Genomic DNA, 54582 nt, shown 5'->3' with positions numbered 1-54582 from the left:
GACGTTGTCGTCATCGACGCCCAGGCCCTCGAGCAGGCCGCCGGCCGCACGCTGTCCGAGGTGCTGGTGCGCCAGGCCGGCCTGCAGATGAGCGCCAACGGCGGCCGCGGCAAGCAGACCGGCCTGTTCGTGCGCGGCACCGAAACGCGCCATGTGCTGCTGCTGGTCGACGGTGTGCGCTACGGCTCGTCCACGTCCGGCACGCCCAACTGGGACAACATCCCGCTCGGCCTGATCGACCGCATCGAGGTGCTCAAAGGCCCGGCCTCGGCGCTCTACGGCAGCGACGCCGTGGGCGGCGTGGTGCAGATCTTCACCAAGGGCGGCGTCAAGGGCTTCCACCCCGACGCCCGGATCACCGTCGGCAGCGAAGGGCACCGCGAGCTGGCCGCCGGCCTGCGCGGCGGCACCGACAGCTTCACCTACAGCCTGGGCCTGAGTTCCCTGAGCGAAGACGGCTTCTCCTCCACCAACCCGCGCATCGGCGCCAACTACAACCCCGACCGCGATGGCGTAAAGCAGGACAGCGTCTCGGGCTCGCTGCGCTGGCGCCTCGGCGAAGGCTGGTCCACCGACCTGAACTTCACCCAGGCCGACGGCGTCAGCCGCTTCGATCAGGGGCCAGGGACCTTCGATGCCCGTTCCAAGGCGACGACGCGCGTGCTCGGCTGGGGCCTGGAGCGCCAATGGTCCACCGACTCGCGCACGCGCCTGAACGTCTCGCGCAGCGACGACGACACCGACAGCTTCGGCGCCCCCGGCGCGCCCTCGGTGTTCGACACCTCGCAGACCCAGATCACGCTGCAGCACGACTGGAGCACCCGCCTCGGCACGCTGCTCGTGGGCGCGGAGTCGATCAAGGAAGCGGTGTCGGGCACGCAGGCCTACGCGGTGAACTCGCGCACCACCGACGCCGTCTTCCTGGGCCTGACCGGCGGCGTCGGCCAGCACCTGTGGCAGGCCAACCTGCGGCGCGATCAGAACTCGCAGTTCGGCGGCGCCACCACCGGCTTCGCCAGCTACGGCTACCAGCTCACGCCGAACTGGCGCCCGCACATCGCCTACGGCACCTCGTTCAAGATGCCGTCGTTCAACACGCTGTACTACGTGTCGCCGTTCTTCACCGGCAACCCGACCACGCAGCCCGAGCGCGGCAAGAACAGCGAGATCGGCCTGACCTACACCCAGGGCCTGCACGAGGTGAAGCTGACCCGCTTCGACAACCGCGTGCGCGGCTTCATCACCCTGCAGCCAGCGGTGGCCAACGTGCCGCAGGCGCGCATGCAGGGCTGGTCGCTGGGCTACACCGGCGAGGCCGGGGCCTGGTCGTGGTTCACGCAGCTGGAGCTGCTCGACGCCCGCAACGTCCGCACGCGCCAGAAGCTGCAGCGCCGCGCCGACGAGACCCTCAGCGCCGGCCTGGACCACCGCTTCGGCGCCTGGCGTTGGGGCGCCTCGCTGCAGTTGGTGGGGGAGCGGTTCGAGAACGCCGCCAACACCATCCGCCTGCCCGGCTTCGGCACGCTGGACCTGTACACGCGCTACGCCATCAACAAAGACTGGTCGCTCGCCCTGCGCCTGAACAACGTGGGCGACAAGGACTACCAGACCGCCAACGGCTACAACCAGCCGGGCCGCGCGGCCTACCTCACCCTGCAGTGGGCGCCCCAGCGATGAGGCACCAGGCAGCGGCCATCCTCGTGGCGGCCCCGGCCTCGGGCCAGGGCAAGACCACCGTGGCCGCGGCCGTGGCGCGGCTGCACGCGCGCGCCGGGCGGCGCGTGCGCGCCTTCAAGTGCGGGCCCGATTTCCTGGACCCGCACTGGCTCGCGCTGGCCAGCGGCCACCCGGTGCACAACCTGGACCTCTGGATGACCGGCGAGGACGACGCCCGCGCCCGCCTGCACGAGGCGGCGGGGCAGGCCGACCTGATCGTGGTCGAGGGCGTGATGGGCCTGTTCGACGGCGAGCCCAGCGCGGCCGAGCTCGCGCGGCGCTTCGGCCTGCCGGTGTTGGCGGTGATCGACGCCTCGGCCATGGCCGGCACCTTCGGCGCCCTGGCCTTCGGCCTGCGCCACTTTCGCGCCGGCCTGCCCTGGGCCGGCGTGCTGGCCAACCGCGTGGCGGGCGAGCGCCATGCCCAGCTGCTGCAGGACGCCCTGGGCGAGGACCGCGACAGCTGGCTGGGCGCGGTGAACCGCGACGCCGCCTTCTCGCTGCCCGAGCGCCACCTGGGCCTGACCGTCGCGTCCGAACTGCCCGACGCCCTGGCCCGGCTCGACGCCGCCGCCGACGCGCTGGCGGCCACGCCCCTGGGCGGCATGGACCGCGCCGCGCTGGCGCGCTGGACCGTCTCCTTCGAGGCCCCCGCGCCGCGCCCCGACCCGGGCCGCCCGCTGGCCGGCCGCACCGTCGCCGTCGCGCGCGACGCGGCCTTCTGCTTCATCTACCCGGCCAACCTGGACACGCTGCGCGGGCTGGGCGCCGAGCTGGCCTTCTTCTCGCCGCTGGCCGACGAGCCCTTGCCGCCCTGCGACGCCGTCTGGCTGCCCGGCGGCTACCCCGAACTGCACGCGGCCGAACTGGCCGCGAGCCAGCGCTGCCGCGCCGGCCTGGCCGCGCACCTGCAAGCGGGCCGGCCGGTGTGGGCGGAGTGCGGTGGCATGCTGTTGCTCATGGACGAACTGCGCACGCACGAGGGCGGCGCCCATGCGATGTGGGGCCTGCTGCCCGGACAGGCCGCGATGCAGCCGCGCCTGGTCGCGCTCGGGCCGCAGCGGCTGGACCTGCCGGCCGGCGCGCTGCGCGGCCACACCTTCCACCACTCGCGCACCGAATCGCCGCTCACGCCGATCGGCCGCACGGTGCCCCAGCGCGGCGGCGCGGGCGAGGCCCTGTACCAGGCCGGTGGCCTGCGCGCGAGCTACTTCCACGCCTGGTTCCCTTCCAGCCCGGCGGCCACCGCCTCGCTGTTCCTGCCGGAGGCTTCTGCATGAACACCGCCCGACCGCCCGAAGGGGCTCGCAGCGCTGCGAGCCGCGCGGAGGTGTTCCTGTGACCACCGCCACGCTCGGCCCGCAGCGCATCGTCTGCCTCACCGAAGAAACCACCGAATGGCTCTACCTGCTGGGGCAGGAGGCGCGCATCGTGGGCATCTCGGGCTACACCGTGCGCCCGCGCCGCGCGCGCGAGGAAAAGCCCAAGGTCAGCGCCTTCCTGAACGCCAAGATCGACAAGATCCTGGCGCTGGAGCCCGACTGCGTGTTCGGCTTTTCCGACCTGCAGGCCGACATCGCCTCGGCGCTGATCCGCGCGGGTGTGCAGGTCACCGTCTTCAACCAGCGCAGCGTGGCGCAGATCTTCGACATGCTCTACCAGGTGGCCGCGGTGGTGGGCCAGGCCGAGCAGGGCCTGGCCTGGATTGCGCGCACCCGGGCGCGGCTGGCGGCCATCGCCGAGGCGGGGCGCGCCCTGCCGAGCCGACCGCGCGTGTACTTCGAGGAGTGGGACGAGCCCTGCATCAGCGGCATCCGCTGGGTGTCGGAGCTGGTCGGCATCGCCGGCGGCGACGACTGTTTTCCCGAACTGGCCCTCATGCCGCTGGGCAAGGACCGCATCATCGGCGAGCCCCAGCGCATCGTCGATCGCGCGCCCGACATGGTCGTCGGCTCCTGGTGCGGCAAGAAGTTCCGGCCCGAGCGCGTGGCCGCTCGGCCCGGCTGGCAGGCCGTGCCCGCCGTGCGCGACGGCGAACTGCACGAGATCAAGTCGGCCGACATCCTGCAGCCCGGCCCGGCCGCGCTCACCGACGGCGTGGAGCGGCTGCACCGTCTCGTGATGGACTGGAGCGCGCGCCATGGCTGAGACCATCGCCCGCAGCGAATTCATCCTCGGCGGCCAGCGCAGCGGCAAGTCGCGCCGCGCCGAATCGCTGGCGCGCCGGTGGCTGGACGCCGGCGCCGGCCGCGGCGCCGTGCTGATCGCCACCGGCCAGCCCTGGGACGAGGAGATGCGCGCGCGCATCGCGCAGCACCAGCGGGAGCGCGCCGAGCGCGTGCCCGGCATGGCCACGGTGGAGGCGCCGCTGGCGCTGGCCGAGGCACTGGGTGAACACGCGTCGCCCGACACCTTGGTGGTGGTGGACTGCCTCACCCTGTGGCTGACCAACCTGCTGATGCCGGCCCAGGGCGGGGCCGCCGACCCCCAGGCGCCCACGCAGGCCCTGCTGGACGCCATCGCGGGCGCGCGCGGCCCCGTGGTGCTGGTGGGCAACGAGATCGGCCTGGGCGTGATCCCTCTGGGCCGCGAGACCCGCGCCTTCGTGGACGCATTGGGTCGCCTGAACCAGGCGGTGGCCGGCGCCTGCGAACGCGTGACCCTGATGGCGGCGGGCCTGCCGCTGACCTTGAAAGCCCCGCGATGAAGCGTCTCGCCTTGCCCTTGCTGCTGGCCCTGTGGCTGGCCCTGGCCAGCGCCGCTGCCCCGGCGCACGCCAGCGAGATCCGGGTCGTCGACGACCGCGGCGTGGCCGTGAGCCTGCCGCGCTCGCCGCAGCGCATCGTCTCGCTGCTGCCCTCGCTCACCGAAACCGTGTGCGAGCTGGGCCAATGCCACCGCCTGGTGGGCGTGGACCGCTACTCCAACTACCCGGCCTCGGTGCGCGCGCTGCCGCAAACGGGGGGCGGCATCGACCCGAACATCGAGGCCATCGTCGCGCTGCGGCCCGACCTGGTGCTGGCGGCCACGTCCTCGCGCGGCGTGCCGCGCCTGGAGTCCTTCGGCCTCAAGGTGCTGGCCCTGGAGCCGCGCACCGCGGCCGGCGCGCAGCGCGTGATGGGCGTGCTGGGCCAGGTGCTGGAGGTGCCCGACGCCGAGCGCGTCTGGCGCGCCATCGACGCCGGCGTGTCGGCGGCGGCGTCCTCGCTGCCGCCGCCGGCGCGCGGCCTGCGCGTGTACTACGAGGTCAGCACCGGCGGCTACGCGGCCGGGCCGGGCTCCTTCATCGGCGAGCTCATGGACCGCCTGGGCGCGCGCAACATCGTGGGGCGCGAGCTGGGCCCGTTCCCGCGCATCAACCCCGAGTACGTGGTGCGCGCCAACCCGGACCTGATCATGATCGGCCAGCGCAACGTCGCCGGCCTGGCGCAGCGCCCCGGCTGGCAGGGCATGCGCGCCTTGCGCGAAGGCCGCGTCTGCGTGTTCAGCGCCGACGAATCCGACGTGCTGGTGCGCCCCGGCCCGCGCATGGCCGAGGCGGCGCGCATCATGGCGCGCTGCATGGCCGAGAAAGGCGGGAAATGATCCACCCCCGCCGCGCTTTGCGCGACCCCCTCAGGGGGGCGACACCTGCGGCCCGGCACAGCCGGTTCCGCGGTGTCCCTGGCTTGGGGGGGGCTCTGCTGCTGGCGGCGCTGCTGCTGTTGCTGCTGGGCGCGGGCGTGGGCAGCACCGGCTTCGACAGCGTGCTCAACGCGCGCCACGACGCGGTGGCCTGGCAGATCCTGTGGGACATCCGCCTGCCGCGCACCCTGGGCGCCTGGGTCGCGGGCGCGCTGCTGGGCCTGGCGGGCGCGGTGGCGCAGGGCCTGTTCCGCAACCCGCTGGCCGACCCCTACCTGCTGGGCAGCGCCTCGGGCGCCGCGCTGGGCGTGGCCATCGCGCTCGCGCTGTTCGGCGCCTCCACCCTGGCCACGCCCTGGCTGGTGCGACTGGGCCTCACCGGCGCGGCCTTCCTGGGCGCGGTGCTGGGCGTGGCGCTCACGCTCATGCTGGCCAAGGGCGTTCAACAGACGCTGCGCCTGCTGCTGGCCGGCGTCATCGTGGGCGTGGTGCTGGGTGCGGCGCGCGACCTCATCACCATCGCCGAGCCCGACGTGCTGCAGGCCATGCAGGGTTTCATGCTGGGCAGCACGGGCTTCGTGGGCTGGTCCGCCTGCGGCGTGATGGCGGCCATGCTGCTGCTGGCGCTGGGGGTGTCCGCCGCGCTGGGCCGCGTGCTGGACGGCCTGGCCCTGGGCGAGGCCACGGCCCTGAGCCTGGGCCTGCCGCTGGGCGCCGTGCGCGTGGTGCTGGTGGCCGTGCTGGCCCTGGCCACCGGCGCGGCCGTGGCGCAGACCGGCCTGATTGCCTTCGTGGGCCTGGCCGCGCCGCACCTGGTGCGCTCGCTGGTCAAGACCACGCACGCGCGCCTGGTGGTGTTGAGCGCCTTCATGGGCGGGCTGCTGCTGATGGCGGCCGACGTGCTCGCGCGCTGGGTTATCGCGCCGCAGGAACTGCCCGTGGGCGTGCTCACCGCGGTGCTGGGCGGCAGCTACCTGCTGTGGCTGATGCACCGGCGCCGCCGGCCGGGGGGAGGGCTGTGAGCCCCCTCGCTCCACCGCTGCGCGGGTCGCTGCCCCCCGAGGGGGCTGATCCGGCTTGGGGCGGCCGGGCGCCGGATGGTGTGAGCGCCGCGCTGCAAGCCAAAAACATCGGCGTGTCGCTGGGCGGCGTCGAGGTCCTGCATGGCATTGAGCTGAGCCTGCCCGCCGGGCGCTGGACCAGCGTGGTCGGCCCCAACGGCGCGGGCAAATCGACCCTGCTCAAGGCCCTGGCCGGGCTGCTGCCGCACAGCGGCCAGGCCGAGCTGCTGGGCCGGCCTTTCGCCAGCTGGCGCGGCCGAGAACGCGCCCGCCGCCTGGCCTGGCTGGGGCAGGGCGAAACCGGCGCCGAGGACCTGAGCGTGTGGGACGTGGCCATGCTCGGCCGCCTGCCGCACCAGCCCTGGCTGGCCGCGCCGTCCGAGGCCGACTGCGCCGCCGTGGAGCAGTCCCTGCGCGCCACCCAGGCCTGGGACTGGCGCGAGCGCGCGCTCGGCGCGCTGTCCGGCGGCGAGCGCCAGCGCGTGCTGCTGGCGCGCCTGCTGGCGGTGAACGCCGACGTGCTGCTCATGGACGAGCCCCTGGCCAACCTGGACCCGCCGCACCAGGCCGACTGGATGCAGCTCGTGCGCGGTCTCGTGGCCCAGGGCAAGACCGTGGTGAGCGTGCTGCACGAAATCGGCGTGGCCCTGCACGCCGACCAGATGGTGATCGTGGCCGCCGGCCGCGTGCGCCACCAGGGCGCCTGCGACGCCGCCGCCACCCACCGCGCGCTGGAAGCCGTGTTCGACCAGCGCATCGCCATCCACCCGCTGGGCGACCAGTGGGTGGCCTTGCCCCGTTGATTGTTTCCTGGAGAAGCCGATGCAGATCGAAGCCCCCCCCGTCGACCGCGACACCCCCAAGCCGCAAGGCGAACGCCGGGGCCTGGTCATCGTGCACACCGGCAACGGCAAGGGCAAGAGCACGGCCGCCTTCGGCCTGGCGCTGCGCGCGCACGGGCGCGGCAAGGCGGTGAAGGTGTACCAGTTCATGAAGGTGCCGTCGGCGCGCTTCGGCGAGCACCGGCTGTTCGAGCAGCTGGGCGTTCCCATCGAAGGCCTGGGCGACGGCTTCAGCTGGAAGAGCCGAGACCTGGAGCACTCGGCCGAGCTCGCGCGCGCGGGCTGGGCCAAGGCCGAAGCCAGCATCCGCTCGGGCGAGCTTTTCATGGTGGTGCTCGACGAAATCATGTACCCGCTGCGCTACGGCTGGGTGCCGCTGGACGCGGTGCTGACCTGCCTGCGCGAGCGCCCGGCCGCGGTGCACGTGGTGCTGACCGGGCGCGGCGCGCCGGCCGAGCTGGTGGAGCTGGCCGACACGGTGACCGAGATGGCGCTGGTCAAGCACCACTTCCAGGCCGGCGTGCCGGCGCAGCGTGGCATCGAGGACTGATGAAGCGCGCCGAATGACCACCACCACCGAACTCATCGTCTGCACCACCTGCCGCCCGCCCGGCGCGTCGCGCGAGGGGCTCGCCGCGGGCGAAGAGCTGCTGGACGCCGTGTGCTGGGCCCAGGCGGACGGGCCCGCGAGCGCCATGGCCAGCGTGCGCGTGCGCGGCGTGGCCTGCCTCGGTGGCTGCTCGCGCGCCTGCACCGTGGCCCTGCAGGCACCCGGCAAGGCGAGCTACCTGTTCGGCGACCTGGCGCCCGACGCCGAGACCGCGCGCCAGGTGCTGCAGTGCGCCGCCCTGCACGCCGCCACCGCCGACGGTCAACTGCCCCGCCAGGCCCGGCCCGAGCGGCTGCGCGGCGGATTGCTGGCGCGGCTGCCCGCCCCGCTGGCGGCGAGCGAGGCATGAGGGCGCGCGCGGAGGGCGCCGGGTGATGGTGGTGTTCGGCCCGTTTCCCGCGCTGGTCATTCCCCTGGCGCTGCTGCTGGCGCTGGCGCTGGACCGCGCGCTGGGCGAGCCGCCCGCGCGCTGGCACCCGGTGGTGGGCATGGGGCACTACCTCGGCTTCATGGGCCGGCGCATGGCGCCGCGGGTGGGCGCGCCGCCCCGGCCGGCGCGGGCCTTCGTCGGCGGCGCGCTGGCCTGGTGCCTGGGCGCGCTGGGGGTGTTGGCCCTGACGCTCGCGCTGAACCGGCTGGTGGCTGGCTGGGCGGCTTGGGCGCAGGCGCTGGCGCTGGGCGCGCTGCTCAAGCCCCTGCTGTCGTGGCGCATGCTGCGCGACGAGGTGGCGGCGGTGGAGGGCGCCCTGGGCGAATCGCTGGCCGCCGGCCGCGCGCGCCTGGCCTGGCTGGTGAGCCGCGACGTCACCACGCTCGACGCCTCGCAGGTGCGCGAAAGCGCGATCGAGTCGCTGGCCGAGAACCTGAACGACTCGGTGGTCGCGCCGCTGTTCTGGTTCGCGCTGGCGGGCCTGCCGGGCGCCGCGCTCTACCGCTTCGCCAACACCGCCGACGCCATGTGGGGCTACCGCGGCGAGCGCCAGGGCCGCGACTGGACCTGGGCCGGCAAGTGGGCCGCGCGCGCGGACGACGCGCTGTCCTGGCTGCCGGCGCGCCTCACGGCCCTGCTGCTGAGCCCGCTGCGCCTGTGGCCGGCGCTGGCGGGCGAGGCCGCCCGCACGCCATCGCCCAACAGCGGCTGGCCCATGGCGGCCATGGCGCTGGCCCTGGGCGTGCGGCTGCGCAAGCCCGGCGTGTACGCGCTCAACGCCGACGGGCGCGGGCCCGAGGCCGCCGACACCCGGCGCGCGCTGCGCCGCGCCGGCCGCGCGCTGGCCGGGCTGGTGGCGCTCGCGCTGCTGTGGGCCTTGTTCGAATGGAGCCCCTGGGCATGAGCCTCGCAACACCCGCCGCGCATGGTGGACCCGACGCGCTGGGCGCGCCCGCGCACGACTTCTCCACCAACGCCAACGCCCTCGGGCCCTGTCCCCTGGCGCTGCTGGCCATCGCGCGGGCCGACGCCTCGCGCTACCCCGATCCCGCCAGCACGCGCCTGAAGGCCGCGCTGGCCGACTTCCACCGCGTGGCCCCCGAGCGGCTGCTGCTGCTGGCCAGCGCGAGCGAGGGCATCCAGCGCTTCTCGGCCTGGGCCGCGCGAACGGCGGGCGCCTGCGTGTGGCTGCCGCCGCACCACTACGGCGACCTCTCCCGCGCCGCCCAGGCCTGGGGCCTGGCGCGCACACCGGAAGCGGGCAGGGCGCGGCTGCTCTGGGCCTGCGAGCCCTCGTCGCCGCTGGGCCAGGCCGAGGCCGGCCTGGCCGAACGGCTGGCCGGCCTGCGGGTCGAGCAGGCCCTGGTGCTCGACCAGGCCTACGCGCCGCTGCGCCTGAGCGGCGCGCCCTCGCTGGAGGGCGCCGCGCTGGACCGCGTGTGGCGCCTGGTCTCGCCCAACAAGGCCCTGGGCCTCACGGGCGTGCGCGGCGCTTACGCCATCGCCCCGCTGGCCGCGCGCCAGGCGGTGGCCGAGCTGGAGGCCCTGGCGCCGTCCTGGCCGCTGGGCGCGCACGCCGAGGCCATGCTGATGGCCTGGGCCGCGCCCGACACCCAGTGCTGGCTGGCCGACAGCCTGGACACGCTGCGCGACTGGAAGGCCCGGCAGATCGCGCTCTGCGAATCGCTGGGCTGGACCGTGCTGCCCAGCGAGGCCAACTACTTCGTCGCCCGACTGCCGGCGCCGCGCGACACCGACGCGTTGCCCGCGCTGCGCCGCGAGCGCGGCGTGAAGCTGCGCGACGCCACCTCCTTCGGCCTGCCGGGCCACGTGCGCCTGGGGGTGCGTTCACCCGAGGATCAAGCCGCCCTGCGCGCCGCCTGGCCGCGCGGGCGCGGCGGCGACAATTCCCCGCGGTGACGGCCCCCGCCACCGCCCCGAGAGCGTTTGAGAGAAACCCACCATGCAAGACACCACCGAACAGACCATCCGCCTCATGCCGCGCCCCGGCGCGGCGCCGTCCGCGCCGTCCACCGAGCGCTGGAGCGTCGAGGTCATCGAGGCCCTGTTCGATCTGCCCTTCGCCGACCTCATGCACCGCGCCCAGAGCGTGCACCGCGAGCACCACGACCCGCGCGAGGTGGAGTTGGCCACGCTGCTGTCCGTCAAGACCGGTGGCTGCCCGGAAGACTGCGGCTACTGCCCGCAGTCGGTGCACTTCGACACCGGCGTGCAGGCCGGCAAGCTGATGGCCGTGGACGCCGTGCGCGAGGCCGCGCAACGCGCCAAGGCCGCCGGCGCCACGCGCTTCTGCATGGGCGCGGCCTGGCGCGCACCCAAGGACCGCGACGTGCAGGCCGTGGCCGAACTGGTGCGCGCCGTCAAGGCCGAGGGCCTGGAGGCCTGCGCCACCCTGGGCATGCTGGACGAGGGCCACGCCGAGCAGCTGCGCGACGCGGGCCTGGACTACTACAACCACAACCTCGACAGCGACCCCGACTTCTACGGCGACATCATCTCCACGCGCGACTACCAGGACCGCCTGGACACCCTGCAGCGCGTGCGCGGCGCGGGCGTGAAGGTCTGCTGCGGCGGCATCGTGGGCCTGGGCGAGTCGCGCCGCCAGCGCGCCGGCCTGGTCGCGCAGCTGGCCAACCTGTCGCCCGATTACCCCGAGTCGGTGCCCATCAACCACCTGGTGAAGGTGGCCGGCACGCCGCTGGCCGATCAGCCCGACCTCGACCCGCTGGAGTTCGTGCGCACCATCGCGGTGGCGCGCATCACCATGCCGCGCGCGCGGGTGCGCCTGTCGGCCGGGCGCCAGCAGATGGGCGAGGCCGTGCAGGCCCTGTGCTTCCTGGCCGGGGCCAACAGCATCTTCTACGGCGACAAGCTGCTCACCACCGGCAACCCCGACGTGGCGGCCGACCAGGCGCTGCTGGACAAGCTGGGCCTGCGCGCCCGCCAACAATGAATCACCCCCGCCGCGCTTCGCGCGACCCCCTCGAGGGGGCGACACCTGCGGCCCGGCCAAGCCGGTTCCGCGGTGTCTCCCGCTGGCGGTTCGTCGCGCGCAAGGCCTCGCGGGAGCAGGGAGTACCGATATGACAGCGGTTTGCGTGATGGTGCTGGGCACCAGCAGCGGGGCGGGCAAGAGCTGGATCGCCACCGCCCTGTGCCGCCACTACGCGCGCCAGGGCCTCAAGGTGGCGCCGTTCAAGTCGCAGAACATGAGCAACAACGCGCGCGTGGTGGCCGGGCCCGGCGGCGCCTGGGGCGAGATCGGCAGCGCGCAGTACTTCCAGGCCCTGGCCGCGCGCGCCGAGCCCGACGTGCGCATGAACCCGGTGCTGCTCAAGCCCGAGGCCGACACCCACAGCCAGTTCGTGCTGCTGGGCCAGGTCGACGAGGCCATCACGCGCCTGCCCTGGCCGCAGCGCGGCGCCAAGGCCTGGCCGGCGGTGGCCGAGTCGCTGCGCGCGCTGCGCGCCGAGAACGACGTGGTGGTGATCGAGGGCGCGGGCTCGCCGGCCGAGATCAACCTCATGCGCCACGACATCGTGAACCTGCGCATCGCGCGCGAGGCCGAGGCGCGCTGCTGGCTGGTCACCGACATCGACCGCGGCGGCGCCTTCGCCCACCTCTACGGCACCTGGGCGCTGCTGCCGCGCGCCGACCGCGCGCGCCTGCGCGGCTTCGTGCTCAACAAGTTCCGAGGCGACGAGGCCCTGCTTGATCCCGCGCCGCGGCGGCTGCAGACGCTCACCGGCGTGCCCACCGTCGGCGTGATCCCCATGCAGTGGCACCACGGCCTGCCCGAGGAAGACGGCGTCTTCGACGACCGCTCGCGCGCCGCCGGCGAGGTGCACACCCGCATCGCGGTGATCGCCTGGCCGCGCATCAGCAACCTCGACGAGTTCCAGCCGCTGAAGAACCTGCCCGGTGTGCGCCTGCAATGGGTGCGCTCGCCGGCCGACGGCGCCGGGGCCGACGTGATCGTGCTGCCCGGCAGCAAGGCCACCGCGGCCGACCTGGCCTGGCTGCGCGGGCAGGGCCTGGACCGCTGGGTGGCCGAGCACGCCGCGCGCGGCGGCCGCGTGCTGGGCGTGTGCGGCGGCCTGCAGGTGCTGGGCGAGGCGCTCATCGACACCGAAGGCATCGACGGCAACGCGCCCGGCCTGGGCCTGCTGCCGCTGGTCACCACCTTCGAGCGCGACAAGACCGTGCGCCGCACCGAGGCGCGCTTCGGCGCGCTGCACGGGCCCTGGTCCGCGCTCTCGGGCGTGCCGGTGCGCGGCTACGAAATCCACCACGGCCAGACCGCGCCGCACCCGGCCCTGCAGGCCGCCGGACAGACGGCGCACGAGGCCATGCCCGGCCTGGCCTGGCAAAACCGCGAAGGCAACGTGCTGGGCCTGTACCTGCACGGCCTGTTCGAGGACGATCGCGTGCTTCAGGCCCTGTTCGGTGCCCGCGTCCCCACGCTGGAAACGGTGTTCGAGGGCCTGGCCGACACCCTGCAGGCCCACGTGGCCCCGGGCGCGCTGGACGCGCTCATCGCTTCATGAGCAACACCATGCCCCACACCACCGCTTCTCCTTTCCGCGTGCCGGAGGTCGCCGACCTGCACGACGCCGCGCTGACCGCCGCGCTGCAGTCCGCCATCGACGGCAAGACCAAGCCCCTGGGCTCGCTCGGGCGCATCGAGTGGCTGGCGCAGCGCATCGGCGCCGTGCTGGGCACGGCCACGCCCGAGCTGCGCGAGCCGCAGATGCTGGTCTGCGCGGCCGACCACGGCCTGGCCGCGCGCGGTGTGTCGGCCTACCCGAGCGAGGTCACCCACCAGATGGTGCGCAACTTCGTCGCCGGCGGGGCGGCGGTGAGCGTGCTGGCGCGCCAGCACGGCATCGCCCTCACCGTGGTGGACTGCGGCGTGCGCGAGGCCGTGCCCGAGCAGCCCGGCCTGCTGTCGCGCCGCCTGGGCCCGGGCACGCAGGACGCGCTGGACGGCCCGGCCATGAGCGCCGAGCAGTGCGAGCAGGCCCTGGCCCACGGCGCCGATGTGGTGCGCGGCCTGCCGGGCAACGCGCTGCTGCTCGGCGAGATGGGCATTGGCAACACCTCGGCCGCCTCGCTGCTGCTGGCGCGCCTGGGCGGCCTCGAGGTGGGCGACGTCACCGGTGCCGGCACCGGCCTGAACGCCGATGCCGTGCTGCGCAAGATCGGCGTGCTGCGCGCGGTGCTGCAGCGCCACGCGCAGGCGCGCGAACCCCTGGCCGCGCTGGCGGCCTTCGGCGGCTTCGAGATCGCCACGCTCGCGGGCGCGGCGCTGCAGGCCGCGGCCGAGCGGCGCGTCATCCTGGTCGACGGCTTCATCGCCAGCAGCGCGGTGCTGGTGGCCAGCAAGCTGCGCCCGCACCTGCTGCAGCGCTGCGTGTTCGCGCACCGCTCGGGCGAGCGTGGTCACGCGCTCATGCTGGCGCACCTGCGGGCCGACCCCTTGCTCGACCTTGGCCTGCGCCTGGGCGAAGGCTCGGGCGCGGCCCTGGCCTGGCCGCTGCTGCAAAGCGCCTGCGCGCTGCTCAATCAGATGGCCAGCTTCGCCAGCGCGGGCGTGTCGCAGTCGGCCATCGACGCGGCGCCCGCCGCGCGGGCCGAGCCCGAGCTCACGGCGGCCGACGCCTCGCGCAAGCCCGCGCGATGAGCCGTTTCCTCCGGCACTACCTGCTGGCCCTGCAGTTCTTCACGCGCGTGCCCGTCACCGGCCGCCTGGCCGCCTGGGTGGGCTACAGCCCGGCCATGCTGCGCGCCAGCGCGGCGCATTTCCCGGGCGTGGGCTGGCTGGTGGGCCTGTGGGTGGCGGCGGTGTTCGCCGCCTTGCTGTGGGCCTTGCCCGCGCTGCCCGCCGCGCCCTGGGTGGCGGCGCTGGGCGCCACCGTGGCCGGCGTGCTCATGACCGGTGCCTTCCACGAGGACGGGCTGGCGGACCTGGCCGACGGCCTGGGCGGCAGCGCGGACCGCGCGCGGGCGCTGGAGATCATGAAGGACTCGCGCATCGGCAGCTTCGGCGCCATCGCGCTGGTGCTGGCGCTGTCGTGCAAGGTGGCCTTGCTCGCGCTGCTGGCGCAGGGGGACCCGGCGCGCGCGGTGGCGGCGTTGTTCCTGGCGCAGGTGGTGTCGCGCGCGGCGCCGCTGGCGGTCATCTACACGCAGCCGCACGTGGGCGACGTGGCCGGCTCCAAGAGCAAACCGCTGGCCGATGGCCTGACGCTGGCCGCGCTCCTGGCCGGCCTGTCGTGGATGGCGCTGGCGCTGCTGCTGGTGGTGGCGCGTTTTCCCGGCATGGGCTGGTGGGCCGGCGTGCTCGGCGCGGCGCTGGGCACCGCCTGGATGGCGCGCCTGCTGTGGCGCCGCCTGCGGGGCTTCACCGGTGACGGCCTGGGTGCCACGCAGCAGGTGGCCGAGCTGCTGTTCTACCTGGGCCTGGCCGTCGCCTGGTCTGTCGAGGGACCCACCGCATGAAGCTCTGGTTGATTCGCCATGCCGCCGTCGCCTTGCCGCCGGGCCTGTGCTACGGCACCACCGACGCGCCCGCCCTCGCCGACGCCACGCTGGCGGCGGCCGAGGCCGTGGCCGCCACGCTGCCGCGGCATGTGCCGCTGTGGGTGTCGGGCCTGACCCGCGCGCAGCAGCTGGCGGCCGCGCTGCAGCGACTGCGGCCCGACCTGGGCGCCGCGCGCGTGGAGCCGCGCCTGAACGAGATGGACTTCGGCCGCTGGGAGATGCAGGCCTGGGAGGCCATCCCGCGCGCGGCCTTCGACGACTGGATGGCCGATTTCTCGCACCACCGCTTCGGCGGCGAGGAAAGCACGCAGCAGGTGATCGACCGTGTGGCCGAGGTCGTGCTGGAGTTGCACGCGGCCGGCATCCGCGAGGCGGCCTGGGTCACGCATGCAGGGGTGGTGCGCGCGGCGCTGTACCTGCGCGAGCACGGGCGGCGGGTCATCGAGGGCGCGCATGAGTGGCCTGAACGCGTGATCGAGCCGGGGGGCTGCGTCGAGCTGGTGTTCTGAGGGGGCGTTTCGTGGGTGGTGTTTCGCGCGTCTGCTTCTTCTTGGGCCGGCGGTGTTGACGCCAACCGTGATGGAGAACCCGGGCAGTCGTCCGCGAGCAGGCCGGAGAACGCGGACCCCGCCACCCGTCCATGCGAGGTCCACGAGCGAAATCAGCGAGAACACCCAGAGAGCAAACCCAGAGAGAAAACCCAGCTGAGCTAAGCTGAACCGTCACCCCGATCCGGGTGGCGATTCAACACAACGGAGCACGCGCATGGGCTGGTTTTCCAAGGCACCCACCGGTTTCTTTCTCAGCACCACCACGCCGCCTGGCGTGGAACGCGGCCAGATGCTGGGCGTGGTGCATGGCGAAGCCATCATCGGCGCCAACATCTTCCGCGACATGTTTTCCTCCATCCGCGACGTCGTCGGCGGGCGCGCCGGTGGCTACGAGCGCGCGCTCTCCGGAGCGCGCGACGCGGCGGTGGAAGACCTCATCGAATCGGCCCGCGAACTCGGCGCCAACGGCGTCATCGGCATCGACTTCGACTACGAAGTCCTGGGCGAGGCCAACGGGATGATGATGGTCGCGGTGAGCGGCACGGCGGTGAAGCTCTAGCCTGCGCTCAGTCGCGCACCAGCTGCCGCGACAAAAAGCCGCAGGATGCGATCAGCAGGCGGGCGATTTCGGCCACGTTGTCCTGCAGCCGGTGCTGCGGCCCGGCCACCGCCACCGCCAGCGACTCGTGGTGGGCCGTCAGAAAGGCCGCCACCGCCCACACGTCGCCCACGTTCTCGCCGCGCGTCACGAAATAGCCCAGCTTGCGGCTTTCCAGCACGTCGGCGATCAACACCTCCGGGTCGGTCAGGGTGTTCGAGGTCACGGCCGGCAGTTCGCGCGCCTTGAGCCACTCGCGCATCTCGGCCTCTTTCAGGCTGCCCAGCAGCGCCTTGCCGATGGAGCTGGAGTGCAGGGGCTTGAACTCGCCGGGCTTGGAGGTGTAGCGGATCGCGTGCAGGCCCTCGATCACCTGCAGGTAGATCACCGAGTCGCCCTGGCGCTTGCCCAGGATGACGGTCTCGCGCGTGGCGTCGCGCAAGCGCTCCAGCACCGGCGTGGCGCGCTCGATCAGCGGGTCCTTGGCGGCGATGTCGCGCGCCACGTCGAACATGCGCCGGGTGGGGTAGAGCGCGCGCGGCCGCGTCAGCGTGTAGAGGTAGCCGCGCGCCACCAGGGTGTTGACGATGGCATGGCAGGTGCTCTTGGGGATGCCCACCGTCTCGGCCAGGTCGGTCAGGGACATGGGGCGCTGGCTGGCCTGGAAGGCTTCGAAGATGTCGATCACTCGGTCGATGGCGGGCACGCTGCTCATGCGGGTCTCCGGATTGGGAAGTAAAGCAAACGGTTGTTCGGTATATTGAACAAGTCCGTCTGGCGACGGCTTGGCGGCCCGTTTTGGCCGCATTTGTTCGGCGTATTGAACAACAGTTCTTGATTGAGAAGAAGTCTGTTCCTAGCATGACCCCAAGGTCAGACAAAGGAGACAGACCATCGTGTCCAGCCAGGAAGACATCGCGGTGCGGGAAGGCGCTCAGGGCGCCGTCTGGATCACCATCGACAGGGCCTCGAAACACAACGCGCTCGGCCGTCAGGTGCTGGCCGGCTTGAGCCGCGCGGTGAACGAATACGGCCGGCGACCGGACACCCGCCTGCTGGTGTTGCAGGGCGCGGGCGAGCGCTACTTCGCGGCCGGCGGGGACCTGAAGGAACTGGCCGACGTGCGCGACGAACGCGCCACGCATGAGATGGCCGACCGCTCCCGCGCCGCCCTGGACGCGGTGCGCCACTGCCCGGTGCCGGTGCTGGCCTACCTGAACGGCGACGCCATCGGCGGCGGCGCGGAGCTGGCCCTGGCCTGCGACCTGCGCCTGCAGGCCCACCACGCGCGCATCGGCTTCATCCAGGCCAAGCTGGCCATCAGCTCGGCCTGGGGCGGCGGGCCGGACCTGTTCCAGCTGGTGGGCAGCGCGCGCGCACTGCGCATGATGGCCCGCTGCGAACTGGTGGACGCCCAACAGGCCCTGCAGTGGGGCCTGGCCGACGCCGTCATCGGCGACGGCCCCGAGGGCGAGGACATGAGCGCCTTCCTGGCGCCCATGCTGGCCTGCCCGTCGCAGGTGCTGCGCGGCATGAAGACCCAGGCACGCGCCTGGCGCGAGGGCGAGGCCCTGGCGCAGCGGCGCGACACCGAGCGCAGCCAGGTGATCAGCACCTGGCTGCACGACGACCACTGGCGCGCGGCCGAGCGCGTCCTCACCAAGAGCGCCCGATGAAGCGAGACCAACTTCCCAACGCCGCGCGCGCGGCGGAGCCCCGGCTGCGCGCCGTGAGCCCGAGCGGCATCGAGGTGCCGACCCAGGTGGACGCCTCGGCCGTCGATGCCTCGCGCATCGGCAAGCCCGGCGAATACCCGTTCACGCGCGGCATCTTCGAGGACGGCTACGCCGGCCGCCTGTGGACCATCCGCCAGTACTCGGGCTTCGGCACGGCCGAGGAATCCAACGAGCGCTACAAATTCCTGCTCGCCAAGGGCCAGACCGGCCTGTCGGTGGCGCTGGACCTGCCCACGCAGTGCGGCCTGGACCCGACGCACCCCATGGCCCGGCCCGAGATCGGCAAGGTGGGGGTGTCGCTGTCCAACCTCAGCGAAGCCGAGATCCTGTTCCGCGACCTGGACCTGTCGAAGATCTCCACCTCCTTCACCATCAACGGCACGGCCGCCATCGTCTACGCCATGTACCTGGCGGTGGCGGACAAGCAGGGCGTGCGCCGTGACCAGCTCACCGGCACGATCCAGAACGACATCCTCAAGGAGTACGTGGCGCGCGGCACCTGGATCTTCCCGGTGCGCCCCTCGATGCGGCTGATCGCGGACTCCATCCTCTACTCGAACGAGACCTCGCCGCGCTTCAACCCGATCAGCATCGCCGGCGCCCACGTGCGCGACGCCGGCGCCACGGCGGCCGAGGAGATGGCCTATACGCTGGCCAACGGCCTGGCCTATGTGGACGAGCTGCAGGCGCGCGGCGGCGACGTGGAGAAGTTCGCCAAGCGCCTGTCCTTCTTCTTCTACGTGCACATGGACTTCTTCGACGAGATCGCGAAGTTCCGCGCGGGCCGCCGCCTCTGGGCGCGCTTCATGAAGGAGCGCTACGGCGCCAGGGACCCCAAGGCCCAGCACTTCCGCTTCGGCGTGGTCTGCGGCGGCTCGTCCCTGGTGGCGCCGCAGCCCTACAACAACGTGGTGCGCGTGGCGGTGGAGACCATGGCCGCGGTGTTCGGCGGCGCGCAATCCGTCTTCACCTGCGCCTTCGACGAGGCTTTCCAGATCCCGACCGAGTTCTCGGCCGAGCTGGCCGTGCGCACGCAGCAGATCCTGGCCTACGAGAGCGGCATCGGCCGCAGCGTGGACCCGCTGGGCGGCAGCTACATGCTGGAACAGCACACCGACCGCATGGAGGAGCAGATCCAGCGGGTCATGACCGAGATCGATGCCTACGGCGGCGTGGTGCGCGCCATCGAGGACGGCTGGATCCAGATGCGCCTGGCCGAGCGCGGGCTGCAGCGCAAGCTGGACAACGACAGCGGCCTGAGCGTGGTGGTGGGCCAGAACCATTTCAAGAAAGAGGACGAGGAGGTGCGCGTCGGCGAGGTCTTCACCCTGGACCCGACCGTCGCCAGCCGCGCGCTGGAGAAGTTCCAGCGCGTGATGGACACGCGCGACAACGCCGCCGTGCAGCGCTCGCTGGAGCGCCTGTCGCGGGCGGCGGCGCAGGACCGCGAGAACGTCATGCCCTACCTGGTGGACTGCTGCCATGCCTACGCCACCGTTGGCGAAATGGTCGCCAGCCTGAAGCAGCAGTGGGGCGAATTCAAGGAGCCGGTGAACCTATGAGCACACAAGCGAGCACCGCCGCGCTGGCCTCGCGGCGCATCCTGATCGGCAAGCCCGGTCTCGATGGCCACGACATCGGCGCCAAGATCATCGCCCTGACCCTGCGCAACGCCGGGGCCGAGGTGATCTACACCGGCCTGCGGCGCAGCCCGCAGCAGATCGCCCAGGTGGCGGTGGACGAGGGCGTCGATGCCGTCGGCCTGAGCATCCTCTCGGGCAGCCACAAGGAGCTGGTGGCCGACGTGATCGTGCAGCTGCGGGCCATGAAGGCCGAGGGGGTGAAGGTTTTCGTCGGCGGCACCATCCCGGCGGAAGACCACGCCCACCTGCGCGGGCTGGGCGTGAGCGCGGTCTTCACCGCCGACATGCCGCTCGAGCGCGTCGTGGCCGAACTGGCCGAGAGCCTGGCATGACGGCGCCGCTGGCGGGCATCCGCGTGATCGAGGTCGGCCACATGCTGGCCGGCCCCTACTGCGGCCTGATGCTGGCCGACATGGGTGCCGAGGTCATCAAGGTCGAGACGCCCGAGGGCGACATCGCGCGCAGCGTCAGCCCGCATTTCGTGGGCCCGCACAACGCCTACTTCGCCAGCCTGAACCGCAACAAGAAGAGCGTGGTGCTGGACCTGGCCTCGCCCGAAGGCCGCGCCGACCTGCTGCAGCTGGCCGCTTCCGCGAACGCCCTGGTCACCAACCTGCGGCCCTCGGCGATCCGCAAGCTCGGCCTGACCTACGAATCCCTGCGCGTGGCCAACGAGCGCCTGGTCTGCGTGGCCCTCACGGGCTATGGCTTGGACGGCGCGCACGCCGACAACCCGGCCTACGACTACGTCATCCAGGCCCTGACTGGCGTGATGGCGCTCACCGGCGACCCCGAGGCGCCGCCCACCAAGGCCGGCTACTCGGCGGTGGACAACTCGGCCGGACTGGTCGCGGCCCTGGGCCTGCTGGCCAAGATCGTCGAAGGCAAGGGTGGCCAGGTCGACGTCTCCATGTACGACGTGATGCTCTCGCAGCTCAACTACCTGGCGGGCGCCGCGCTCAACGCCGGCGAGACGGTGGAGCGCCAGCCGCATTCGTCCCACCCCTACGTGGTGCCGGCCCAGGTGTTCGCCACTTCGCAGGGCTGGCTCACGCTGTTTATCACGCACGACCGTTTCTGGAAGGTCTTCTGCGAGGAGATCGGCCAGCCCGGCTGGATCGCAGATCCGCGCTTCGCCACCATGGCCGCGCGGCGCGCCAACCGGGCGCAGGTGGTGGCCGCCATTGGCGCCGTGCTGCGCCAGGCGAGCGCGGACGAGTGGGTGCGCCGCCTCGCGCCGCGCGGCCTGGTGGTGGCCGCCGTGGGGTCGCTCAACGACGCGCTGGAAGGCGACATTGCCCGCGACCGCGGCCTGGTGGTCACGCTGGGCGATGGCGGCGTGGCGTTGCGCGCGGTGGCCAGCCCGCTGCGCTTCAGCGGCTACGTGCCGCGCTACGGCCTGCCGCCGCTGCTCAACGAGCACGCGGAAACGGTCCTGCGCAAGGACTTGGTGTGAACACGCGCGCCGCCGCCCAGCTGGACCGCTGGGCCCTGAGCCGGGCCCTGACGCGGCTGGCCAACGCCGACCCGATGGCGCTGGCGGACGCGCAGGCTGAAGTGCCGGGCACGCGCGCCCGCCGCATCGGCCTGACCGGTGCGCCGGGCGCGGGCAAAAGCTCGCTTGGCGGGCACCTGGCGCGGCTGCGCCTGGCCAGCGGGCAGCGCCTGGGCGTGCTGGCGGTGGACCCGAGCAGCCCGCGCACGGGCGGCGCCATCCTGGGCGACCGCGTGCGCATGGACGATCTGGTGGACGACGAGCGCCTGTACATCCGCTCGCTGGGCTCGCGACGCACCGGCGACGGCCTGGCCGACAACCTGCCCGAGATGCTGGACCTGATGGACGGCTTCGGCTTCGACGAGGTGCTGCTGGAGACGGTGGGCGTGGGCCAGGCCGAGCACGCGGTGCGCGCCCAGGTGGACACCGTGGTGCTGGTGCTGCTGCCCGACAGCGGCGACGCGGTGCAGGCCATGAAGGCCGGCATCATGGAGATGGCCGACATCTTCGTGGTCCACAAGTGCGACCTGCCGGGCGCCCAGCGCGCGGCCACCGACCTGCGGCGAGTGGCCGCGCTGCAGCCGCCCGCGGCACAGGACTGGGTGCCGCCCATCCTGCTGACCAGTTGCGCGCATCCCGAGAGCATCGCCGCGCTGTCGCAGGCCATCGACCAGCACCAGGCCTGGCGCGCGCAGCACGCGCCCGAGGCCGGCCTGGCGCGCGCGCGCTACCGGCTGCGCCGACTCATTGAACGGCGCGTCGCCCGCTTCGTGGCGGCGCAGGACGCGCCCTTCTTCCAGAAAAGCCTGTCGGCGCAAGCCGACGCGGCGCTGCGCGCGGCCCTGCCGCGCGAGGAGGCCTAGGCGGTCCCGCGGCGGACCGGCGATGGCGTGGAGTGGCATGGCCCCGCCGACAGGCGATGGGGCGTTCAGCGGCGCAGGCGCCCTCGGGGGGGCCGCGGGCGCCGGACTTCAAACGAGGAGACACACATGAGCATGGTTTGGAACAAGCGCAAGCAGCGCAAGCAAGGATCGGCGAAGCACTGGCGGACTTTCTCGGCCGTGGCCCTGGCCTGGGCGGCCCTCAGCGCGGGCGCGCAGACGCCCTCGGCCCCGATCCGCATCGGCGTGATGGCCGACATGAGCGGCCTGTACTCCGACATGGGCGGGCCGGGTCTGGTGGAGGCGGTGCGCATGGCCGTGGCCGACGCGGGCGGCCAGATCAACGGCCGGCGCGTCGAGGTCCTGCAGGCCAACCACTCGGCCAAGCCGGACATCGCGGCCACCAAGGCGCGCGAGTGGTTCGACACCGACGGCGTGGACATGATCATCAGCGGCCCCAGCTCGGGCACCAGCCTGGCCATCGCCAAGGTGGCGACGGACAAGAAGAAGGTGATCATGGTCACCGGCGGCGTGGCCGCGCAGCTGACCAACGAGGACTGCTCGCCCTACATCGTCCATTACCTGTACGACACGGTGGCCCTGGCGCGCGGCACCGGCGCGGCGGTCACGAAACAAGGCGGCAAGAGCTGGTATTTCCTGACGGTGGACTACGCCTTCGGCGATTCGCTGGAGAAGGAAACCACCAAGGTCGTCAAGGCCAACGGCGGCGAGGTGATCGGCAGCGTGCGCCACCCTCTGTCGGCGACCGACTTCTCCTCCTTCCTGCTGCAGGCCAAGGCCTCCAAGGCGCAGGTGCTGGGCCTGGCCAATGGCGGCGGCGACACCATCAACGCCATCAAGGGCGCGCGCGAGTTCGGTGTCAGCTCGTCCATGAAGATCGCCGGGCTGATGCTCTTCATTACCGACGTGCACGCCCTGGGTCTGCCCATCACGCAGGGCATCCAGCTGACCGAGGCCTGGTACTGGGACAGCAACGAGCGCTCGCGCCAGTGGGCCACCCGCTTCAACGAGAAGATGAAGAAGATGCCCACCAGCATGCAGGCCGCCAGCTACTCGGCCGCCGCGTCCTACCTCAAGGCCGTGGGCAGCGCCAAGACCAGCGACTCCGACGCGGTCATGGCCGAGCTGAGAAAACTCAAGATCGACGACATGTACACGGCCAACGGCCGCATCCGCGGCGACGGCCGCATGGTGCACGACCTGCAGCTCATGGAGATCAAGAAACCGTCCGAGTCCAAGGGTCCCTGGGACTACTACAAGACGCTGCAAACCATCCCCGGCGATCAGGCCTTCGCCTCGCAGGCCGAATCCCGTTGCAAAAACTGGAACTGAGTCCAGACCGCTTTCCCTTTCCATAGGAGACATCGCCATGACCACCAAGAACCCGCGCAACCAGCCCCCCACCGTCGAGCCGTCCGCCGCCGTGCGCCGCGCCATCGCCGAGGCCAAGGAACTGCCGCTGCTCGACGTCGGCCCGCTGCTGGCCGGCCAGCCCGGCGCGCTGGAGCAGCTCGCGGCCGACGTGAAGCTGATCCAGGAAAACCTGGGCTTCTTCGCCATCGTCAACCACGGCATCCCGGCCTCGCTGATCGAGCGCTCCTTCGAGCAGGTCGCCCAGCTGTTCGACATCTCCATGGACGAGAAGCTCAAGCACCGCGTGGGCTTCCACCACCAGGGTTACCTGCCGCCCAAGTCGTCCATCCTGCAATCCACCGCGATCAAGGACAAGATCGCGCTGAACACCAAGAAGGACACCAACGCGGCCTGGTTGTTCATGCGCAACCGCGACGCCGATGACCCCAAGGTCAAGGCCAAGGTGCGCCACCGCGGCCTGAACCAGTGGCCCGAGAGCCTGCCCGAGTTCAAGAAGACCCTGTACGAGTACCAGACCTCGATGGAGAAGCTGGCGATCCGCCTGCTGCCCATCTACGCGCGCGCCCTGGGCCTGAAGGCCGAGCACTTCGATTCGATGTTCAAGGCGCCCGAGTACTACCAGCGCTGCGCCTACTATCACCCCGAGAAGCAGCTGGAGGAGGGCCAGTACGCGCTGGCCCCGCATTCGGACGGCAGCTTCCTCACCCTGTTGCCGATGACGCCGGTGCCGGGCCTGGAGGTGATGACGCCGGAGAAGAAGTGGCTCAAGGTGAGCTACGTGAAGGACGCGCTGATCGTCAACACCGGGCAGGTGCTCAACCGCATGTCCAACGACCACTTCATCGCCACGCCGCACCGCGTCGTCAACCCGCCGATGAAGCGGTACGCGCTGACTTTCTTCTTCTACCCGGACGACGATGCCAGCGTGGGCCCCATCCCCGAGTGCATGGCCCCGGGGGAAGCGCCCAAGTACGACGAGCGCTCGTTCTACGACTTCTTCGTGCCCTACCTGGACGACCTGTACCACTACAACGACAAGGAGTTCATGAAGGAAGTCGAGCCCGAAGGCGCGGCGTCGACGAACTGAGGCGGGCGGGCGCGGCCGGCCGTTGCGGCCGCGCCCGCGCCTGCGCTCGACAACAAGGAACCCTGCATGGACTTCAGGCATTTGATCGACGGGCAGTGGCTGGATTCGCTGGATGGCCAGCGCATCGAGGTGCTGGACCCCTGCACGGCCCGCCCCTTCGCCACCCTGGCCCGGGGCGGCGCGAAAGAGGTGGACCTGGCGGTGCGCGCGGCGCGCCGCGCGCTGGAAGGCCCCTGGGGCCGCATGACCGCCACCGAGCGCGGCCGCATCCTGCAGCGCCTGGCGCAGCTGATCGTGGCGCGCGGCGACGAACTGGCTGCGCTGGAGGCGCGCGACACCGGCAAGCCGATGTCCGTCGCGCGCGCCGACGCGGCCGCCGTGGCGCGCTACTTCGAGTTCTATGGCGGTGCCGCCGACAAGGTGCACGGCCAGACCATTCCCTACCTGAACGGCTACGACGTGCGCGTGGTGCGCATCCCGCACGGCGTCACCGCGCACATCATTCCCTGGAACTACCCGGCCCAGATGATGGGCCGCACCCTGGCGCCCGCGCTGGCCATGGGCAACGCGGCGGTGGTCAAGCCTTCGGAGGACGCCTGCCTGAGCGCGCTCAAGCTGGGCGAACTGGCCATGGAAGCCGGCCTGCCGCCGGGCGCGCTGAACATCGTCACCGGCTTCGGCGCGGAGGCGGGCGCCGCGCTCACCGGCCACCCGGGCATCAACTTCGCCACCTTCACCGGCTCGCCGGAGGTGGGCATCCAGGTCCAGCAGTCGACGGCGCGCCACCAGGTGCCCTGCGTGCTGGAGCTGGGCGGCAAGTCGCCGCAGATCGTGTTCGACGACGCCGACCTGGACAAGGCCGTGCCCATCATCGTGAAAGCGATCGCGCAGAACGCGGGCCAGACCTGCTCGGCGGGCAGCCGCCTGCTGGTGCAGCGCGGCATCTACGAGCGCTGCGCCCAGGCCATCGCCGCGCGCTTCGCGGCCCTGCGCGTGGGCACGCCCGAGATGGACCTGGATTGCGGCCCGCTCATCAACGCCCGCCAGCGCGCGCGCGTGCGCGCCTTCATCGACGAGTCGCGCCAGCAGGGCGTGCCGGTGCTGGCCGAAGGCGCGCTGGCGCCAGGGCTGGACGGGCAGGGCTTTTTCGTGGCGCCGGTGCTGTTCGGCCCGGTGCCGCGCGAGCACCGCCTGGCCTGCCAGGAGGTCTTCGGCCCGGTGCTCTCCGTGCTGCCCTTCGAGGACGAGGACGACGCCGTGCGCCTGGCCAATGCCACCGACTACGGCCTGGTCGCGGGCGTCTGGACCGAGAACGGCAGCCGCCAGTCGCGGATGGCCGCGCGCCTGGACAGCGGCCAGGTCTTCATCAACTGCTATGGCGCCGGCGGTGGGGTGGAGCTGCCCTTCGGTGGCGTCAAGCGCAGCGGCTACGGCCGCGAAAAGGGTTTCGTCGCGCTTGAGGAAATGAGCACCACCAAGACCATCGTCCAGCACCACGCCTGACCCGAAAACATTCCACAGCAACAGGAGACAAAGACATGAGCGCATTGAAGAACAAGGTCGCCATCGTGACCGGCGCCGGCAGCGGCTTCGGCGCGGCCATCGCGCGCGCCTACATCGAGCAGGGCGCCAAGGTCGTGCTCGCCGACCTGCGCGAGGACGCGGCGCGCGCCGTCGCGTCCGAGCTCGGGCCCAACGCCAGCCCCGTGAAATGCGACGTGAGCCGCTTCGACGACGTGCAGGCCATGGCCAGGCATTGCGTGAGCACCTTCGGCGCGCCGCAGATCCTGGTCAACAACGCCGGCACCACCCACCGCAACCAGTCGATGCTGGAGGTGGACGAGGACACCTTCGACCGCGTGTTCGCGGTGAACGTGAAGTCGATCTTCCACACCACGCGCGCCATCGCGCCGCTGATGAAGCCCGGCAAGGACGGCGTCATCCTCAACGTCGGCTCGGTCGGCGGCATCCGCCCGCGCCCCGGGCTCACCTGGTACAACAGCTCGAAGGGCGCGGTGAAGGTGATGACCAAGTCCATGGCGGTGGAGCTGGCCAACGACGGCATCCGCGTCAACCTGATCGCGCCGGTGATGGCCGCCACCGGTCTGCTGGGCGAGTTCATGGGCGTGCCCGACACGGCCGAGAACCGCGCCCGCTTCGTCTCCACCATTCCGCTGGGCCGCATGTGTGCGCCCGAGGACGTGGCCAACGCGGCCGTGTTCCTGGCCAGCGACGCGGCGCGTTTCCTGACCGGCATCGAGATGCCGGTGGACGGCGGCCGCTCCATCTGACCGACCGGCGAGCGTGGCGGCGGCGGCCCGAGAGGGCCGCCCGCAAGTCCGCGCGCGCCGCCACCGCTCCCATCCCATGAGTCCCATCATTCTCGAGACCCGGGCGTTGACCAAGGCGTTCAAGGGCTTCACGGCCGTCAGCCAGGTCGACCTGAAGGTGGCGCGCGGGTCCATCCACGCCCTGATCGGACCCAATGGTGCGGGCAAGACCACCTGCTTCAACCTGCTGACCAAGTTTCTGGAGCCGAGTTCGGGCGCGATCCTGTTCAACGGCCAGGACATCACGCGCGAGCGGCCGGCGCAGATCGCGCGGCGCGGGGTCATCCGCTCCTTCCAGATCTCGTCGGTGTTCCCGCACCTCACGGTGCTGGAGAACGTGCGCCTGGGGCTGCAGCGCCGCCTGGGCATCAGCTACCACTTCTGGCGCAGCGAAGGGGCGCTGCGCTCGCTGCACGCACGGGCCGCGGCGCTGCTGGCCGAGGTGGGCCTGGAGGACCTGGCCGGCGAGCTGGCGGTGAACCTGCCCTATGGCCGCAAGCGCGCGCTGGAGATCGCCACCACGCTGGCCATGGAGCCCGAGCTCATGCTGCTGGACGAGCCCACGCAGGGCATGGGCCACGAGGACGTGCACCTGGTGGCGCAGCTCATCAAGCGCGTGTCGGCGGGGCGCACGGTGCTGATGGTGGAACACAACATGGGCGTGGTCTCCGCCATCGCCGACAGCATCACGGTGCTGCAGCGCGGCGCCGTGCTGGCCGAAGGCCCCTACGCCGAGGTCTCGGCCAACCCGCAGGTGATGGAGGCCTACATGGGCACCACCGAAGGCCGCTTGCAGGGGGCCCACTGACATGGCGTCTCCCGCTCTCGATATCCGCGACCTGCACGCCTGGTACGGCGAGTCGCACGTGCTGCACGGCGTCGACATGGTGGTGCACCCCGGCGAGGTTGTCACGCTGCTGGGCCGCAATGGCGCGGGCCGCACGAGCACGCTGCGCGCCGTGATGGGCCTGACCGGCGCGCGGCGCGGCAGCATCCGCGTGAACGGGCAGGAAACCATCGGGCTGCCGCGCCACCGCATCGCGCACACCGGCATCGGCTACTGCCCGGAGGAACGCGGCATCTTCGCCAGCCTGTCGACCGAGGAGAACCTGCTGCTGCCGCCCGTGCTCAAGGGCCAGGGGCCCGGCATGGGCCTGGCGGAGATCTACGCCCTGTTCCCCAACCTCGCGGAGCGCCGGCACAGCCCGGGCACGCGCCTGTCCGGCGGCGAGCAGCAGATGCTGGCTCTGGCGCGCATCCTGCGCACCGGCGCCAAGCTGCTGCTGCTCGACGAAATATCGGAAGGGCTGGCGCCGGTGATCGTGCAGGCGCTGGGGCGCGCGATCGGGCTGCTGCGCGACAGCGGCCACACGGTGGTGCTGGTGGAGCAGAACTTCCATTTCGCGGCGCCGCTGTCCGATCGCTTCTACGTCATGGAACACGGCCGCATCGTCGAGCACTTCGGCGCTCGCGAACTGCAGGCCAAGGCCGCGGCATTGGCTGAACTGCTGGGGGTCTGATGGATATCTTCGGAGCAGGCCTGCCTGCCTTGCTGAGCCAGTTGCTGATCGGCCTGGTCAACGGTTCGTTCTACGCCATCCTGAGCCTGGGCCTGGCGGTGATCTTCGGCCTGCTCAACGTCATCAACTTCGCGCATGGCGCGCTGTTCATGCTGGGGGCGGTGCTGAGCTGGATCGCCATGAGCCGCTGGGGCCTGGGCTACTGGCCCATGCTGCTGCTGGCGCCGCTGGTCGTGGGGCTGTTCGGCATGCTGATCGAGCGTCTGCTGCTGCGCCGCATCTACCAGCTGGACCACCTCTATGGCCTGCTGCTCACGCTCGGCCTGGCGCTGCTGATCGAAGGCGGGTTCCGTTCGGTCTATGGCGTGTCGGGCCTGCCCTACGACCCGCCCGAGGCGCTCATGGGCGCCACCGACCTGGGCTTCATGGTGCTGCCCAACTACCGGGCCTGGGTGGTGGTGGCTTCGCTGGCGGTGTGCCTGGCCACCTGGTATGTGATCGAGAAGACGCCGCTGGGCGCGCTGCTGCGCGCCGGCACCGAGAACCCGCGCCTGGTGGAGGCCTTCGGCATCAACGTGCCGCTGATGATCACGCTGACCTATGGCTTCGGCGTGGCGCTGGCGGCCTTCGCCGGTGTGCTGGCGGCGCCGGTGTACCAGGTGTCTCCGTTGATGGGGCAGAACCTGATCATCGTGGTCTTCGCCGTGGTGGTGATCGGTGGCATGGGCTCCATCCTGGGCTCCATCCTCACCGGTCTGGGGCTGGGCGTGATCGAAGGGCTCACCAAGGTGTTCTACCCCGAGGCCTCGTCCACCGTGGTGTTCGTGATCATGGCCATCGTGCTGCTGGTGCGGCCCGCCGGCCTGTTCGGCAAAGACAGCTGAGGAGACTTTCCATGAACCGCCGGCTGTCCCTCTCGCTGTACCTCTTGCTGTTGCTGGGCCTGGTGCTGGCGCCCTTTCTGGGCGCCTACCCGGTCTTCGTCATGAAGCTGCTGTGCTTCGCGCTGTTCGCCAGCGCCTTCAACCTGCTGCTGGGCTACACCGGCCTGCTGTCCTTCGGCCACGCGGCCTTCCTGGGCGGCTCGGCCTATGTGGCCGGGCACGTCATGAAGGTCTGGGGCCTGACGCCGGAACTCGGGCTGCTGGTGGGCACGCTCACCGGCGCCGCGCTGGGTTGGCTGTTCGGCCTGCTGGCCATCCGCCGCCAGGGCATCTACTTCGCGATGATCACGCTGGCCTTCGCGCAGATGGTGTTCTTCCTGGCCGTGCAACTGAAGTTCACCGGGGGCGAGGATGGCCTGCAGGGCGTGCCGCGCGGCCGGCTGTTCGGCCTGATCGATCTGCGCAGCGAACTGGCCATGTACTACTTCACGCTGGTGGTCTGTGTGCTGGGCTTCCTGTTGATCGTGCGCACCACGCGCTCGCCTTTCGGCCAGGTGCTCAAGGGCATCAAGGAGAACGAGGCGCGCGCTCTTTCGCTGGGCTACGACACGCAGCGCTTCAAGCTGCTGGCCTTCGTGATCTCGGCCGCGCTCTCGGGCCTGGCGGGTTCGCTCAAGACCCTGGTGCTTGGGTTTGCCTCGCTCAGTGACGTGCACTGGAGCACCTCGGGCCAGGTCATCCTGATGAGCCTGGTCGGCGGGCTGGGCACGCTGTCCGGCCCGCTGGCGGGTGCCGCCATCGTGGTATGGCTGGAAAACCGCATCGGCGAGCTGGGCCAGTGGCTGGCGCGCCTGAGCTCGGTCGACTGGTTCGGCACGCTGGGCGAATCGGTGTCCATGGTGATGGGCTTGATCTTCCTGGTCTGCGTGCTGAGTTTCCGCCGGGGCCTCATGGGCGAGGTTATTGCCTTCGTGCAGCGGCGCTGGCGCTGAGAAGACGTGAACCGATCCGTCGCCTGGCTGGCCCTGTGCCAGGGCCTGCTGCTCACCAACAACGTGGTCTTCATCGCGGTCAATGGGCTGGTGGGGCTGGCCCTGGCGCCCTGGCCGTGGATGGCCACCTTGCCGGTGATGGGCTACGTGGTGGGGGGTGCCTTGGCCACGCCGCTGGTGGCGACGGCGCAGCGGCGCTGGGGGCGGCACACCGCGTTTCAGCTGGGTCTGTTGGTGGCGCTGCTGTCGGCGGCGCTGTGCGCGGTGGCCGCCTATGCGCAGCAGTTCGTCCTGCTGTGTGCCTCGACCGTGATCGCGGGCTACTACAACGCCAATGGCCAGCTCTATCGGTTCGCCGCGGCCGAACTGGTGGGCGCGTCGCAGCGGGAGCGCGCGATCTCCCTGGTGCTGGCCGGCGGGCTGTTGGGCGCGGTGCTGGGGCCGGCGCTGGCCAGCCATGCCAGGGGCTGGTTCGCCACGCCGTTCCTGGGCGTCTACGTGGCGCTGATGGGGGTGGCGCTGCTGGGCCTTGCGTGCATGAGCCGTGTGCGGTTTCCGCAGAGGCCGCAGGAGGAGGGGGCTTGCGGCGCGGCGTCTTCGCGCACGGTCGCACGCTTGCTGGCGCAGCCGGGCTTTGCCGTGGCCGCCTTGTGCGCCTCGGTGAGCTACGGCGTGATGAACCTGCTGATGGCCGCCACGCCCCTGGCGATGCAGGTCTGCGGCCACGACTTCACCGCCACGGCCGAGGTGCTGCAGTGGCATGTGGTGGGCATGTTCGCACCGGGTTTCGTCACCGGGCACCTGATCAAGCGCATGGGCGTGCTGCCCATCATGGGCCTGGGCGTGGCGATCAACCTCGCCTGTGTGGGGGTGGCGCTGTCGGGGCAATCGGTCATGCATTTCCTGTGGGCCATGGCCCTGCTGGGCCTGGGCTGGAACTTCCTCTTCACCGGCAGCACCAGCCTGGTCATGCGGTACTACCGTCCCGAGGAGCGGGACCGGGCCGAGGCGGCCATGAACTTCTGCGTGTTTGCCGTCATGGCCGCGACTTCCCTGGCGTCGGGCGCACTGGCCACCAGCGGCGGCTGGGACTGGCTGAACTGGGGCTCGCTGCTGGCGTTGATCCTCACCGCGTGGGCGCTGGTCGGGCTGGCGCGGCGCGGGCTCTGAGCGCGCGCCGCTGAGCGGCTCGATCAGGCGTCGATCCGCATCGCCGGGCGCGCCTGCACCCGCGCCAGCCAGGCCAGTACGTGGGGGTGCTGGTCCACCGGCGCGCCGATGTAGGCGCTGTAGCCGATCACCGAACCCACCGACAGGTCCACCAGCGAGTAGGCCTCGCCCAGCATCCAGGGCCGCTTCGCCAGGTGCGCGTCGAGCAGGGCCAGCAGCTGGTCCATGCCCTCGCGGCCCGCGCGGCCGTGCGCATCGTCGGGTGTGCCCATGTCGCGCGCGGCCTGCAGGCGCACCAGCTGCGCGCCGTAGGTGACGTAGGCCCAGGTGCACCAGGAAAAGGCCTGCAGCTGCGCGGGCGTGCCGGGCGCCGGCCACAGGCCGCGCTCCACGCCGTGGCGTTCGCCCAGCCACAGCTCCATGGCCAGGGCCTCGAACATGGGGGCGCCGTCCACCGTCAGGGTGGGCACCTTGCCATTGGGGTTGAGCGCCAGGAACGCGGGGCGGCGCTGCTCGCCGGTGGTGATGTCGACCTTCACGCGTTCGTGCGGCAGGCCCAGTTCGGCGAGGGCGCAGGCGATGGGCGTGGCGCTGGACATGGGGTGCCAGTAGAGAACGATGGACATGGCGTGCTCCTGAATGAATGGGGGTGAAACCGGTCCGGCACCGCGCCGATCCGTGCCGCGAACTGTCGCAGCCATTGCGGACAGATTCCGCCCTCGATCAGAGATAGAGTGCGACCCATGCTCAGTTCCTCTTCCCGGCTGCTGCGGGTGCTCTCCTTGCTGCAGGCGCGCCGCCACTGGGCGGGCGCCGAACTGGCCGAGCGCCTGGGCGTGCACCCGCGAACGCTGCGCCGCGACATCGATCGCCTGCGTGAGCTGGGCTACCCCATCCACGCCAGCAGCGGCGTGGCCGGCGGCTACGCTTTTCGGGCCGGGCAGGCCCTGCCACCGCTGCTGCTGGACGACGAGGAGGCGCAGGCCGTGGCCATCGCCCTGCAGACCGCGGCCGCCGGCACCGTGAGTGGGGTGGAGGAGGGCTCGCTGCGCGCCCTGGTGAAGCTGGAACAGGTGATGCCCGCGCGCCTGCGCCGGCGCGTCGATGCCCTGCGCTCGGCCATCCTGCCGCTGGCGAGCCTGCGCCCCACGGTGGACGCGGGTGCGCTGGCCAGCCTGGCCGTGGCCTGCCGCGACCAGCTGCGCCTGGCCTTCGCCTACCGCGACAGCCGTGGCCAGGACACGGCGCGCACGGTGGAGCCGCAGGGCCTGGTGCACACCGGCAGCCGCTGGTACCTGGTGGCCTGGGACCTGGCGCGCGATGACTGGCGCACTTTCCGCCTGGACCGCATCGACGGCGCGCCCGCCCTGGGCGCGCACTTCGCGCCGCGCGCGGGCCCCGAGGGCGGCGACTTGCGCGCCTACGTGTCGCGCTCGATCGGGGTTTCGGCCTACACCGAGCAGGCCCGCGTGGTGCTGCACCAGTCGCTGGAGGCGATGGCCCGGCAGATTCCGCCCACGGTGGCGCGGCTGGAGGCCCTCGACGGCGAGCGCTGCGTGATGCACAGCGGCGCGAACCACCTGGAGTCGCTGGCCTACTGGCTGCTGGCGCTGGACGTGGAGTTCGAGGTGCTGGAGCCGCCCACGCTCAAGGCGCTGCTGCGCCAGGCGAACGAGCGCGTGGCGCGCGCGCTGGCGCGCTCGGGCGGTGGCGCCTGACGCCGGCGCGCCGCCTCAGCCCCCGCGCAGCGCCTTCAGCAGCTTCTGACCGGCGCGGCCATTGGCTTCCCAGCCCAGGCGCGTCTGCTCGGCGCGCACGGCGCTGCGGGTCTTCTCGCCGAGCAGACCGTCGACCTCGCCGATGTCGTGGCCGCGCGCGAGCAGCAGGGTCTGCAGCTCGCGGCGTTCGGCGCGCGTGAGGCCCAGGTCGTCGGTGGGCCAGGGCGTCACGAACGGCCCGCCGCCGCGCAGACGGTCGGCCAGGTGGGCGATGGCCAAGCCATAGCTTTCGGCGGCGTTGTAGCTGTAGATGGCGTCGAAGTTGCGCGTGACGAGGAAGGCCGGGCCCTGCGCACCGGCCGGCGCCAGCAGGCCCAGGCTCATGTCCGCCGGCACCGGCGTGCCGTCGACGCGCTGGACGCCGCGCGCGGTCCATTCGCTGCCGGGGCGCTTGGTGCGCCGGCCTTCGCCGAGCACGGAAAAGCCCTCGGGCAGCTTCACCTCGAAGCCCCAGGGCAGTTCCTGGCGCCAGCCCGCGCGCTGCAGGAAGTTGGCGGTGGAGGCGAGCGCGTCGGGCACGCTGTCGATGAGGTCGGCGCGGCCGTCGCCGTCGAAGTCCACCGCCAGGCGCTCGTAGGTGCTGGGCATGAACTGCGTGTGGCCGAAGGCGCCGGCCCAGGAGCCCTGCAGCCGCTCGGGCGGGAAGTGCCCGGCCTGCAGCAGGCGCAGCGCGGAGTAGAACTCGGTGCGGAAGTAGGCCTGGCGCCGGCCGTAGCACGACAGCGTGGCCAGCGACTGCACGATGGGCGTCTTGCCGAAGCCCTGGCCGTAGTTGCTCTCCACGCCCCACACGGCCACCACCGTGGCCGGGTCCACGCCGAAGCGCTGCTGCACGCGCTGCAGCAGCTCGGCGTTCTGCTGCAGCCGCTGCGCGCCTTCTTCCACGCGCTGCGGGTCGACCAGCACGGTGAGGTAGTCCCAGATCGGGGTCTTGAATTCGGGCTGCGCGTCCAGGTTGCCGATGACCGACATCAGCGGTTGCAGGCTGTCGGTGTGGGCGCGGAAGGTGGTCTCGTTGACGCCGTTGGCACGGGCCGTGGGGCGCAGGCCGTCCAGGCACTGCTGGAAGCTGGCGTCCTGGGCGAGGGCGGGAGCGGCGAGCGTGGCCGCGAGGCAGAGGGTGGTGAGTCGTTGCATGGCCATGGGGTCGCCCGGGGGCGGAAAAGTTCAGGCCGGACCGCCGCGGGGCGGGCCGGTTCAGGCGGGCCAGGTGCTGCCGTGCTCCGGCACCAGCGCGGGCCAGCCCAGTTCGTTTTCGATGCGCAGGCGCAGCGCGTCGGCGGCGTCCATGTCGCCGTGGGTGACGAAGGTGCGCCGCGGCGCCTTGGGCAGGCCGCGCAGCCAGGCCATGAGCTGCTCGGCGTCGGCGTGCGCCGATCCGGCGGTGAGTTGCACCACCTCGGCGCGAACGGGCCATTGCTGGCCGAAGATGCGCAGGCTGGCCTGGCCGGCGGCCAGTTGCGCGCCGCGCGTGCCCGGCGCCTGGTAGCCCGCCAGCACGACCATGGCCCGGTGGTCGCCGAGGTGGTGCGTGAGGTGGTGCAGCACGCGCCCGCCCGTGGCCATGCCACTGGCCGACAGGATGACCTTGGGCCCATGCCGCTGCGCGATGGCCTTGGACTCTTCCACGCTGGTGACCATTTGCGCGGTGCGCTCCATCTCGCGGCACTGGGCGGCGTCGAGGCGGTGTTGGCCCAGGTGGCGTTCGTACAGCTCGGTGGTCGCCACGGCCATGGGGCTGTCCAGGTACACGGGCAGGGCGCGCGGCAGCTCGCCCCGCGCCTTGAGCCGCGCGATGGCCAGCAGCACGGCCTGCGCGCGGCCCACCGCGAACACCGGCACCACCACCGTGCCGCCGCGCGCGGCGGCGCGAGACAGCGCGGCGCCCAGTTCGGCGAGCAGGTCCTCCTTGGGGTGCAGGCGGTTGCCGTAGGTGGACTCGCACAGCACCACGTCGGCCGCGGGCGGTGGCTCGGGCGGCAGCATGAGCGCGTCGTCCGGGCGGCCCAGGTCGCCCGAGAACAGCAGACGCCGCCCCCCCACTTCCAGCAGCACGCTGGCCGCGCCGAGGATGTGGCCGGCGCCGCTGAAGCTCGCGCTCCAGCCGGGCAGCGGCTCGAAGCGCTCGTGCAGGCGCGCGGTGTGCAGGCGCTTGAGGCTACGGCGCGCGTCTTCCACGGTGTAGAGGGGCAGGGCGGGCTGGTGCTTGCCGAAGCCCTTGCGGTTGGCGTACTCGGCCTCTTCTTCCTGCAGGTGGCCGCTGTCGGGCAGCATCACGTGCAGCAGGTCGCGCGTGGCGGGCGTGCACCAGGCGCGGCCCGTGAAGCCCTCGCGCGCCAGCAGCGGAAAGTAGCCGCTGTGGTCGATGTGCGCGTGCGTGAACAGAACCGCGCCGATCTGGTCGGGCGCCACGGGCAACGGCTCGCGGTTGCGCAGGCGCAGCTGCTTGTAGCCCTGGAACAGGCCGCAGTCCACCAGCAGCCGCTGGCCACCGTAGTCGATGAGGTACTTGGAGCCGGTGACGGTACCGGTGCCGCCGAGGAAACGGATGCTGACGCCCATGCGGAGCATCTTAGCCGTGCGCGCGGGCACGGCCCGTTCAGGCCAGGGCGCTGTCCAGCCAGACCATGAAGATGAAGCCCGCCAGCAGCGTGGCGCTGGCCGCGCCTTCGAAGCCGTCGCGGTGCGTCTCCGGGATGATCTCGTGGCTCACCACGAAGATCATGGCGCCGGCCGCCAGGGCGAGGCCCAGCGGGTAGAACACCGGGGCGCTGCCCAGCACCACCACGCCCAGCAGGGCGCCCAGGGGCTCGGCCAGGCCGGTGAGGGCGGCCACGCCCCAGGCCCGTCCGGCGCCCAGGCCCAGGGTGCGCAGGGCCATGGCCACGATCAGGCCCTCGGGCATGTTCTGCAGTCCGATGGCCAGGGCGACGGCGGCGCCGTCGTGCACCGCGTCCTCGCCCGACGGGCCGGCATAGGCCGCGCCCACGGCCAGGCCTTCGGGCAGGTTGTGGATCATCAGCGCCAGCACCATCAGCCAGGCGCGCTGCGCGGCCGGCTCGCGCGGCAGCCAGGCGCTGGTGTGGGTGTGCGCGGCCGGCGGCAGCACGGCGTGTTCGTGCGGCAGGGCGCGGTCGATGGCCAGCATCAGCCCCATGCCCAGCGCCAGTCCGGCGCCCGAGAGCAGGGCGCTGGCGCCGCCCTCGCCTACCAGGGCGCGGCTGGCCTCCAGCGAGGGCAGCAGCAGCGCGAACACGGCGGCCGCCAGCATCACCCCGGCCGAGAACGCCATGAAGGCCGACTCCTGCCGCTTGCTCACCCGCTGCACCACGAACACCGGCAAGGCGCCCACGGCGGTGGCGATGGCCGCCAGCAGCGAGGCCTGCACGCCCGCGACGAGGGCGCTGCCGCCTTCCACGGCCAGCCACCAGGCGCGGGTGGGCGCCCAGAAGGTGGAGCCGGCGGCGATGCCCGCCATCACCAGCACGCCCGCGGCCAGCGCCAGCAAGGCCTTGCGCAGGGCGTGGGCTGGCACGGGCCACTCCAGCCGCTGGAGCTGGGCCCAGGCGGGTGGGATCTGGCGGAGGAGGGTAGACATGCTTGGGCTGCGATCGATGTTGACCCATAGCTTGTCAAAAACGATCAAATAAGGCCAATCGATGCTGCTTATGGTGGCGATAGGGGCACCGCTGGCGGCGCACGCGCCAGGCACCGAGGGAGCGCGAATGGCCCCAAAAAAAAGCGACGCCGTGGCGTCGCTTTTTTTTGGGGGGAGCGTCTGGCTCAGCTGAAGAAGTCCTTCGCCTTCTCGAACCAGCCCTTGTCGTTCGGGCTGTGCTTGTGGCCGCCTTTTTTGAAGGACTCGTCCAGTTCCTTGAGCAGCTTGCGCTGGTGCTCGGTGAGCTTGACCGGCGTTTCCACCGCCACGTGGCAGTACAGGTCGCCCGGGTAGCTGGAGCGCACGCCCTTGATGCCCTTGCCGCGCAGGCGGAAGGTCTTGCCGCTCTGCGTGCCCTCGGGCAGGTCGATGGTGGCCTTGCCCTGCAGCGTGGGCACGTCGATCTCGCCGCCCAGGGCGGCGGTGGTCATGCTCACCGGCACCTGGCAGTGCAGGTCGTCGCCGTCGCGCTCGAAGATGTCGTGCTTGCGCAGGCGGATCTCGATATAGAGGTCGCCCGCCGGGCCGCCGTTCTGGCCGGGCTCGCCGTTGCCGGTGGAGCGGATGCGCTGGCCGTCGTCGATGCCGGCCGGGATCTTGATCTCCAGCGTCTTCTGGCGCTTGATCTTGCCCTGGCCGTGGCAGGTGGTGCAGGGCTCGGGAATGACCTTGCCGCGGCCCTGGCAGGTGGGGCAGGTCTGCTGCACGCTGAAGAAGCCCTGGCGCATCTGCACCACGCCCTGGCCGTGGCAGGTGCCGCAGGTCTTGGCGCTGGTGCCGGGCTTGGCGCCGCTGCCGTGGCAGGTGTCGCAGTCGTCCCAGCTGGGGATGCGGATCTGCGTTTCCTTGCCGTTGGCGGCTTCCTCCAGCGTGATCTCCATGGCGTAGGACAGGTCCGCGCCGCGGTACACCTGCCGCCCGCCGCCCGCGCCGCGGCGCGCGCCGCCGAAGATGTCGCCAAAAATGTCGCCGAAGGCGTCACCGAAGCCGCCGAAGCCTTCGGCGCCGCCCGGGCCGCCGCGCATGTTCGGGTCCACGCCGGCGTGGCCGTACTGGTCGTAGGCGGCCTTCTTCTGCGCGTCGGAGAGCATCTCGTAGGCCTCCTTGGCCTCTTTGAATTTCTCTTCGGCACCCTTGGCCGCATCGCCCTGGTTGCGGTCGGGGTGGTACTTCATCGCGAGCTTGCGGTACGCCTTCTTGATCTCCTCGTCGGAGGCGTTCTTCGGCACGCCGAGCACTTCGTAAAAGTCGCGTTTGGCCATGGTTTCTCTGGCTGGTGTTTGAACACGAACGCCGCGTCAGGTTGCCCGGACGCGGCGGTGTGGCGGACGTCGCGGCGCGATCAGCCCTTCTTGACTTCCTTCACCTCGGCGTCGACGACGTCGTCGTCGGCCGCCTTGGACGCTTGCTGCGGCTGGGCGTCGGCGGCCCCCGCCTCGGCACCGGCCTGTTCGGCCTGCTGCGCGGCGTAGACCTTCTCGCCCAGCTTCTGGCTGGCGGTCATGAGCTCGGTGGTCTTGGCCTCGATCGCGTCCTTGTCCTCGCCCTTGGCGGCTTCTTCCAGGGACTTGATCGCGTCCTCGATGGCCGACTTCTCGCCCGCCTCCAGCTTGTCGCCGTGCTCGCTCAAGCTCTTCTTCACGCTGTGCACCATGGCCTCGGCCTGGTTGCGCGCCTGCACGAGCTCGACCTTTTTCTTGTCCTCGGCCGCGTTGAGTTCGGCGTCCTTCACCATCTGCTGGATCTCGGCTTCGGACAGGCCCGAGTTCGCCTTGATGGTGATCTTGTTTTCCTTGCCGGTGCCCTTGTCCTTGGCGCCCACGTGCAGGATGCCGTTGGCGTCGATGTCGAAGGTCACCTCGATCTGCGGCAGGCCGCGCGGCGCGGCGGGAATGCCTTCCAGGTTGAACTCACCCAGCAGCTTGTTGCCGGCGGCGATCTCGCGCTCGCCCTGGAACACCTTGATGGTCACGGCCGGCTGGTTGTCGTCCGCGGTGGAGAACACCTGCGAGAACTTGGTCGGGATGGTGGTGTTCTTGGCGATCATCTTGGTCATGACGCCGCCCATGGTCTCGATGCCGAGCGACAGCGGGGTCACGTCCAGCAGCAGCACGTCCTTGCGGTCACCCGAGAGCACCTGGCCCTGGATGGCGGCGCCGACGGCCACGGCCTCGTCGGGGTTGACGTCCTTGCGCGGCTCCTTGCCGAAGAACTCCTTGACCTTCTCCTGTACCTTGGGCATGCGGGTCATGCCGCCGACCAGGATCACGTCGTGGATGTCGCCCACGCTCACGCCGGCGTCCTTGATGGCGGTGCGGCAGGGCGCGATGGTGCGCTCGATCAGTTCTTCCACCAGGGCCTCGAGCTTGGCGCGCGTGAGCTTGATGTTCAGGTGCTTGGGACCCGAGGCATCGGCCGTGATGTAGGGCAGGTTGATGTCGGTGGCGGCCGAGGACGACAGCTCGATCTTGGCCTTCTCGGCCGCTTCCTTCAGGCGCTGCAGGGCCAGCACGTCCTTGCTGAGGTCGACGCCCTGGTCCTTTTTGAACTCGGAAATGATGTAGTCGATGATGCGCTGGTCGAAGTCTTCGCCGCCCAGGAAGGTGTCACCGTTGGTGGACAGCACTTCGAACTGCTTCTCGCCGTCGACGTCGGCGATCTCGATGATGGACACGTCGAAGGTGCCGCCGCCGAGGTCGTACACGGCGATCTTGCGGTCGCCCTTGTCCTGCTTGTCCAGGCCGAAGGCCAGGGCCGCGGCGGTGGGCTCGTTGATGATGCGCTTGACGTCGAGGCCGGCGATGCGCCCGGCGTCTTTGGTGGCCTGGCGCTGCGCGTCGTTGAAGTACGCGGGCACGGTGATGACGGCCTCGGTCACGGGCTCGCCCAGGTAGTCCTCGGCGGTTTTCTTCATCTTGCGCAGGATGTCGGCCGAGACCTGCTGGGCCGAGATCTTCTTGCCGCGCACCTCCACCCAGGCGTCGCCGTTGTCGGCGGCCACGATGGAGTAGGGCATGAGGTCGATGTCCTTCTGGACTTCCTTCTCACTGAACTTGCGGCCGATCAGTCGCTTGATCGCGTACAGCGTGTTCTTGGGGTTGGTGACGGCCTGGCGCTTGGCCGAGGCGCCGACCAGCACCTCGCCGTCTTCCTGGTAGGCCACGATCGACGGCGTGGTGCGCGCACCCTCGCTGTTCTCGATCACCTTGGTGTTGTTGCCTTCCATGACGGACACGCACGAGTTCGTGGTGCCGAGGTCGATGCCGATGATGCGTCCCATGTGAGTGACTCCGAGGATGTGGTTAAAGCTGTTGAAGAAGTGTGGATAAGCCGGGGGAATTCAAGGGGAGGGCGTGTGCACAAGTCCCTTGGCAGCCCTTACTTGGGGGCGGACACCGTGACCAGGGCCGGGCGCAGCACCCGCTCGGCGATGAGGTAGCCCTTCTGGAGCACGGTCACCACGGTGTTGGGTTCCTGCTCGGCCGGCACCATGCTGATGGCCTGGTGCTGGTGGGGGTCGAATTTGGTGCCGGCGGGCGGCGCGATCTGCACGACCTTGTGGCGCTCCAGCGCGCTCAGCAGCTGTTTGAGCGTGGCCTCGGTGCCCTCGCGCAGCTGTTCGCGCGTGGCCTCCTGCACGGCCAGGCCGGCCTCCAGGCTGTCGGCCACGGCCAGCAGGCTCTCGGCGAAGCTCTCCACCGCGAACTTGCGGGCCTTGGACATTTCCTCTTCGGCGCGGCGGCGGGCGTTTTCGGCCTCGGCCTTGGCGCGCAGGTACTGGTCGGCCAGGTCGGTGTTCTGGGCCTTCAGGGTGGCCAGTTCGGCCTGCTGGGCGGCCTGGGCCTCGGCCTCGCTGGCCGCCCGGGCGGCTTCGGCCTCTTCGGGGCTCAAGGGCGCGCTGTTGTCCTGGGGTGGCGGGGCGTTGGGGGGCGTCTGGCTCATCGTGGCGAGTCTGTGGATAAGGTGAAACGGGGGCGGTTGTGGTGGGCGGTTTGCCCGACAAGTCGGGCAGCTGGGGCCGCCGCGGCGGATTTCAAGGCCCGGCCGGGACCGGGTGGCCCCAGGCGGCAGAATCGGCGGTTTTCACCACCACCGAAGCCCAGCATGAAACTGATCCGCCACGGCCTGCCCGGCGCCGAACAACCCGGTCTGATCGACGCCAGCGGCACGCCGCGTGACCTCTCCGGGGTGCTGGCCGACATCGCGCCGGCCACGCTGGGCCCGGATTCTATGGCGCGCCTGGCCGCGCTCGACCCCTTGACGTTGCCGCCCGTGCCCAGCGGCACCCGCCTGGGCCCCTGCGTGGGCCAGGTCGGCAACGTCATCGGCATCGGCCTGAACTACGCCGACCACGCCGCCGAGGCCGGCCTGAAGGTGCCGGGCCAGCCCATCGTGTTCAACAAGCACGTCAGTGCCATCAACGGGCCGAACGACGAGGTCTGGCTGCCGCCGGGCTCGCGCAAGCTCGACTGGGAGGTGGAGCTGGGCGTGGTGATCGGCCAGCGCGCCTTCCACGTGGGCGAGGACCAGGCCCTGTCGCACGTGGCCGGCTATTGCCTGCTCAACGACGTGTCCGAGCGCGCCCACCAGATCGAATATGAAGGCCAGTGGGTCAAAGGCAAGAGCTACCCCACGCACTGCCCCCTGGGCCCCTGGCTGGTGACGCCCGACGAGCTGGGCGATCCACAGGACGTGGCGCTGTGGCTGGAGGTGAATGGCCAGCGCCGCCAGAACGGCAGCACGCGCACCATGGTGTTCGGCGTGGCCACGCTGGTGAGCTACCTGAGCCGCTTCATGGCCCTGCAGCCGGGCGACGTGATCGCCACCGGCACGCCGCCCGGCGTGGGCATGGGCCACCAGCCGCCGCTGTACCTGAAGGCGGGCGACGTGATGACCCTGGGCGGGCGCGGCCTGGGCGAGCAGCGCCAGGTGGTGGTGGACAGCCCGGTGGGCTGAGGCGCGGGGGAGCGGCGTCAGGCGGCTGCGGCCTGGGCGGCGCGCAGCCAGCCCAGTCCGGCCGAGGTGCCCCCGGGCACCGCGCCGCGGCTGGGGCGGTACTCGCAGCCGATCCAGCCGTCCCACTGGCCGGCGGCCATGAGCTCGTCGATCACGCCGAACAGGTAGGGGTGGTTCAGCTCGCCCAGGTCGGGCTCGTGGCGCTGCGGCACGCCGGCGATCTGCAGGTGACCGACGCGCCCCGTGGGCAGGTACTGCCGCAGCTTGGTGGCGACGTCGCCCTCGACGATCTGGCAGTGGTACAGGTCCATCTGCACCTTCAGGTTGGGCGCGCCGACCGCGTCGAGGACCTGGTGCGCGTGGTCCTGCCGGTTGAGGAAGAAGCCGGGGATGTCGCGCGGGTTGATCGGCTCGATGAGGATGTCGCGCCCGGCGCGGGCGGCCTGTTCGGCGGCCCAGCGCAGGTTGCCCAGGTAGGTGGCCTGCATGTCCTCGCGCCGCAGGCCCGGGGACACCAGGCCGGCCATGGCGTGCAGGCGGGGGCAGTCCAGGGCGTCGGCGTAGCGCAGGGCCAGTTGGACCGCCTCGCGGAACTCGGCCTCGCGGCCGGGCAGGGCGGCCAGGCCGCGCTCGCCGGCGTCCCATTGGCCGGGTGGCAGGTTGAACAGCACCTGGCGCAGGCCATTGGCCTGGAGGCGGGCGGCGAGCTCGTGCGCCGGGTAGGCGTAGGGGAAGAGGAATTCGACGGCCTCGAAGCCGTCGCGCGCGGCGGCCTCGAAACGGTCCAGGAAGTCGAGCTCGGGGTAGAGCATCGACAGGTTGGCGGCAAAACGGGGCATGGCAGGGGTCCGGTGGTCAGTGCGCGGCCGCGGGGCGGTGCGCGCCGTCGGGGGTCGGGGTGGTCAGCGAGAAGGCCCGGGTGAAGAAGTCCTCGCCGCCGAAATTGCCCGATTTGAGCGCCAGCCAGAGCGGCGCGCCAGCCGCGGCGGCGGCCGTGGCGTGGCACCAGGGCACGCCGGGGTCGATCTGCGGGCCGATCTGCAGCCGGGCGATGCCCAGCGCCTGCACGCAGGCGCCCGAGGTCTCGCCACCGGCCACGATGAGCCGGCGCACGCCGGCCCGCACCAGGCCGCTGGCGATGGCGGCGATGCAGCGCTCGACCAGTTCGCCCGCCTGCGCGCCGCCCAGTTGGGTCTGCGCGGCGCTGACCGCCTGCGGCGGCGCGGTGGAGTACAGCAGCACGGGCCCGCCGGCCAGGTGCGGCGCCGCCCAGGCCAGGGCCTCGGCGACCACGTCCTCGCCGGCGGCGATGCGCAGCGGGTCGAGCTGGAACGCCGGCCGGCCGCTGGCGATGAAGTGCGCCACCTGCTGGTTGGTGGCCAGCGAGCAGCTGCCCGAGACAATGGCCTGCGCGCCCGCCACCGGTGGCAGCGCGCTGGCCCGTGCCGAGGGCGCCAGGCCGGCGTTGGCCGGCAGCGCGATGGCCACGCCGGAGCCGGCCGTGAGCAGGGGCAGGTCGGCCAGGGCCGGGCCCAGGCGCAGCAGGTCGTCGTTGGACAGGGCGTCGACCACGGCGATGCCCACGCCCTGCTGCCGCAGCGCCTGGATGCGTTCGCGCACCGCCGCGGCGCCCGCGGCCACCACGCGGTAGTCGATCAGCCCCACGCGGCGGCGGCACTGGGCCTGCAGCACGCGCACCAGGTTGGCGTCGGTCATGGGCGTGAGCGGGTGGTCCTTCATGCCGCTTTCGTTGAGCGGCACGTCGCCCACGAACAGGTGGCCCTTGAAGACGGTGCGGCCGTTGTCCGGGAAGGCCGGCGTGGCGATGGTGAAGTCGATGCCCATGGCGTCCATGAGCGCCTCGGTCACCGGGCCGATGTTGCCGGCGGGTGTGCTGTCGAAGGTCGAGCAGTACTTGAAGTAGATCTGGCGCGCGCCCTGCCCGCGCAGCCAGTGCCAGGCGGCCAGCGATTGCTCGACGGCCTCGGCCGCCGGGACGGTGCGCGACTTGAGCGCGACCACCACCGCGTCGATGCCCGCCTCGATGGGCTCGCGCGGCACGCCGATGGTCTGCACCACCCGCATGCCGGCGCGCACCAGGTTGTTCGCCAGGTCGGTGGCGCCCGTGAAGTCGTCGGCGATGGCGCCCAGCAAAAGGCTCATGCCAGGGGCCTCGGCAGTTCGATGCCGGGGAAGATCTTGATCACGGCGCTGTCGTCTTCCTTGGCGAAGCCGGCGGTGGAGGCCTGCATGAACATCTGGTGCGCGGTGGACGACAGCGGCAGCGGAAACTTGCTGGCGCGGGCCATGTCCAGCACCAGGCCCAGGTCCTTGACGAAGATGTCGACCGCCGACAGCGGGGTGTAGTCGCCCGCGAGCACGTGGGCCATGCGGTTCTCGAACATCCAGCTGTTGCCCGCGCTGTGGGTGATGACCTCGTACAGCGCGGCCGGGTCCACGCCTTCGCGCAGGCCCAGGGCCATGGCCTCGGCCGCCGCGGCGATGTGCACCCCGGCCAGCAGCTGGTTGATGACCTTGACCTTGCTGCCCGCGCCGGCGCGATCGCCCAGGCGGTAGACCTTGCCGGCCATGGCCTCGAGCACGGCCTCGGCCTTGGCGTAGGCCTCGGGCCGGGCGGCGGTCATCATGGTCATTTCGCCGCTGGCGGCCTTGGCCGCGCCGCCGGAGATCGGCGCGTCGATGTAGAGGATGCCCAGGCGCGCCAGCCGCTCCTCGAAGCCGACGGACACGCCCGGGTCCACCGTGGAGCACATGACGAAGACGCTGCCGGGCGCCATGGCCGCGGCCAGGCCGTCGTCGCCGAACAGCACGCTCTCGGTCTGCGCGGCGTTGACCACCACGCTGACCACCACCTCGCTGCCCGCGCCCAGCTCGGCCAGGCTGGCGCAGGCCTGGCCGCCGTCGCGGGCGAAGGCCTGCGCCACGTCCGTGCGCAGGTCGAACACCCGGGGCGCGAAGCCCGCCCGGCGCAGCGATTTCGCCATGCCCAGGCCCATGGCGCCCAGGCCCACCACTCCCACTCGGCTCATATCGGTTTCTTCCACAACACTCAACTCAGGAAATCGACGACGGCGTCGCTGTTCGTCAGCATCATCAGGTGGCCGCCGGGCGCCTCGGCGACCGGCCAGCCGGCCTCGCGCGCGATGGCGGCATAGCGCAGGTAGGGCTGCGGCGAGCGGTCGCTGGCCAGCAGGTAGCGGCCCGGGAAGCCGCGCACCTCCGCCTGGGGCGCGGTGACGGGTTCGGCGAAGCTGCGCAGCGGCTGCGGCGTGAGCTGGCGGGCCACGGCCTGCGCCATCTCGTCCGAGGGCAGCTGGAACTGCGCCACGTCGGGCGGGGGCATCCACCAGCCTTCGCCGCGCGAGGCGGCCTGCGCCACGTAGCGCGCGGCGGCCTCGGGCGTGGTGAGCTCCAGCATGGGCTGGCCGGGCGAGGGGATCACCGCTTCCAGCCAGGCGATCTCCACCAGGCGCTCGCGCAGGCGGTGCAGCAGGGCCGGGCCCAGCAGGCCGGCGTAGGAGTGCAGCACCAGGGTCACGCCGCGCAGGTCGAGCGCTTCGATCAGCGAGGCGACGTCGTCCACGTGGGTGTCGGCGCTGGTCTCCCGGCTCAGCCCGGCGCGGCGGTGCGCCAGGCCGCTCAGCGTGGGCGCGTAGCAGCGGCGGCCCTGGCGTTCGAGCTTGTCGGCCACCTCGCGCCAGCACCAGCCGCCATGCCAGGCGCCGTGCACCAGCACCAGCGGTCCGTGGTTCTTCGGTTCCATGGACAGGGCGACCCGCGTTCAGCCGTGGCTGGCCTGGGCGGCCATGCCGTTGGTGTCGAAGCCGGCGCCAACGGCCTTGGCTTTTTCGGCCAGCGTGGCGTCCCATTTCACGCGGCCCGGCGTCTTGCCGCCCAGGATGGACACCAGCATGCCGCCGCTGGCCGGGTCCTCGCCGTCCAGGCTGCGAAAGGCGCGGTGCACGAAGGGCGGCACGCTGATGGTGTCGCGCGGCCCCAGGGTGACGGTGTGGGTCTGGCCGGTGGCGCCATCGACCCAGTCGAACTCCCAGCGCCCGGCCTGCACCACGAAGACCTCTTCGCTGTCGTGCCAGTGCAGGGCCGCGCCGCAGCCCTTGGGCGCGACGATGTAGTCGACGTGGAAGTTCTCGGCCGCGGCGATGCTGGGCTTGAAGTTGGGGTCGTCGGTGACGCCGGAGCCGATCACGCTGTAGAGCGTGCGCTCATGGCCCTTGACGTAGGTGTCGACGAAGGCGCGCGGGCTGGCGGGGATGGCGCCCCAGCGCGCCACGCGCCGGGCCATGTCGTCGGGCGAGCAGGGCTGAGAAGGTGCGACGTAGTCGTTCCAGGAGTCGATCAGTGCTTGTTTGTCCATGGTGGGTCCTCGAAGGTGGCGGGGCTCAGCCCTTGACCGCGCCTGCGGTCAGGCCGGTGATGATCTGTTTGGCGGCGACGAAGGTGAAGATCAGCGGCGGCAGCGCGATCAGCACGCCGGCGGCCATGATCTTTCCCCACTCCACGCCGGTGTCGGTGATGTAGTTGGAGATGGAGGCGGGCAGGGTGCGCGTGATGCGGTTCGTCAGGATGAAGCCCAGGATGAATTCGTTCCAGGCCAGGCGGAAGGTGAAGATGGCGGCCGCGGCCAGGCCGGGCTTGAGCAGCGGCAGCACGATCTTGTAGAACACCCGGAAGGGGCCGCAGCCGTCGATGGCAGCGGCTTCCTCCAGCTCGATCGGCAACTGGTCGATGAAGCCGTAGAGCAGCCAGATGGTGAAGGGCAGGTTCAGCGCCACGTACACCAGAACCACGCCCGACAGCGTGTCACCGATGCCCCAGGCCGACCAGATGACGAACACCGGCACGGCCAGCACCGCGGGTGGCAGCGTGCGCAGGATCAGGGTCGAGTAGCTCAGCGGCTCGCGGCCGAGGAAGCGAAAGCGCGCCATGGCGTAGGCGCACATGGTGCCCAGCATCAGTGTGATGAGCGTGGCCGCCAGCGAGACCTTCAGGCTGTTGAGCATGTAGCGCTCGATGTGGTTTTCCTCCACCACCGCGCGGTAGTTGTCCAGTGTGGGCGCGAACAGCCAGGACCACTGGGTGTCGAAGATCTGCGCCTCGGTCTTGAGCGAGGTCATGGTCATGATGACCAGCGGCAGCAGGCAGGCCGTGGCCAGCAGCGCCAGCATCAGGTAGTGCAGCGGCGAGCCGCGCGGCACCGAGGTGGGATGGCTCATCGGCGGGCCTTGGCTTTGAGGGGGTTGGAGATCAACAGGATCGCGAGCGACAGCGCCGAGACAATGACCAGCAGCAGGATGGACAGGGCCGAGGAGTAGCCCAGCTTCTGGCTGATGAAGGCCGCCTTGAAGATGTGCAGCGAGAACAGTTCGGTGCTCAGGCCCGGGCCACCGAAGGTCATGACGTAGATCACCTCCAGGCCGCGGAAGCCGTCGATCATGCGCGCCAGCAGCGTCACGATCAGGATGGGCTTGAGGATGGGCAGCTTGACCCGAACGATCTGCTGCCAGGCGTTGGCGCCGTCGATGCGGGCGGCCTCGATGACGCTTTCGTCCAGGCCTTGCAGGCCGGCCAGCACCATGATGAGCACGAAGGGCGTCCACTGCCAGATGTCGGTAATCACCATGGCGCTGAAGGCCAGCACCGGGTCGGCCAGCCAGGCCTGGGGCGACAGCCCCAGCCAGGCGCTCAGGTGGTTGATCGGGCCGAAGTTGGCGTCGAACAGGTAGCGCCAGATCAGGCCCACGCAGATCGGCGCGACCATCATGGGCAGCACGAAGACCGTGCGGAAGAAGCGCATGCCGCGCACGGGCTTTTCCAGGAACAGCGCGAGCGCGATCCCCAGCACCAGCTCGGCCGACACCGCGATCAGCACGAAGGCGACCGTGATGCCCATGGAGGTCCACACCTGCGTGGACGCCAGCATCTCGGCGAAGGCCTGGAAACCGACGAAGCGTGCGCTGTCGAAGTCGGTGCCCAGGGGCCAGTCGTAGAAGCCGAGCCGCACGGCGCTCAGGATGGGGTACACCAGCCCGGCCAGCATGACCAGCACGGCCGGCAGGATATAGACGTACGGCGTCAGGCGCGCCAGGCGGGCGGAAGGCATCGGGGCGCGGTCCTCAGGCCTTGAGCCAGCCGCCCTGGCGGACGACGTCCTCGGCGGCCTTCACCACCGCGTCCAGCGCCTGCTTGGCCGGCTTGCCGCCGGTGATCACGTCGGGCAGCGCCTGGCCGAGGATCTGCTGGCTGATGTGGTCCCACTCGGGGATCAGCGGGCGCCAGTCGGGGTTGGCGATCTTGAGCGACTCGCGCAGGGCCGGCAGCTCGATGGGGTACTTTTTGGCGACGTCGGCGTTGTCCAGCGTGCTCCAGCGGTTGATGTTGCCGCCCGCCAGCGCGATCTTCAGGTCGGCCTGCTTGCTGGTCATCCACTGCATGAAGAGGAAGGCGGCGTCCTTGTTGCGCGCGTTCTTCGGGATGGCCATGGCGAAGCCGCCGCTCTGCGCCGAATGCTTGCTGCCCTTGGGGTGCACCGCGTAGGCGATCTTGCCGGCGACGCGGCTCTTGGCCGGGTCCTGCGCCGGGCCGAAGATGGACACGGAGTCGAGGTACATCGCGGCCTGGCCCTGCAGGAAGGCGTTCTGCATTTCGCCAAAGCCGTAGCTGGGAATGCCGGCGGGGCCGGTGTCCACGATTTCCTTCAGGATCTCGGCGGCGCGCACGCCCTGGGCGTTGTTGAAGGCCGCGCGCCACTGGCTGTCGAACACCTCGCCGCCATTGGGCGTGAGGTGCAGCAGCCAGGCGGCCGTGACCTGGTGGCCGGTCTGCCCGCGCGAGGTCAGGCCGCCGATGCCTTCCTTGTCCTTCATCAGTCGGCAGGCGGCCAGCAGCTCGTCGTAGGTCTTGGGCGCGGCGAGCTTGTGCTTGGCGAACAGGTCGGTGCGGTAGGCCAGCACGCCGGTCTCGGCGCCGAAGGGAATGCCGTAGGGCCGCGCGCCGGGGCCGGGCAGGTACATCTTGGGGCCACCCACCAGGGCGTTCGTCTCCCAGTAGCGGTCGATGATGTCCTTCTGGTCCCAGGCGGGATCGGCCAGGGCGCTGTTGGCGAAGTAGCCGTCCAGGGGCTGCAGCAGGTCCTTCTTGACGTACTCGGTCTTCCACATCACCACGTAGACCACCACGTCGTAGTCGCCGTTGCCGCGCTTGCCCATCTCCAGCACCTGCTTGTCCTTCATGCGCAGGTACTGCATCTTGTCGCGCTCGACCTTGATGCCGGTCTCGGCCGTGAACTCGGCGAACAGCTTCTCGGCCTGGTCGTAGTGCGGGTGGGCCGGGTAGTTGACGACGATGGTCTGGCCCTTGTACTTGGCGTAGCGGTCCTGGGCCAGGGTGTGCACCCAGGGGCCCAGGGCGGCGCCCGCGGCGGCGCCTTGAAGCAGTTGGCGGCGTTTCATGCTGTGTCTCCTGTTGTGGGTGGGGCGGATCGGATCAGAGGCCGAGCGAGCGGCCGTGCTCGCCCGGTTCGAAGGCATGGAGGCTGTCGAGCGGCGCGTGCACCGCGACGGTCTGGTTGATCAGGCCCGTGTGGTTGCCCGGCGCGCTGAGGGTGAGTTCGCCGGCCTCGCCCGGCAGCGAGCCGCTGAGCACGCTTTCCGTGCCCAGGTACTCGCAGACCTTGACCTGCAGCCGCAGGCCCAGGCCGTGTTCGCTGGCGCCCAGGCGCAGGGCCTGCGGGCGAACGCCCAGCACCACGGGGCGGCCGGTGAAGCGCCGCGCGTGTGGCGCCATGGCGGCGGGCACCTCGCAGGCGAAGTCGCGGCCCACGAATCGCAGGGGCCCGCCGCCGTCCTGGACCTCGGCGTCCAGGAAGTTCATGGTCGGGCTGCCGATGAAGCCGGCGACGAAGCGGTTGAGCGGGCGGTTGAAGACCTCGTCCGGGCTGCCCATCTGCTGGATGCGGCCCTGGTCCATCACCACGATGCGGTCGGCCAGCGTCATCGCCTCGACCTGGTCGTGCGTGACGTACACCGTGGTCTTGCCGAGCCGGCGGTGCAGTAGCGCGATCTCGATGCGCATGTGGCCGCGCAGCTTGGCGTCCAGGTTGGACAGCGGCTCGTCGAACAGGAAGACCTTGGGTTCGCGCACGATGGCGCGGCCCATGGCCACGCGCTGTCGCTGCCCGCCCGAGAGCTCGCGCGGCTTGCGCTCCAGCAGGTGCTGGATGTTGAGCACCTGGGCCGCGGCCTGCACGCGCTCGGTGATCACCGCCTTGGGCGTGCGCGCCAGCTCGAGCGCGAAGCTCATGTTCTGCGCCACGTTCATGTGCGGGTACAGGGCGTAGTTCTGGAACACCATGGCGATGTCGCGGTCGGCGGGCGTGGCCGCCGTCACGTCGCGGCCGTCGATCACGATGTGGCCCGAACTGGGCGATTCCAGGCCGGCGATCATGCGCAGGGTGGTCGACTTGCCGCAGCCCGAGGCGCCCACCAGCACGATGAACTCGCCGGCCTCGGCGCTCAGGTCCATCGCCTGGACCACCTGGACATCGCCGAAGCGCTTGGCGACTTTCTGGAGTTGCAAATAGGACATCAGTACGCCAGGGCTTTGGTGGAAGGGCCGGCCTCATGCAGCTCGGCGGCATCGAAGGTCAGTTCGATCTTCAGACCGACGGGGTCGAGCAGGAAGATCTGGTGCAAAGGGACACCGGGCACGGGCGCCTCGCGCCAGTCCATGCCCTGCGCCTGCAGGTGCTCGCGCGTGGCCTTCAGGCCGGTGGCGCGCAACGAGACGTGGTTGAACTTGCCCGTGGGCAGGGCATCGGACGCGGCGGGCTCGCCGGCCGGCTCGTTGCCCGCCAGGTGCACCAGGGCCTGGCCCTTCGCGTACAGCCAGTGGCCGGGGAAGTCGAAGGCCGGGCGATCGCCCTCGCGCAGGCCCAGCACGCGCGTGTAGAAGTCCAGCAGCTCGGGCAGGCGGGCCGCGGCCACGCGCAGGGTGAAGTGGTCTATGTGTTCGAGCCGCATGTCACTTGATTGATCCGGTGATATGGTCATCATATGACTTGGTCGTGGCCATCGGCATCGGGAAATCCCTATGTGGGGGGCGGCCGGACTCAGCGCGGCGCGCTGGGCGCCTGGTCCACCATGAGGGCGCGCGCCAGCACCGCGCCTTCCTGCCGCCAGAAGGCCGGGTCGGCCTCTTCGATGCGGCGGATGGCGTTGTTCATGTGGTTGAAGGCGGCGGCGCGGGCGGCGGCCGAGTCCTGGTCCTCGATGGCGGCGAGGATGGCCTCGTGCTCGTCGCGCACCTGGCGCGCGAAGTCGCCGCGCCGCGCCTCGTTGGCCCGGGTCACGCGCGTGGCGCCGTGCAGGAAGCGGCTGAGGTACTGCAGGGTGCTCAGCAGGAAGGGGTTCTTGGCCGCTTCGGCGATGGCCCGGTGGAAGGCCACGTCCTCGCGCACGCCGTCGCCGCCGGCCTGCACGGCCTGGTCGAGCGTGGTGATGGCGTCGCGGATGGCCTGCACGTCGGCCTCGGTGCGGCGCTGAGCGGCCAGGCCGGCGACCTCGGCCTCCAGGGCGCGTCGCACCTCCACCATCTGGATCACCGCCTCCTTGGACACCGCGTAGCTGGCGTCGAAGCTCAGGGGCGGGATGCTGGCCTCCAGCACGTAGACCCCGCTGCCCTGGCGCGACTCGACCAGCCCGATGGATTTCAGGCGCGAGACCGCCTCTCGGACCACGGTGCGGCTGACCGAGAACTGCTCGGCCAGCTCGGGCTCGGTCGGCAGCTTGTCGCCGGGGCGCAGGCGGCCCGAACGGATTTCCGCGCTCAGGGTGTCCGCGACCCGCTCCGACAGCCGCGCGCCCGGGGCGATGGCGGGAAAGGGCGATGAACCCGACATAATGGCCTCTCCTGAATTCATCCTACGACTTTATCGCATGAGCCCCGCCTTGCCCACGTTCCTCGTCGACGCCCTGGCGCACTGGGGCCCGCGCTGGCACCAGGACATCACGGCCGGCCGCGACGCCATGTTCGAGGCCTGGGCGCCGCTGCTGGAGGCCTCGGCGCTGGCCCCGACGGCGCGGGATTTGCCGTATGGCGAAGACCCGCGGCAGGTGCTCGACGTCTATGCCCCCCAGGTCGAGCGACCAGGCGGCGGGCCGGGCGTGCCCATCCTGGTGTTCGTGCACGGCGGCGCCTTCGTGCGCGGCGACAAGGAGCAGACGCCCTGGATCTACGCCAACGTGCCGGCGGAATTCTCCCGCCATGGCTACCTGGCGTTCAACGTGGAGTACCGGCTGGCGCCCCAGTCGCCCTGGCCGGGCGGCGCCGAGGACGTGCGCGAGGCCCTGCGCTGGGTGGTCCGGCATGCCGCGCGCTGGGGCGGCGACCCCTCGCGCTTGTTCCTGATGGGGCATTCCGCGGCCTGCGCCCATTGCGCCAGCGCGCTCTGGGACGCGCGGGTGCGCCCCGACGGCGGCCTGCCCGTGGCCGGCTTGGTGCTGGTGAGCCCGCGCGTGGTGGCCGACACCCGCGCCGACAACCCCAACGCGCACGGCGTGCGCGCCTACTACGGCGAGGATGAGGCCCTGTACGCCGGGCGCGAACCCCTGGGCCAAGTGCGGGCCGACGCACCGCCCACCTTCATCGCCCTGGCTCAGTACGAAAACCCCTTGCTGGATTTCTATGCGCTCGCGCTGGCGCAGCGCCTGGCGGTGGTGGCGGACCGGGACAAGGGGCCCATGCCGCGGGTCGTGCAATTGATGGACCACAACCACGTGAGCATCGTGGCGCAGTTCAACACCCCCTTCAACGCACTGGGCGGGCCGATCCGCGACTGGTCCGCGCGCGTGCTGGCCGGCCAGTACGCCGGCGCGCCGGCCCTCAGCGCCTGAGCGCGGGCGCGGCGCCCGCCACCTCGGCCGCCGGCGCATCGGCCCGGCGTGCGTAGCGCTGTGCCAGCACGGCGCAGACCATGAGTTGCATCTGGTGGAACACCATCAGCGGCAGCACGATCGCGCCGGCCACGCTGGCGGAGAACAGCACGTTGGCCATGGGTACGCCGGTGATCAGGCTCTTGGTCGAACCGCAGAAGACGATGGCGATTTCGTCCTCCTTGGAAAAACCCAGGCGGCGGCTGCCCCAGGCGGTGAGCACGAGCACCACGGCCAGCAGCAGCGCGCACACCGCCAGCAGGCCGGCCATCGCCGACAGCGGCAGCTGCGACCACAGGCCGTTGATGACGGCGTGGCTGAAGGCGGCGTAGACCACCAGCAGGATGGAACCCTGGTCCACCACCTTCATGACCACGGCGCGGCGCTGCAGGAAGCCGGCGATCCACGGGCGCATCAGGTGGCCGACGACGAAGGGCAGCAGCAGCTGCAGGCTGATGCGGCCCACGGCCTCCAGCGGATCGCCCATGGCGGCATCTTGCGTGAGCATCAGGCTCAGGGCCACGGGCGTCAGGAACACGCCCAGCAGCGTCGAGGCCGAGGCGGCGCAGACCGCCGCCGGCACGTTGCCGCGCGCCATGGAGACGAAAGCGATGGCCGATTGCACGGTGGCGGGCAGGGCGCAGAGGTAAAGAACCCCGGTGTAGAGGTCCGGCGTCACCAAGGGGCGCAGCACGGGCGCCAGCGCCCAGCCGAAGAGGGGGAACAGGGCGAAGGTGGTGGCCACCACCATCAGCTGCAGCCGCCAGTGCCCGATGCCGGCCCAGATGGCCGGGCGCGAGAGCTTGGCCCCGTGCAGGAAGAACAGCAGGCTCACGGCCGCCTTGGTGGCCCAGGCCAGCGCGTCGGCGAACACCCCCTGGGCCGGGAACAGGCTGGCCAGGATGACGGTGGCGATCAGGTAGAGCGTGAAGTTGTCGGGCAGCAGGCGGGAGCGGGCCATGGGAGAGCGCGGGCAGCGTGGTGGGCGGTGAAGCGCGTGATTGGACCCGAGCGGTCATCCAAAGAGAAATGAATTTGTGTGATCCATATATGATTCGGAATCATGAATGTGAGCTTGCGCCAATTGCGGGTGTTCCAGGCCGTGGCCGCGCATGGCAACTTCACCAAGGCCGGCGAGCACCTGGGGCTGACGCAGCCGGCCGTGAGCCGCTGCGTCACCGAGCTGGAGCACCAGCTGGGGCTCAAGCTGCTGGACCGCACCACGCGCGAGGTGGCGCTCACCGCCGCTGGCCGCAGCCTGGCGGCCCGCCTGGAGCGGGCGCTGGACGAGCTGGACGCCGTGCTGCTGGACGTGCGCGGCCTGGCCACGCAGCGCCAGGGCCGCGTGCGCGTGGCCAGCAGCCCCACACTGTCGGCCCACCTGCTGCCCGAGTGCATCGCGCGCTGCCAGCGCGAACACCCCGGCCTGGACCTGGTGCTGCTGGACCGCATGCAGAACGATGCGCTGGCCAGCGTGCTGTCGGGCGAGGTGGACTTCGGCGTCGTGATCGACCCCGGAACGCACGAGGACCTGCACGCCGAGGCCATCCTGTCGGAGCCCTTCTGCTTCGTCGGTCCGTCCGGGCACCGGCTGGTCCGCCGGCGCGTGGTGCGCTGGGCCGACCTGGCCGGTGAGCCGCTGGTGCTGCTGGACCACGCCTCGGGCAGCCGGCGGCTCATCGACGAGGCCTTGCGCGCGCACGGCGTGCAGGCGCAGGTGGCGCAGGAGGTGGGCCACGTCACCACCATCTACCGCATGCTGGACGCCGGTCTGGGCGTGTCGGTGGTGCCCACGCTGGCCCTGCCGCCCAGCGGCCTGCCGGGGCTGCAGGCCCGGCCCCTGTCGCCGCGTGTGGAGCGGCGCATCCTGCTGGTGCGCCGGGCGCGGCGCGTGCTGGCCCCGGTGGCCGAGCTGGCCTGGCAACTGGTGGCGCGCGTCGCGGCCGAGCGCGCCGCGGCCTAGGTGTGAAGTCTCAATAGGTTGTTCATCCGTCCCGGAACTGGGAAGCTGTGGTTACCAGGCCGCAACAACTCAGGACAGGAGAACGGATGAACAGCCATAAGCATGCGCGATTGACCGCGCGAGGTCGA

Annotated in this window: 55 protein-coding genes (1 of these 55 only partly in view); 35 read left to right on the top strand and 20 right to left on the bottom strand. The window is 71.3% G+C overall.

All coding sequences use genetic code 11. The features are described 5' to 3' along the window. The 17 genes from BHU06_RS03855 to BHU06_RS03775 form a co-directional block, all read left to right on the top strand. On the top strand, nucleotides 1-1677 hold the 3' portion of the coding sequence (locus BHU06_RS03855; protein WP_139146941.1) for a TonB-dependent receptor. 165 nt of this gene lie to the left of the window's left edge; 1677 of the gene's 1842 nt are visible here — the last part of the coding sequence; its start codon lies off the left edge, out of view; its stop codon occupies nucleotides 1675-1677. Next, a complete protein-coding gene (locus BHU06_RS03850; RefSeq protein WP_070397835.1) occupies nucleotides 1674-2996 on the top strand; it encodes a cobyrinate a,c-diamide synthase in 1323 nt (440 codons plus the stop codon). The genes BHU06_RS03855 and BHU06_RS03850 overlap by 4 nt, the downstream gene beginning before the upstream one ends. Before the next feature lie 58 nt (nucleotides 2997-3054). Next, the gene (locus tag BHU06_RS03845; protein ID WP_070397834.1) at nucleotides 3055-3864 is read left to right on the top strand and encodes an ABC transporter substrate-binding protein; all 810 of its coding nucleotides are present in this window, start codon (nucleotides 3055-3057) and stop codon (nucleotides 3862-3864) included. Further along, the gene (gene cobU / locus BHU06_RS03840) at nucleotides 3857-4423 is read left to right on the top strand and encodes a bifunctional adenosylcobinamide kinase/adenosylcobinamide-phosphate guanylyltransferase (protein ID WP_070397833.1); all 567 of its coding nucleotides are present in this window, start codon (nucleotides 3857-3859) and stop codon (nucleotides 4421-4423) included. Before BHU06_RS03845 ends, cobU begins: the two co-directional genes overlap by 8 nt. Continuing rightward, nucleotides 4420-5301 carry an ABC transporter substrate-binding protein gene (locus tag BHU06_RS03835; RefSeq protein WP_070397832.1) on the top strand — a complete coding sequence of 294 codons (882 nt, stop codon included), beginning with the start codon at nucleotides 4420-4422 and terminating at the stop codon, nucleotides 5299-5301. Before cobU ends, BHU06_RS03835 begins: the two co-directional genes overlap by 4 nt. Before the next feature lie 83 nt (nucleotides 5302-5384). Beyond that, nucleotides 5385-6362: an iron ABC transporter permease gene (locus BHU06_RS03830; RefSeq protein ID WP_070397831.1), complete on the top strand. Its 978-nt coding sequence runs from the start codon at nucleotides 5385-5387 to the stop codon at nucleotides 6360-6362. 80 nt (nucleotides 6363-6442) lie between these two features. Then, a complete protein-coding gene (locus BHU06_RS03825) occupies nucleotides 6443-7204 on the top strand; it encodes an ABC transporter ATP-binding protein (RefSeq protein ID WP_070397830.1) in 762 nt (253 codons plus the stop codon). Nucleotides 7205-7223: 19 nt separating this feature from the next. After that, entirely contained in the window at nucleotides 7224-7793 is a 570-nt protein-coding gene (cobO, locus tag BHU06_RS03820) for a cob(I)yrinic acid a,c-diamide adenosyltransferase (RefSeq protein ID WP_070397829.1), read from the top strand. A gap of 13 nt (nucleotides 7794-7806) precedes the next feature. Then, nucleotides 7807-8202, top strand: a complete 396-nt coding sequence (locus BHU06_RS03815; protein WP_070397828.1) for a DUF1636 domain-containing protein — start codon at nucleotides 7807-7809, stop codon at nucleotides 8200-8202. A 25-nt stretch (nucleotides 8203-8227) separates the two neighbouring features. Then, entirely contained in the window at nucleotides 8228-9187 is a 960-nt protein-coding gene (gene cbiB / locus BHU06_RS03810; RefSeq protein WP_070397827.1) for an adenosylcobinamide-phosphate synthase CbiB, read from the top strand. Next, nucleotides 9184-10203 carry an aminotransferase class I/II-fold pyridoxal phosphate-dependent enzyme gene (locus tag BHU06_RS03805; RefSeq protein ID WP_139146940.1) on the top strand — a complete coding sequence of 340 codons (1020 nt, stop codon included), beginning with the start codon at nucleotides 9184-9186 and terminating at the stop codon, nucleotides 10201-10203. The genes cbiB and BHU06_RS03805 overlap by 4 nt, the downstream gene beginning before the upstream one ends. Before the next feature lie 76 nt (nucleotides 10204-10279). Next, on the top strand, nucleotides 10280-11257 hold the full coding sequence (bioB, locus tag BHU06_RS03800) for a biotin synthase BioB (RefSeq protein ID WP_070398230.1): 978 nt from the start codon (nucleotides 10280-10282) through the stop codon (nucleotides 11255-11257). A 130-nt stretch (nucleotides 11258-11387) separates the two neighbouring features. After that, nucleotides 11388-12851, top strand: coding sequence for a cobyric acid synthase (locus tag BHU06_RS03795; RefSeq protein ID WP_070397825.1), 1464 nt, complete (start codon nucleotides 11388-11390; stop codon nucleotides 12849-12851). 8 nt (nucleotides 12852-12859) lie between these two features. Beyond that, nucleotides 12860-13987 (top strand): nicotinate-nucleotide--dimethylbenzimidazole phosphoribosyltransferase, encoded by a 1128-nt coding sequence (gene cobT / locus BHU06_RS03790; RefSeq protein ID WP_070398229.1) that lies wholly within the window; start codon nucleotides 12860-12862, stop codon nucleotides 13985-13987. Next, nucleotides 13984-14805 (top strand): adenosylcobinamide-GDP ribazoletransferase, encoded by an 822-nt coding sequence (locus BHU06_RS03785; RefSeq protein WP_070397824.1) that lies wholly within the window; start codon nucleotides 13984-13986, stop codon nucleotides 14803-14805. The genes cobT and BHU06_RS03785 overlap by 4 nt, the downstream gene beginning before the upstream one ends. Continuing rightward, entirely contained in the window at nucleotides 14802-15356 is a 555-nt protein-coding gene (locus BHU06_RS03780; protein ID WP_070397823.1) for a histidine phosphatase family protein, read from the top strand. The genes BHU06_RS03785 and BHU06_RS03780 overlap by 4 nt, the downstream gene beginning before the upstream one ends. 256 nt (nucleotides 15357-15612) lie before the next feature. Continuing rightward, nucleotides 15613-15957, top strand: coding sequence for a heavy metal-binding domain-containing protein (locus BHU06_RS03775; RefSeq protein ID WP_083292885.1), 345 nt, complete (start codon nucleotides 15613-15615; stop codon nucleotides 15955-15957). A gap of 7 nt (nucleotides 15958-15964) precedes the next feature. Here BHU06_RS03775 and BHU06_RS03770 read toward each other — a convergent pair whose 3' ends face one another. Then, nucleotides 15965-16711 (bottom strand): IclR family transcriptional regulator, encoded by a 747-nt coding sequence (locus BHU06_RS03770; protein WP_070397822.1) that lies wholly within the window; start codon nucleotides 16709-16711, stop codon nucleotides 15965-15967. A 181-nt stretch (nucleotides 16712-16892) separates the two neighbouring features. Between BHU06_RS03770 and BHU06_RS03765 the strand changes: the two genes are divergently transcribed. The 14 genes from BHU06_RS03765 (at nucleotide 16893) to BHU06_RS03700 (ending at nucleotide 31129) form a co-directional block, all read left to right on the top strand. Beyond that, nucleotides 16893-17672 carry an enoyl-CoA hydratase/isomerase family protein gene (locus BHU06_RS03765; RefSeq protein ID WP_070397821.1) on the top strand — a complete coding sequence of 260 codons (780 nt, stop codon included), beginning with the start codon at nucleotides 16893-16895 and terminating at the stop codon, nucleotides 17670-17672. Beyond that, nucleotides 17669-19294, top strand: coding sequence for a methylmalonyl-CoA mutase (locus BHU06_RS03760; RefSeq protein WP_070397820.1), 1626 nt, complete (start codon nucleotides 17669-17671; stop codon nucleotides 19292-19294). The genes BHU06_RS03765 and BHU06_RS03760 overlap by 4 nt, the downstream gene beginning before the upstream one ends. Then, nucleotides 19291-19707, top strand: a complete 417-nt coding sequence (locus BHU06_RS03755) for a cobalamin-dependent protein (RefSeq protein ID WP_070397819.1) — start codon at nucleotides 19291-19293, stop codon at nucleotides 19705-19707. Before BHU06_RS03760 ends, BHU06_RS03755 begins: the two co-directional genes overlap by 4 nt. Beyond that, nucleotides 19704-20831, top strand: coding sequence for a CaiB/BaiF CoA-transferase family protein (locus tag BHU06_RS03750; protein ID WP_070397818.1), 1128 nt, complete (start codon nucleotides 19704-19706; stop codon nucleotides 20829-20831). The genes BHU06_RS03755 and BHU06_RS03750 overlap by 4 nt, the downstream gene beginning before the upstream one ends. Then, complete coding sequence (locus BHU06_RS03745; RefSeq protein WP_070397817.1) at nucleotides 20828-21733, top strand: ArgK/MeaB family GTPase; 906 nt, start codon at nucleotides 20828-20830, stop codon at nucleotides 21731-21733. The genes BHU06_RS03750 and BHU06_RS03745 overlap by 4 nt, the downstream gene beginning before the upstream one ends. Before the next feature lie 132 nt (nucleotides 21734-21865). Next, nucleotides 21866-23104 (top strand): ABC transporter substrate-binding protein, encoded by a 1239-nt coding sequence (locus BHU06_RS03740; protein ID WP_070398227.1) that lies wholly within the window; start codon nucleotides 21866-21868, stop codon nucleotides 23102-23104. Nucleotides 23105-23141: 37 nt separating this feature from the next. Beyond that, nucleotides 23142-24233, top strand: a complete 1092-nt coding sequence (locus BHU06_RS03735) for an isopenicillin N synthase family oxygenase (RefSeq protein ID WP_070397816.1) — start codon at nucleotides 23142-23144, stop codon at nucleotides 24231-24233. Between the two features lie 66 nt (nucleotides 24234-24299). Continuing rightward, nucleotides 24300-25736 carry an aldehyde dehydrogenase family protein gene (locus BHU06_RS03730; protein ID WP_070397815.1) on the top strand — a complete coding sequence of 479 codons (1437 nt, stop codon included), beginning with the start codon at nucleotides 24300-24302 and terminating at the stop codon, nucleotides 25734-25736. Nucleotides 25737-25771: 35 nt separating this feature from the next. Then, nucleotides 25772-26524: an SDR family oxidoreductase gene (locus BHU06_RS03725; protein WP_070397814.1), complete on the top strand. Its 753-nt coding sequence runs from the start codon at nucleotides 25772-25774 to the stop codon at nucleotides 26522-26524. Nucleotides 26525-26600: 76 nt separating this feature from the next. Next, entirely contained in the window at nucleotides 26601-27371 is a 771-nt protein-coding gene (locus BHU06_RS03720) for an ABC transporter ATP-binding protein (protein WP_070397813.1), read from the top strand. 1 nt (nucleotide 27372) lies between these two features. Continuing rightward, nucleotides 27373-28083, top strand: a complete 711-nt coding sequence (locus BHU06_RS03715; RefSeq protein WP_070397812.1) for an ABC transporter ATP-binding protein — start codon at nucleotides 27373-27375, stop codon at nucleotides 28081-28083. Continuing rightward, nucleotides 28083-28967, top strand: coding sequence for a branched-chain amino acid ABC transporter permease (locus BHU06_RS03710; protein ID WP_070397811.1), 885 nt, complete (start codon nucleotides 28083-28085; stop codon nucleotides 28965-28967). The genes BHU06_RS03715 and BHU06_RS03710 overlap by 1 nt, the downstream gene beginning before the upstream one ends. An 11-nt stretch (nucleotides 28968-28978) precedes the next feature. After that, entirely contained in the window at nucleotides 28979-29959 is a 981-nt protein-coding gene (locus BHU06_RS03705) for a branched-chain amino acid ABC transporter permease (protein WP_070397810.1), read from the top strand. 6 nt (nucleotides 29960-29965) lie between these two features. Further along, on the top strand, nucleotides 29966-31129 hold the full coding sequence (locus BHU06_RS03700; RefSeq protein WP_070397809.1) for an MFS transporter: 1164 nt from the start codon (nucleotides 29966-29968) through the stop codon (nucleotides 31127-31129). Between the two features lie 23 nt (nucleotides 31130-31152). On the opposite strand, the gene BHU06_RS03695 is transcribed toward BHU06_RS03700, so the two are convergent. Next, on the bottom strand, nucleotides 31153-31755 hold the full coding sequence (locus tag BHU06_RS03695) for a glutathione S-transferase family protein (RefSeq protein WP_070397808.1): 603 nt from the start codon (nucleotides 31753-31755) through the stop codon (nucleotides 31153-31155). Between the two features lie 117 nt (nucleotides 31756-31872). Here BHU06_RS03695 and BHU06_RS03690 point away from each other — a divergent pair, with 117 nt between their 5' ends. Next, nucleotides 31873-32847, top strand: coding sequence for a YafY family protein (locus BHU06_RS03690; protein WP_070397807.1), 975 nt, complete (start codon nucleotides 31873-31875; stop codon nucleotides 32845-32847). Nucleotides 32848-32862: 15 nt separating this feature from the next. On the opposite strand, the gene BHU06_RS03685 is transcribed toward BHU06_RS03690, so the two are convergent. The 6 genes from BHU06_RS03685 to grpE form a co-directional block, all read right to left on the bottom strand. After that, complete coding sequence (locus tag BHU06_RS03685; RefSeq protein ID WP_070398226.1) at nucleotides 32863-34044, bottom strand: lytic murein transglycosylase; 1182 nt, start codon at nucleotides 34042-34044, stop codon at nucleotides 32863-32865. Between the two features lie 60 nt (nucleotides 34045-34104). Further along, on the bottom strand, nucleotides 34105-35469 hold the full coding sequence (locus tag BHU06_RS03680; RefSeq protein WP_070397806.1) for an MBL fold metallo-hydrolase: 1365 nt from the start codon (nucleotides 35467-35469) through the stop codon (nucleotides 34105-34107). Nucleotides 35470-35506: 37 nt separating this feature from the next. Then, complete coding sequence (locus BHU06_RS03675; RefSeq protein WP_070397805.1) at nucleotides 35507-36505, bottom strand: ZIP family metal transporter; 999 nt, start codon at nucleotides 36503-36505, stop codon at nucleotides 35507-35509. 185 nt (nucleotides 36506-36690) lie between these two features. Next, on the bottom strand, nucleotides 36691-37827 hold the full coding sequence (gene dnaJ / locus BHU06_RS03670; protein WP_070397804.1) for a molecular chaperone DnaJ: 1137 nt from the start codon (nucleotides 37825-37827) through the stop codon (nucleotides 36691-36693). Nucleotides 37828-37907: 80 nt separating this feature from the next. Beyond that, nucleotides 37908-39845: a molecular chaperone DnaK gene (gene dnaK / locus BHU06_RS03665; RefSeq protein ID WP_070397803.1), complete on the bottom strand. Its 1938-nt coding sequence runs from the start codon at nucleotides 39843-39845 to the stop codon at nucleotides 37908-37910. 98 nt (nucleotides 39846-39943) lie between these two features. Beyond that, nucleotides 39944-40507 carry a nucleotide exchange factor GrpE gene (gene grpE, locus BHU06_RS03660; protein ID WP_070397802.1) on the bottom strand — a complete coding sequence of 188 codons (564 nt, stop codon included), beginning with the start codon at nucleotides 40505-40507 and terminating at the stop codon, nucleotides 39944-39946. A 162-nt stretch (nucleotides 40508-40669) separates the two neighbouring features. On the opposite strand from grpE, the gene BHU06_RS03655 reads away from it, so the two are divergent. Then, complete coding sequence (locus BHU06_RS03655) at nucleotides 40670-41521, top strand: fumarylacetoacetate hydrolase family protein (RefSeq protein WP_070397801.1); 852 nt, start codon at nucleotides 40670-40672, stop codon at nucleotides 41519-41521. A 17-nt stretch (nucleotides 41522-41538) separates the two neighbouring features. Here the strand turns inward: BHU06_RS03655 and otnI are convergent, their stop codons facing one another. The 11 genes from otnI to BHU06_RS03600 form a co-directional block, all read right to left on the bottom strand. Continuing rightward, nucleotides 41539-42360, bottom strand: coding sequence for a 2-oxo-tetronate isomerase (otnI, locus tag BHU06_RS03650; RefSeq protein ID WP_070397800.1), 822 nt, complete (start codon nucleotides 42358-42360; stop codon nucleotides 41539-41541). Between the two features lie 16 nt (nucleotides 42361-42376). Further along, nucleotides 42377-43684, bottom strand: a complete 1308-nt coding sequence (otnK, locus tag BHU06_RS03645) for a 3-oxo-tetronate kinase (protein WP_070397799.1) — start codon at nucleotides 43682-43684, stop codon at nucleotides 42377-42379. Further along, entirely contained in the window at nucleotides 43681-44586 is a 906-nt protein-coding gene (ltnD, locus tag BHU06_RS03640; RefSeq protein WP_254668110.1) for an L-threonate dehydrogenase, read from the bottom strand. The genes otnK and ltnD overlap by 4 nt, the downstream gene beginning before the upstream one ends. A 5-nt stretch (nucleotides 44587-44591) precedes the next feature. After that, the gene (locus BHU06_RS03635) at nucleotides 44592-45305 is read right to left on the bottom strand and encodes an alpha/beta fold hydrolase (RefSeq protein ID WP_070397797.1); all 714 of its coding nucleotides are present in this window, start codon (nucleotides 45303-45305) and stop codon (nucleotides 44592-44594) included. Between the two features lie 18 nt (nucleotides 45306-45323). Continuing rightward, nucleotides 45324-45917, bottom strand: a complete 594-nt coding sequence (locus BHU06_RS03630) for a cupin domain-containing protein (RefSeq protein ID WP_070397796.1) — start codon at nucleotides 45915-45917, stop codon at nucleotides 45324-45326. 25 nt (nucleotides 45918-45942) lie between these two features. Further along, on the bottom strand, nucleotides 45943-46776 hold the full coding sequence (locus tag BHU06_RS03625; RefSeq protein ID WP_070397795.1) for a carbohydrate ABC transporter permease: 834 nt from the start codon (nucleotides 46774-46776) through the stop codon (nucleotides 45943-45945). After that, nucleotides 46773-47663, bottom strand: coding sequence for a carbohydrate ABC transporter permease (locus BHU06_RS03620; protein ID WP_070397794.1), 891 nt, complete (start codon nucleotides 47661-47663; stop codon nucleotides 46773-46775). Before BHU06_RS03620 ends, BHU06_RS03625 begins: the two co-directional genes overlap by 4 nt. Before the next feature lie 13 nt (nucleotides 47664-47676). Next, a complete protein-coding gene (locus BHU06_RS03615; RefSeq protein ID WP_070397793.1) occupies nucleotides 47677-49011 on the bottom strand; it encodes an extracellular solute-binding protein in 1335 nt (444 codons plus the stop codon). Between the two features lie 34 nt (nucleotides 49012-49045). Next, nucleotides 49046-50146 carry an ABC transporter ATP-binding protein gene (locus tag BHU06_RS03610; RefSeq protein WP_070397792.1) on the bottom strand — a complete coding sequence of 367 codons (1101 nt, stop codon included), beginning with the start codon at nucleotides 50144-50146 and terminating at the stop codon, nucleotides 49046-49048. After that, on the bottom strand, nucleotides 50146-50580 hold the full coding sequence (locus tag BHU06_RS03605; protein ID WP_070397791.1) for a VOC family protein: 435 nt from the start codon (nucleotides 50578-50580) through the stop codon (nucleotides 50146-50148). Before BHU06_RS03605 ends, BHU06_RS03610 begins: the two co-directional genes overlap by 1 nt. An 89-nt stretch (nucleotides 50581-50669) precedes the next feature. Next, a complete protein-coding gene (locus BHU06_RS03600; protein WP_070397790.1) occupies nucleotides 50670-51458 on the bottom strand; it encodes a FadR/GntR family transcriptional regulator in 789 nt (262 codons plus the stop codon). Between the two features lie 37 nt (nucleotides 51459-51495). On the opposite strand from BHU06_RS03600, the gene BHU06_RS03595 reads away from it, so the two are divergent. Next, nucleotides 51496-52452 carry an alpha/beta hydrolase gene (locus BHU06_RS03595; RefSeq protein ID WP_070397789.1) on the top strand — a complete coding sequence of 319 codons (957 nt, stop codon included), beginning with the start codon at nucleotides 51496-51498 and terminating at the stop codon, nucleotides 52450-52452. On the opposite strand, the gene BHU06_RS03590 is transcribed toward BHU06_RS03595, so the two are convergent. Next, the gene (locus tag BHU06_RS03590) at nucleotides 52442-53452 is read right to left on the bottom strand and encodes a bile acid:sodium symporter family protein (protein ID WP_070397788.1); all 1011 of its coding nucleotides are present in this window, start codon (nucleotides 53450-53452) and stop codon (nucleotides 52442-52444) included. The genes BHU06_RS03595 and BHU06_RS03590 overlap by 11 nt on opposite strands. Nucleotides 53453-53554: 102 nt before the next feature. Between BHU06_RS03590 and BHU06_RS03585 the strand changes: the two genes are divergently transcribed. Continuing rightward, nucleotides 53555-54454: a LysR family transcriptional regulator gene (locus BHU06_RS03585; RefSeq protein WP_070397787.1), complete on the top strand. Its 900-nt coding sequence runs from the start codon at nucleotides 53555-53557 to the stop codon at nucleotides 54452-54454. The last annotated feature ends 128 nt before the right edge of the window (nucleotides 54455-54582 follow it).

This window comes from Hydrogenophaga sp. PML113, assembly GCF_001777155.1.
In the GTDB taxonomy this organism is placed as follows: Bacteria; Pseudomonadota; Gammaproteobacteria; order Burkholderiales; family Burkholderiaceae_C; genus Hydrogenophaga; species Hydrogenophaga borbori.
This window is presented reverse-complemented; position numbering and strand designations above follow the sequence as displayed.

Bases quoted from the DNA above. Each gene is read 5' to 3' on its own strand.
- BHU06_RS03740 (WP_070398227.1), top strand. From the start codon at position 21,866: ATGGTTTGGAACAAGCGCAAGCAGCGCAAGCAAGGATCGGCGAAGCAC.
- BHU06_RS03785 (WP_070397824.1), top strand. From the start codon at position 13,984: ATGAGCCGTTTCCTCCGGCACTACCTGCTGGCCCTGCAGTTCTTCACG.
- BHU06_RS03780 (WP_070397823.1), top strand. From the start codon at position 14,802: ATGAAGCTCTGGTTGATTCGCCATGCCGCCGTCGCCTTGCCGCCGGGC.
- grpE (WP_070397802.1), bottom strand. From the start codon at position 40,507: ATGAGCCAGACGCCCCCCAACGCCCCGCCACCCCAGGACAACAGCGCG.
- BHU06_RS03715 (WP_070397812.1), top strand. From the start codon at position 27,373: ATGGCGTCTCCCGCTCTCGATATCCGCGACCTGCACGCCTGGTACGGC.
- dnaK (WP_070397803.1), bottom strand. From the start codon at position 39,845: ATGGGACGCATCATCGGCATCGACCTCGGCACCACGAACTCGTGCGTG.
- BHU06_RS03835 (WP_070397832.1), top strand. From the start codon at position 4,420: ATGAAGCGTCTCGCCTTGCCCTTGCTGCTGGCCCTGTGGCTGGCCCTG.
- BHU06_RS03850 (WP_070397835.1), top strand. From the start codon at position 1,674: ATGAGGCACCAGGCAGCGGCCATCCTCGTGGCGGCCCCGGCCTCGGGC.
- BHU06_RS03705 (WP_070397810.1), top strand. From the start codon at position 28,979: ATGAACCGCCGGCTGTCCCTCTCGCTGTACCTCTTGCTGTTGCTGGGC.
- BHU06_RS03735 (WP_070397816.1), top strand. From the start codon at position 23,142: ATGACCACCAAGAACCCGCGCAACCAGCCCCCCACCGTCGAGCCGTCC.
- cobT (WP_070398229.1), top strand. From the start codon at position 12,860: ATGCCCCACACCACCGCTTCTCCTTTCCGCGTGCCGGAGGTCGCCGAC.
- BHU06_RS03760 (WP_070397820.1), top strand. From the start codon at position 17,669: ATGAAGCGAGACCAACTTCCCAACGCCGCGCGCGCGGCGGAGCCCCGG.
- BHU06_RS03615 (WP_070397793.1), bottom strand. From the start codon at position 49,011: ATGAAACGCCGCCAACTGCTTCAAGGCGCCGCCGCGGGCGCCGCCCTG.
- BHU06_RS03655 (WP_070397801.1), top strand. From the start codon at position 40,670: ATGAAACTGATCCGCCACGGCCTGCCCGGCGCCGAACAACCCGGTCTG.
- BHU06_RS03815 (WP_070397828.1), top strand. From the start codon at position 7,807: ATGACCACCACCACCGAACTCATCGTCTGCACCACCTGCCGCCCGCCC.
- BHU06_RS03755 (WP_070397819.1), top strand. From the start codon at position 19,291: ATGAGCACACAAGCGAGCACCGCCGCGCTGGCCTCGCGGCGCATCCTG.
- BHU06_RS03770 (WP_070397822.1), bottom strand. From the start codon at position 16,711: ATGAGCAGCGTGCCCGCCATCGACCGAGTGATCGACATCTTCGAAGCC.
- bioB (WP_070398230.1), top strand. From the start codon at position 10,280: ATGCCGCGCCCCGGCGCGGCGCCGTCCGCGCCGTCCACCGAGCGCTGG.
- dnaJ (WP_070397804.1), bottom strand. From the start codon at position 37,827: ATGGCCAAACGCGACTTTTACGAAGTGCTCGGCGTGCCGAAGAACGCC.
- BHU06_RS03600 (WP_070397790.1), bottom strand. From the start codon at position 51,458: ATGTCGGGTTCATCGCCCTTTCCCGCCATCGCCCCGGGCGCGCGGCTG.
- otnK (WP_070397799.1), bottom strand. From the start codon at position 43,684: ATGAGCCTTTTGCTGGGCGCCATCGCCGACGACTTCACGGGCGCCACC.
- BHU06_RS03710 (WP_070397811.1), top strand. From the start codon at position 28,083: ATGGATATCTTCGGAGCAGGCCTGCCTGCCTTGCTGAGCCAGTTGCTG.
- BHU06_RS03605 (WP_070397791.1), bottom strand. From the start codon at position 50,580: ATGCGGCTCGAACACATAGACCACTTCACCCTGCGCGTGGCCGCGGCC.
- BHU06_RS03585 (WP_070397787.1), top strand. From the start codon at position 53,555: ATGAATGTGAGCTTGCGCCAATTGCGGGTGTTCCAGGCCGTGGCCGCG.
- BHU06_RS03725 (WP_070397814.1), top strand. From the start codon at position 25,772: ATGAGCGCATTGAAGAACAAGGTCGCCATCGTGACCGGCGCCGGCAGC.
- BHU06_RS03630 (WP_070397796.1), bottom strand. From the start codon at position 45,917: ATGGACAAACAAGCACTGATCGACTCCTGGAACGACTACGTCGCACCT.
- BHU06_RS03680 (WP_070397806.1), bottom strand. From the start codon at position 35,469: ATGGGCGTCAGCATCCGTTTCCTCGGCGGCACCGGTACCGTCACCGGC.
- BHU06_RS03695 (WP_070397808.1), bottom strand. From the start codon at position 31,755: ATGTCCATCGTTCTCTACTGGCACCCCATGTCCAGCGCCACGCCCATC.
- BHU06_RS03795 (WP_070397825.1), top strand. From the start codon at position 11,388: ATGACAGCGGTTTGCGTGATGGTGCTGGGCACCAGCAGCGGGGCGGGC.
- BHU06_RS03675 (WP_070397805.1), bottom strand. From the start codon at position 36,505: ATGTCTACCCTCCTCCGCCAGATCCCACCCGCCTGGGCCCAGCTCCAG.
- BHU06_RS03685 (WP_070398226.1), bottom strand. From the start codon at position 34,044: ATGCAACGACTCACCACCCTCTGCCTCGCGGCCACGCTCGCCGCTCCC.
- cobO (WP_070397829.1), top strand. From the start codon at position 7,224: ATGCAGATCGAAGCCCCCCCCGTCGACCGCGACACCCCCAAGCCGCAA.
- BHU06_RS03775 (WP_083292885.1), top strand. From the start codon at position 15,613: ATGGGCTGGTTTTCCAAGGCACCCACCGGTTTCTTTCTCAGCACCACC.
- BHU06_RS03595 (WP_070397789.1), top strand. From the start codon at position 51,496: ATGAGCCCCGCCTTGCCCACGTTCCTCGTCGACGCCCTGGCGCACTGG.
- BHU06_RS03590 (WP_070397788.1), bottom strand. From the start codon at position 53,452: ATGGCCCGCTCCCGCCTGCTGCCCGACAACTTCACGCTCTACCTGATC.
- BHU06_RS03610 (WP_070397792.1), bottom strand. From the start codon at position 50,146: ATGTCCTATTTGCAACTCCAGAAAGTCGCCAAGCGCTTCGGCGATGTC.
- BHU06_RS03690 (WP_070397807.1), top strand. From the start codon at position 31,873: ATGCTCAGTTCCTCTTCCCGGCTGCTGCGGGTGCTCTCCTTGCTGCAG.
- BHU06_RS03720 (WP_070397813.1), top strand. From the start codon at position 26,601: ATGAGTCCCATCATTCTCGAGACCCGGGCGTTGACCAAGGCGTTCAAG.
- BHU06_RS03730 (WP_070397815.1), top strand. From the start codon at position 24,300: ATGGACTTCAGGCATTTGATCGACGGGCAGTGGCTGGATTCGCTGGAT.
- otnI (WP_070397800.1), bottom strand. From the start codon at position 42,360: ATGCCCCGTTTTGCCGCCAACCTGTCGATGCTCTACCCCGAGCTCGAC.
- BHU06_RS03620 (WP_070397794.1), bottom strand. From the start codon at position 47,663: ATGCCTTCCGCCCGCCTGGCGCGCCTGACGCCGTACGTCTATATCCTG.
- BHU06_RS03635 (WP_070397797.1), bottom strand. From the start codon at position 45,305: ATGGAACCGAAGAACCACGGACCGCTGGTGCTGGTGCACGGCGCCTGG.
- BHU06_RS03625 (WP_070397795.1), bottom strand. From the start codon at position 46,776: ATGAGCCATCCCACCTCGGTGCCGCGCGGCTCGCCGCTGCACTACCTG.
- BHU06_RS03750 (WP_070397818.1), top strand. From the start codon at position 19,704: ATGACGGCGCCGCTGGCGGGCATCCGCGTGATCGAGGTCGGCCACATG.
- cobU (WP_070397833.1), top strand. From the start codon at position 3,857: ATGGCTGAGACCATCGCCCGCAGCGAATTCATCCTCGGCGGCCAGCGC.
- cbiB (WP_070397827.1), top strand. From the start codon at position 8,228: ATGGTGGTGTTCGGCCCGTTTCCCGCGCTGGTCATTCCCCTGGCGCTG.
- BHU06_RS03805 (WP_139146940.1), top strand. From the start codon at position 9,184: ATGAGCCTCGCAACACCCGCCGCGCATGGTGGACCCGACGCGCTGGGC.